Origin of the sequence: Fastidiosipila sp. (assembly GCA_012511175.1) — a bacterium.
Classification (GTDB): Bacteria; Bacillota; Clostridia; order Saccharofermentanales; family DTU023; genus UBA4923.
In genome coordinates, this window is the sequence record JAAZGO010000027.1 from 1 (window position 1) to 57,671 (window position 57,671).

At 55.6% G+C, this 57,671-nt stretch carries 49 protein-coding genes and 4 tRNA genes (1 of these 53 running past the window's edge); 41 read left to right on the forward strand and 12 right to left on the reverse strand.

Features of this window, described 5'->3' with window-relative positions:
- On the reverse strand, positions 1-647 hold a 647-nt coding region (locus GX839_05735), incomplete at its 3' end, for a helix-turn-helix domain-containing protein (GenBank protein NLB04963.1).
- A gap of 247 nt (positions 648-894) precedes the next feature.
- Here GX839_05735 and GX839_05740 point away from each other — a divergent pair.
- The 5 genes from GX839_05740 (at position 895) to GX839_05760 (ending at position 7,301) form a co-directional block, all read left to right on the forward strand.
- Positions 895-968 (forward strand) — tRNA-Gly (locus GX839_05740).
- Between the two features lie 19 nt (positions 969-987).
- Positions 988-1,064 (forward strand) — tRNA-Arg (locus tag GX839_05745).
- Between the two features lie 114 nt (positions 1,065-1,178).
- The gene (locus GX839_05750; protein ID NLB04964.1) at positions 1,179-3,155 is read left to right on the forward strand and encodes a DNA topoisomerase; all 1,977 of its coding nucleotides are present in this window, start codon (positions 1,179-1,181) and stop codon (positions 3,153-3,155) included.
- A 52-nt stretch (positions 3,156-3,207) separates the two neighbouring features.
- Positions 3,208-5,400, forward strand: a complete 2,193-nt coding sequence (locus GX839_05755; GenBank protein ID NLB04965.1) for a topoisomerase IV — start codon at positions 3,208-3,210, stop codon at positions 5,398-5,400.
- A gap of 5 nt (positions 5,401-5,405) precedes the next feature.
- Positions 5,406-7,301: a hypothetical protein gene (locus GX839_05760; protein ID NLB04966.1), complete on the forward strand. Its 1,896-nt coding sequence runs from the start codon at positions 5,406-5,408 to the stop codon at positions 7,299-7,301.
- Between the two features lie 2 nt (positions 7,302-7,303).
- Here GX839_05760 and GX839_05765 read toward each other — a convergent pair whose 3' ends face one another.
- On the reverse strand, positions 7,304-7,918 hold the full coding sequence (locus GX839_05765; GenBank protein NLB04967.1) for an HAD hydrolase-like protein: 615 nt from the start codon (positions 7,916-7,918) through the stop codon (positions 7,304-7,306).
- Positions 7,919-8,089: 171 nt separating this feature from the next.
- On the opposite strand from GX839_05765, the gene efp reads away from it, so the two are divergent.
- The 28 genes from efp to sdaAA all read left to right on the forward strand — a co-directional run bounded on the left by efp (position 8,090) and on the right by sdaAA (position 34,470).
- On the forward strand, positions 8,090-8,647 hold the full coding sequence (gene efp / locus GX839_05770) for an elongation factor P (protein ID NLB04968.1): 558 nt from the start codon (positions 8,090-8,092) through the stop codon (positions 8,645-8,647).
- A gap of 2 nt (positions 8,648-8,649) precedes the next feature.
- Positions 8,650-9,069, forward strand: a complete 420-nt coding sequence (locus tag GX839_05775; protein ID NLB04969.1) for an Asp23/Gls24 family envelope stress response protein — start codon at positions 8,650-8,652, stop codon at positions 9,067-9,069.
- Positions 9,066-9,617 carry an alkaline shock response membrane anchor protein AmaP gene (gene amaP / locus GX839_05780; GenBank protein ID NLB04970.1) on the forward strand — a complete coding sequence of 184 codons (552 nt, stop codon included), beginning with the start codon at positions 9,066-9,068 and terminating at the stop codon, positions 9,615-9,617. Before GX839_05775 ends, amaP begins: the two co-directional genes overlap by 4 nt.
- Before the next feature lie 3 nt (positions 9,618-9,620).
- Positions 9,621-9,866, forward strand: a complete 246-nt coding sequence (locus GX839_05785) for a DUF2273 domain-containing protein (GenBank protein ID NLB04971.1) — start codon at positions 9,621-9,623, stop codon at positions 9,864-9,866.
- A 14-nt stretch (positions 9,867-9,880) separates the two neighbouring features.
- Complete coding sequence (gene nusB / locus GX839_05790) at positions 9,881-10,324, forward strand: transcription antitermination factor NusB (GenBank protein NLB04972.1); 444 nt, start codon at positions 9,881-9,883, stop codon at positions 10,322-10,324.
- Entirely contained in the window at positions 10,324-11,589 is a 1,266-nt protein-coding gene (gene xseA / locus GX839_05795; protein NLB04973.1) for an exodeoxyribonuclease VII large subunit, read from the forward strand. Before nusB ends, xseA begins: the two co-directional genes overlap by 1 nt.
- Before the next feature lie 64 nt (positions 11,590-11,653).
- A complete protein-coding gene (xseB, locus tag GX839_05800) occupies positions 11,654-11,863 on the forward strand; it encodes an exodeoxyribonuclease VII small subunit (protein ID NLB04974.1) in 210 nt (69 codons plus the stop codon).
- Positions 11,864-11,874: 11 nt separating this feature from the next.
- Positions 11,875-12,777 carry a polyprenyl synthetase family protein gene (locus GX839_05805; GenBank protein NLB04975.1) on the forward strand — a complete coding sequence of 301 codons (903 nt, stop codon included), beginning with the start codon at positions 11,875-11,877 and terminating at the stop codon, positions 12,775-12,777.
- 4 nt (positions 12,778-12,781) lie between these two features.
- Positions 12,782-14,689, forward strand: a complete 1,908-nt coding sequence (locus GX839_05810; GenBank protein NLB04976.1) for a 1-deoxy-D-xylulose-5-phosphate synthase — start codon at positions 12,782-12,784, stop codon at positions 14,687-14,689.
- Positions 14,686-15,549 (forward strand): NAD(+)/NADH kinase, encoded by an 864-nt coding sequence (locus GX839_05815; GenBank protein NLB04977.1) that lies wholly within the window; start codon positions 14,686-14,688, stop codon positions 15,547-15,549. The genes GX839_05810 and GX839_05815 overlap by 4 nt, the downstream gene beginning before the upstream one ends.
- The gene (argR, locus tag GX839_05820) at positions 15,546-16,034 is read left to right on the forward strand and encodes an arginine repressor (GenBank protein NLB04978.1); all 489 of its coding nucleotides are present in this window, start codon (positions 15,546-15,548) and stop codon (positions 16,032-16,034) included. Before GX839_05815 ends, argR begins: the two co-directional genes overlap by 4 nt.
- Before the next feature lie 10 nt (positions 16,035-16,044).
- Positions 16,045-17,697: a DNA repair protein RecN gene (recN, locus tag GX839_05825; GenBank protein NLB04979.1), complete on the forward strand. Its 1,653-nt coding sequence runs from the start codon at positions 16,045-16,047 to the stop codon at positions 17,695-17,697.
- Between the two features lie 23 nt (positions 17,698-17,720).
- Positions 17,721-19,235, forward strand: coding sequence for a histidine ammonia-lyase (gene hutH / locus GX839_05830; GenBank protein NLB04980.1), 1,515 nt, complete (start codon positions 17,721-17,723; stop codon positions 19,233-19,235).
- A 62-nt stretch (positions 19,236-19,297) separates the two neighbouring features.
- The gene (locus GX839_05835; protein ID NLB04981.1) at positions 19,298-19,936 is read left to right on the forward strand and encodes a cyclodeaminase/cyclohydrolase family protein; all 639 of its coding nucleotides are present in this window, start codon (positions 19,298-19,300) and stop codon (positions 19,934-19,936) included.
- 201 nt (positions 19,937-20,137) lie between these two features.
- Complete coding sequence (locus GX839_05840) at positions 20,138-20,500, forward strand: hypothetical protein (protein ID NLB04982.1); 363 nt, start codon at positions 20,138-20,140, stop codon at positions 20,498-20,500.
- Between the two features lie 33 nt (positions 20,501-20,533).
- Entirely contained in the window at positions 20,534-20,947 is a 414-nt protein-coding gene (locus GX839_05845) for a hypothetical protein (GenBank protein NLB04983.1), read from the forward strand.
- A 261-nt stretch (positions 20,948-21,208) separates the two neighbouring features.
- Positions 21,209-22,714 carry a ribonuclease Y gene (gene rny, locus GX839_05850; GenBank protein ID NLB04984.1) on the forward strand — a complete coding sequence of 502 codons (1,506 nt, stop codon included), beginning with the start codon at positions 21,209-21,211 and terminating at the stop codon, positions 22,712-22,714.
- Between the two features lie 159 nt (positions 22,715-22,873).
- Complete coding sequence (locus tag GX839_05855) at positions 22,874-24,535, forward strand: hypothetical protein (protein ID NLB04985.1); 1,662 nt, start codon at positions 22,874-22,876, stop codon at positions 24,533-24,535.
- Positions 24,526-25,038: a signal peptidase II gene (gene lspA / locus GX839_05860; GenBank protein ID NLB04986.1), complete on the forward strand. Its 513-nt coding sequence runs from the start codon at positions 24,526-24,528 to the stop codon at positions 25,036-25,038. Before GX839_05855 ends, lspA begins: the two co-directional genes overlap by 10 nt.
- A complete protein-coding gene (locus GX839_05865) occupies positions 25,031-25,954 on the forward strand; it encodes an RluA family pseudouridine synthase (GenBank protein NLB04987.1) in 924 nt (307 codons plus the stop codon). The genes lspA and GX839_05865 overlap by 8 nt, the downstream gene beginning before the upstream one ends.
- Positions 25,951-26,673 (forward strand): DUF881 domain-containing protein, encoded by a 723-nt coding sequence (locus GX839_05870; GenBank protein ID NLB04988.1) that lies wholly within the window; start codon positions 25,951-25,953, stop codon positions 26,671-26,673. The genes GX839_05865 and GX839_05870 overlap by 4 nt, the downstream gene beginning before the upstream one ends.
- A 22-nt stretch (positions 26,674-26,695) precedes the next feature.
- Entirely contained in the window at positions 26,696-27,409 is a 714-nt protein-coding gene (locus tag GX839_05875; protein NLB04989.1) for a DUF881 domain-containing protein, read from the forward strand.
- A gap of 48 nt (positions 27,410-27,457) precedes the next feature.
- Positions 27,458-28,462, forward strand: coding sequence for a PhoH family protein (locus GX839_05880; protein NLB04990.1), 1,005 nt, complete (start codon positions 27,458-27,460; stop codon positions 28,460-28,462).
- 6 nt (positions 28,463-28,468) lie between these two features.
- Entirely contained in the window at positions 28,469-30,661 is a 2,193-nt protein-coding gene (locus GX839_05885) for an HDIG domain-containing protein (protein NLB04991.1), read from the forward strand.
- A gap of 9 nt (positions 30,662-30,670) precedes the next feature.
- Entirely contained in the window at positions 30,671-32,083 is a 1,413-nt protein-coding gene (locus GX839_05890) for a GTPase Era (GenBank protein ID NLB04992.1), read from the forward strand.
- A gap of 3 nt (positions 32,084-32,086) precedes the next feature.
- Complete coding sequence (recO, locus tag GX839_05895) at positions 32,087-32,902, forward strand: DNA repair protein RecO (protein ID NLB04993.1); 816 nt, start codon at positions 32,087-32,089, stop codon at positions 32,900-32,902.
- A complete protein-coding gene (gene sdaAB, locus GX839_05900) occupies positions 32,877-33,557 on the forward strand; it encodes an L-serine ammonia-lyase, iron-sulfur-dependent, subunit beta (GenBank protein NLB04994.1) in 681 nt (226 codons plus the stop codon). The genes recO and sdaAB overlap by 26 nt, the downstream gene beginning before the upstream one ends.
- A 19-nt stretch (positions 33,558-33,576) precedes the next feature.
- A complete protein-coding gene (gene sdaAA, locus GX839_05905; protein ID NLB04995.1) occupies positions 33,577-34,470 on the forward strand; it encodes an L-serine ammonia-lyase, iron-sulfur-dependent, subunit alpha in 894 nt (297 codons plus the stop codon).
- On the opposite strand, the gene GX839_05910 is transcribed toward sdaAA, so the two are convergent.
- From GX839_05910 to GX839_05955, 10 genes are all read right to left on the reverse strand, one after another.
- Positions 34,467-36,983 carry an ATP-dependent DNA helicase gene (locus GX839_05910; protein ID NLB04996.1) on the reverse strand — a complete coding sequence of 839 codons (2,517 nt, stop codon included), beginning with the start codon at positions 36,981-36,983 and terminating at the stop codon, positions 34,467-34,469. The genes sdaAA and GX839_05910 overlap by 4 nt on opposite strands.
- A 90-nt stretch (positions 36,984-37,073) precedes the next feature.
- Positions 37,074-37,919 carry a hypothetical protein gene (locus tag GX839_05915; GenBank protein ID NLB04997.1) on the reverse strand — a complete coding sequence of 282 codons (846 nt, stop codon included), beginning with the start codon at positions 37,917-37,919 and terminating at the stop codon, positions 37,074-37,076.
- A complete protein-coding gene (locus tag GX839_05920) occupies positions 37,916-38,800 on the reverse strand; it encodes an energy-coupling factor transporter transmembrane protein EcfT (protein NLB04998.1) in 885 nt (294 codons plus the stop codon). Before GX839_05920 ends, GX839_05915 begins: the two co-directional genes overlap by 4 nt.
- Complete coding sequence (locus GX839_05925; GenBank protein ID NLB04999.1) at positions 38,790-40,517, reverse strand: ABC transporter ATP-binding protein; 1,728 nt, start codon at positions 40,515-40,517, stop codon at positions 38,790-38,792. The genes GX839_05920 and GX839_05925 overlap by 11 nt, the downstream gene beginning before the upstream one ends.
- Before the next feature lie 52 nt (positions 40,518-40,569).
- Entirely contained in the window at positions 40,570-41,166 is a 597-nt protein-coding gene (locus GX839_05930; protein NLB05000.1) for an ECF-type riboflavin transporter substrate-binding protein, read from the reverse strand.
- A gap of 147 nt (positions 41,167-41,313) precedes the next feature.
- A tRNA-Leu gene (locus GX839_05935) sits at positions 41,314-41,401 on the reverse strand.
- 4 nt (positions 41,402-41,405) lie between these two features.
- Positions 41,406-41,480 (reverse strand) — tRNA-Glu (locus GX839_05940).
- Between the two features lie 50 nt (positions 41,481-41,530).
- Positions 41,531-42,967: a UDP-N-acetylmuramoyl-L-alanine--D-glutamate ligase gene (locus GX839_05945; protein NLB05001.1), complete on the reverse strand. Its 1,437-nt coding sequence runs from the start codon at positions 42,965-42,967 to the stop codon at positions 41,531-41,533.
- Positions 42,968-42,989: 22 nt separating this feature from the next.
- Positions 42,990-45,002, reverse strand: a complete 2,013-nt coding sequence (feoB, locus tag GX839_05950; GenBank protein ID NLB05002.1) for a ferrous iron transport protein B — start codon at positions 45,000-45,002, stop codon at positions 42,990-42,992.
- Complete coding sequence (locus tag GX839_05955; protein ID NLB05003.1) at positions 44,999-45,352, reverse strand: ferrous iron transport protein A; 354 nt, start codon at positions 45,350-45,352, stop codon at positions 44,999-45,001. Before GX839_05955 ends, feoB begins: the two co-directional genes overlap by 4 nt.
- Before the next feature lie 159 nt (positions 45,353-45,511).
- On the opposite strand from GX839_05955, the gene uvrA reads away from it, so the two are divergent.
- The 8 genes in view from uvrA to GX839_05995 are tightly spaced (at most 46 nt apart) and all read left to right on the forward strand, a layout consistent with a single transcriptional unit that may run on beyond the window.
- A complete protein-coding gene (gene uvrA, locus GX839_05960; protein NLB05004.1) occupies positions 45,512-48,424 on the forward strand; it encodes an excinuclease ABC subunit UvrA in 2,913 nt (970 codons plus the stop codon).
- A gap of 46 nt (positions 48,425-48,470) precedes the next feature.
- Positions 48,471-51,044: an ATP-dependent Clp protease ATP-binding subunit gene (locus GX839_05965; GenBank protein ID NLB05005.1), complete on the forward strand. Its 2,574-nt coding sequence runs from the start codon at positions 48,471-48,473 to the stop codon at positions 51,042-51,044.
- Complete coding sequence (locus GX839_05970) at positions 51,019-52,014, forward strand: DUF975 family protein (protein NLB05006.1); 996 nt, start codon at positions 51,019-51,021, stop codon at positions 52,012-52,014. The genes GX839_05965 and GX839_05970 overlap by 26 nt, the downstream gene beginning before the upstream one ends.
- Positions 52,015-52,025: 11 nt before the next feature.
- Complete coding sequence (locus GX839_05975; GenBank protein NLB05007.1) at positions 52,026-52,409, forward strand: hypothetical protein; 384 nt, start codon at positions 52,026-52,028, stop codon at positions 52,407-52,409.
- Between the two features lie 3 nt (positions 52,410-52,412).
- Complete coding sequence (locus GX839_05980) at positions 52,413-53,747, forward strand: glucose-6-phosphate isomerase (GenBank protein ID NLB05008.1); 1,335 nt, start codon at positions 52,413-52,415, stop codon at positions 53,745-53,747.
- Positions 53,748-53,779: 32 nt separating this feature from the next.
- On the forward strand, positions 53,780-55,621 hold the full coding sequence (locus GX839_05985) for a TIGR03960 family B12-binding radical SAM protein (protein NLB05009.1): 1,842 nt from the start codon (positions 53,780-53,782) through the stop codon (positions 55,619-55,621).
- A complete protein-coding gene (locus tag GX839_05990) occupies positions 55,618-56,298 on the forward strand; it encodes a DUF2344 domain-containing protein (protein NLB05010.1) in 681 nt (226 codons plus the stop codon). Before GX839_05985 ends, GX839_05990 begins: the two co-directional genes overlap by 4 nt.
- A 34-nt stretch (positions 56,299-56,332) precedes the next feature.
- On the forward strand, positions 56,333-57,671 hold the 5' portion of the coding sequence (locus GX839_05995) for a hypothetical protein (protein NLB05011.1). The gene runs 914 nt beyond the window's last position; only the first 1,339 of its 2,253 coding nucleotides appear in the window; it begins with the start codon at positions 56,333-56,335; its stop codon lies off the right edge, out of view.

The window sequence follows — 57,671 nt, forward strand, 5'->3', positions numbered from 1 at the left end:
GGCCGGTAACGGATCTTGTAGGGTAGGTCAAAAGCTGAAACATCTCCCAAAGCCCGATCCTGAATGAGCCGATAGATGGTCCGGTGCGAACAGGGGAGTTCGTTTTGGTGGTTGGCCCAGATGGCGTAAGGCGATAAGCCCCGTTTGAGATCGGCCTTGACGGTTTCATTGATGAAAGTGATCTCTTCGGGCAAGTAGGATCGGCCAAGCCGGGCATCCGACAGGAGCTCGAGGTACTCTTGCTGAGCGACACTGGGCATGTACTCGTAGCGGGTCAGCCCGCAGCGGTTCTTTTGTTTGCAGCCATTGCAGACAAAGGGTGCCTTTTGCAGGAGAGGGCAATGCTCCTCCTCAAAGTGAGGACAAAGACTGGAGCAGCCTTCCTTGCAGGATGCACAGGTTTTCTTCTCGCAGTAGAGCCTGCCGCACAGGAGTTTGGCGGAGCAATGGTGGCGATGCTTGCAGGGATTGTAAAGGGTGTTGAAGGCATTCTTCTCAATCCGCCTCCGATGCTTTCTTATCTCTTGGGAGATGGTGGTCGGTGACTTGCCCAGATCTTTGGCGATCTTTCGAAAAGAACAGGCAGCGTCCAGTTTCACTTTGATTTGGACCCTCTCTTCCAGGGTCAGGTGTTGGTGTTTGCTCATGGGAAGCCTCCTTAGGGGAGGCCCGCCTGAGCATGGTTCTTCTCTTGCGACAGTATAAGGTTTTAGGGGAGGAAGATGGCAACTATTGCCAGATTAAACGAGACAGTCGCTTTGCCAGAGTAAGCTGGACGTTTTTTTTGTCTCACTGTCCAGCTTACATTGTCATTTATCTTTCACCCGGCGAAGGTGATTAAGTATTTTACAAAAAGGCGGGCCTGATGTATCATATTTTCGGTTTCCGGAGCATGCGGGTGTAGTTTAGTGGTAGAACATCAGCCTTCCAAGCTGATCGTGAGAGTTCGATTCTCTTCACCCGCTCCACAAATCCGGGAACCGATACGGGCATATAGCTCAGCTGGATAGAGCAACAGCCTTCTAAGCTGTGGGTCGCAGGTTCGAGTCCTGCTATGCTCGCCAGATTACGACCATCTGATGGGTTTTGGCCAAGCCCTCAGATGGTTTTTCCTTGAGGGGCACGCGCTTGACGCCTATTTCAATCCGTGTGAGAATCGACCATAGAAGGGAGCCGACATGAGCCAGGCCTACGATAATACAAGTATCTCACAGTTGAAAGGGCCTGATCGGGTCAGGTTGCGCCCCGGGGTCATCTTCGGATCGGACGACCTGAGGGGGTGCCAGCAGTCCTTTTTTGAAATTCTCTCCAATTCCATCGACGAGGCGCGCGAGGGACATGGACGGGTTATTACGGTCAAACGTTTCCCGGATCACTCCATCGAGGTGACTGACCGCGGACGGGGAATACCGCTCGATTTCAACCCGGTCGAAAACCGTTTCAACTGGGAGCTGGTCTATTGCGAACTTTATGCTGGCGGGAAATACAAGACCAATCTGGGTGAAAATTACGAATACAGCCTGGGTTTGAATGGACTGGGAGCTTGCGCCACCCAGTACGCATCCAGATGGTTTGACGTCGCAGTGACCCGTGACGGCTTTCTTTATGAGCTGCATTTTGAAAAGGGCCATAACATCGGCGGGCTTAAAAAAACGCCTGTCAAAACCGGTGTGACCGGCACCATCCAGCGCTGGATGCCCGACGACGACATCTTCACGGAGATTGCCATTCCCTCGGACTACTTTCACTCCACACTCAAACAGCAGGCCGTGATCAACAAAGGGGTCACCTTTGAGTTCATCGACGAACTTGAGAATACCAAAACCCTTTACGAGTATCCAGATGGAATCCTGGGCCTGGTCAGAGAGATGAACGTCGACGGCATCACGGAGCCGGCCTTCTTTTCAGGTGAAGGCAGCGGCCGGGATCGGGAGGACAGGCAGGACTATACCGTTAAATGCGACGTGGCCTTCGCCTTCAACAACCATACCCGCGAGGGCCGTTACTACCACAACTCCTCCTGGCTCGAATACGGCGGATCGCCTGACAGGGCTGTGCGGTCAGCCTTTGTCTCCGCCTTTGACAATTTTCTGAAAAACGAGGGCAAATACAGAGCCAATGAATCAAAGATTAACTTCGGGGATATCGAAGAAAGTCTCATCCTGCTAACCAGCTCCTTTTCCACGGTAACCAGCTATGAAAACCAGACCAAGCGGTCGATCAATAACCGCTTTATCCAGCGTTTCATGACCGACCTGATCCGCTCAAGACTGGATATCTGGTTCATCGAACATCGTGAAGAGGGCTTGAGAGCAGCCGATCAGGTTCTTTTAAACCGCAGGAGCCGTGAAAGAGCGGAGAAAACGAGACTGGCCGTCAAGCGCGACCTCATGCAGCAGATCGACCTGTCCAACCGGGTCAAGATGTTTGTCGATTGCCGGACTCAGGATACCAGCCGCCGGGAACTCTATATCGTGGAGGGCAATTCAGCTCTGGGTTCCGTCAAGATGGCCAGGGACGCGGAGTTTCAGGCCGTCATTCCCGTCAGGGGCAAGATCCTCAACTGCCTCAAGGCCGATTACAATGCCATCTTTAAGAATGACATCATCATGGATCTGATCAAGATTCTGGGATGCGGTGTTGATATTCCCCGGAAATACAGCAAGGATATACCGCCCTTTGACATGGACCGGCTGCGCTGGAGCAAGGTGATTATCTGCACTGACGCCGATGTGGATGGCTTTCAGATCCGGACCTTGATCATGGCCATGTTCTACCGGCTGACGCCTGAATTAATCAGGCAGAAGAGAATTTTCATCGCCGAGTCGCCCCTCTACGAGATCAGCCACCGGACCAGGCGCTTGGAAAGCACCTATTTTGCCTACTCCGATCAGGAAAAGAATGAAATCCTGGCAAAGCTGGGCGACGGGAGTGTCCATATCCAGCGCTCGAAAGGTTTGGGTGAAAATGAACCGGGCATGATGTGGAATACCACCATGAACCCGGATACCCGCAGGCTGATTGCCGTCCTGCCTGAAGACGAGGAGATCATGCGTGACAGCTTTGATCTTCTGCTGGGAGACGACATACCGGGCCGGCGCCAGCATATTGAAGCGAACGGCCATCTTTACATGGAGATGCTGGATGTCGGCTGAAGATCAGGCAGCTCATCAATCAGATAAGCGGGAAGAGAGAAGAAAAGACCCCATGGCTAAGGCAATCGAAAAGAAAATATCCGACACCCTGTTTGAAAATTACATGCCTTATGCCATGAGTGTCATCGTGTCGCGGGCGATCCCCGAGATTGACGGGTTCAAGCCCGCCCACCGCAAACTGCTTTACACCATGCACCAGATGAAGCTGCTCGGTGGGGCCAGGGCCAAGTCCGCCGACGTAGTAGGTCAGACCATGAAACTGAATCCGCACGGTGACCAGGCCATCTATGAGACCCTGGTGCGCCTGACCCGCGGCAATGGATCCCTGCTCCATCCCTGGATTGACTCCAAGGGCAATTTCGGTAGTGTATCATCGCGCGATATGCAATACGCCGCCGCCCGCTACACAGAGGTCAGACTTGATCCCCTTTGCGAGACCATTCTCTCCGGCCTGGACAAGGACGCAGTCGATTTTACCGACAATTATTCCGGGACCATGAAGGAACCGGTCCTCCTGCCGGCTGTCTTCCCGGCCATCCTGGTCAACAACAACCAGGGAATCGCGGTTGGCATGGCCAGCAATATTTGCTCCTTCAATCTGAAAGAAGTCTGCGAAACGACCATTGCTTTCATCCGCGACCCGGAAGCCGATCTGATGGACACCCTGCCCGCGCCGGACTTTTCAACCGGTGCCTACCTGATTTATGACCGTGAAGAAATGAGCGAGATTTACAGGACGGGGCGGGGATCTTTCCAGCTTAGGGCCACAGCCGATGTGAACCGCAAACAGAACCGGATTGAATTCCGTGAGATCCCCTATACGACTACCATCGAGACCATCATCGACGACATTGCGGACGGGATCAAAAAGGGCAAGCTTCGGGACATTGTTTCTGTCCGTGATGAGACGGACTTGAATGGTCTTTGCATCGCTGTTGATTACAAGCCGTCAGCCGATCCCGATCTTGTCGTCCACCAGCTCTTCGCGGCCACTTCCCTGCAAAATCCCTTCTCCTGCAATTTCAACGTCCTGATCGGCAACAGGCCGCGCTTGCTGGGTGTGCGGGAACTCCTACTGGAGTGGGTGGAATGGCGGAGCGGCTGCATCCGCCGCGAAACCGCTTTTGAAGCCGCCAAAAAGCGGCAAGTGCTCCACCTTCTTCGGGGTTTGGAAAAGATCCTTCTTGATATCGACAAGGCCATCGCGGTGATCAGGCTGACGGAAACGGAACAAGAGGTGGTTCCCCGCCTGATGACGGCCTTCGATATTGATGAAGTACAGGCGGAGCACGTGGCGGAGATCAGGCTGCGTCACCTCAACCGTGAGTACATTATGAAGCGTATCAAGGACATCGAAGCGCTGGAAAACGAGATTGGCGAACTGGACAGGCTGGCAAAAAGCCGGGCCAGGATCCGGGATAAAATTATCCGGCAGCTGAAGGATGTGGCCAAACGTTATGGCCAGGAGAGGAAAACGCGTTTGATCGCGCCTGAGGAAATTGAGGTTCCGGAAGAAGAGGAGCTGATTCCATCCTATAACACACGTCTTTTCCTGACGGAGGAGGGTTATTTCAAAAAATTGCCCGCAACGTCGCTGCGCGGCAATTTCGAGATAAGGGTCAAAGAGGGGGATCGGCTGATCCAGCAGCTGGATTCCAGCAACCATGCGGAACTCTTGTTTTTTACCGACAAGGCCCAGGTCTACAAGATGCTGGCCTGGGAAATTGAGGATCACCGCCCGTCACTTCTGGGAGAATACACGCCTAACTTGCTTGAGCTTGACGAGGGAGAGCGCGTTATCTTCATCCATTCGTCAACTGAACCATTCACCGGCGAGTTTTTGATGTTTTTCAAAAACGGCAAAGGGGTGAGGATCGACGCCTCCCATTACGAGACCAAGCAAAGACGGAAAAAACTGATCAATGCCTACGACGATTCGTCACCTCTGATCGGCATGGCCTATCTGCCGGAAGGCAGTGACCGATTTTTTGCCATTCGCTCGAAAAAGAATAAACTGCTCTACTTCAAGGCCTCCCAGGTCGTGAAAAAGGCCACGCGAACTGCGCAGGGTGCCATGGTTCTCCGCTCGAAAAATGACTGGTTGACGGCCCTTTATGAGGAGGACGAATTGACCTTCATCCGTGATCTTGATTATTACCGCATCCAGAAGATTCCGACAGCAGGGCGGTACATAAGGGAAGAAACCCTCGACGACAGACAGCTTGTCCTCGATCCGGCAGAATAAAGAAAATGAATACGCCGCTTCTGGAAAGAACCGGAAAACGCCGCATACCGCGTAAATATCTGATCGGGATCGCCACGGCTCTTGTTCTGGCCCTGGCCGCCGGGCTGGCGCTTCCGGTCTTTATTAGAGCGCGGCTGCCCTACGACGCAAAAGATTACGAGCGGGCCCGGGAAGCAGGAGATGATGACAGGATCCTGGAGATTTATCACGCCCTGCGCCAAGCGCGATCTGCGTTTCCCGACAAAAAACAAAGCGACCGCATCAAGGCGCTGGATCTGGAGGCAGCCGCTGTCATTAAAAAAATCGAGCAGGATGCGGGCCAAAAAAGCCGCCTCCTTATTTCCTCTGCCAAAACCGGCGGACGGCTGAGCGATGATGACATCAATTGGATGGAGCTTTTCGCGCCGGTTGCAGGCCGGGAAATGACCGGAGCGTCGGAAGAAACAATTGAACAGTACCTGAGCGGCAAAATGGCGGAAGAGGATTTTAGGCGTTTTATAGGGGAGATGATCCGGATTCCCCTTCTGTCGCGTGAATTCCAAGCCATCGAGAAGGGCATTGAGACAGTTAACCTGATTAAGGAATTACTGGGCAAGGCAGAAACGGCCCGGGTGTCGGAGGACTACAACGAAGAAATCAAGATCATTCAGAAAATTTTGTCGGATGCTGATCTGTCAGGTCTTGAGTCTGTATCCGCTTATCTTTCGCACCGTCATGATCGCGCCTGGCAGGATTTTTACAGGGAGCAGATTGTACTGATCCGCCAGGAAATGGCGCACCGGAAAACCTATGACGCCTCCATCCGTATCAATCGCCTGCTGAATCGATTTTCCGAGGATCCGGAACTCCTGTCTTTCAAAAGAGATTGTGATGAATGTAACCCGGAATCCGTCGTGACCTGGTGGGATCCGGTGGAGCACCTTGCGGTCAAGCCTCTGATTGCCGATCCCGGCCGGGCTTTTGACGGTGACCGCTACCAGGCGGCGGCGGATCAGAATCTGCTTTTGGGGGTGGAATTTGAAAGGACCCTGGAGCAGCTCTATGAAAGAAATTACGTTCTTGTCGATAGCCGATCCTTTGCTACCAGGGAGGGAACCTTGCGCAGTATGCCCTGTCCCGCGGGAAAGAAACCGATCGTCCTCGTTCTGGAAGACTTCTATTCTTCTTTTCCGCGCGCGGAAAGCGGCGTGGCCTGGCGGCTGGATCTGAACAGCCGGGGACAGGTGGAAGGAGTTCTTCTCGATCGCGACGGGAGCGAAAAATTCGACCGGTCCTTCACGGCCATCGGCATCTTGGAAGCATTTATTGAGAGGCATCCGGACTTTTCATTTAACGGCGCTACAGGCGTTATCGCCCTGGTTGGGCAAAACGGAATTTTCGGCTATCCGGTGGCAGACGTCCAGGACCTGGCCCGGCAAAGGGGAGGGGCCGACATGGGAGTTGATCTTCCCCCCTTGCCGCGAACTGACTTTTCCGCCAACAGGGAGAAGGTCAGGGCCATTGTATCCGCGCTGGAATCTCGTAACTGGAAAATCGCAAGCGGCACCTACAATCGTCTGTCTCTTCCATTTGTTACCGTGGAGGAAATCAGACAGGATATCACCATGACTGAAATGTGGGTGGAACCCTACACGGGAAAACTGTCCGCTCTTTACTGCCCCTTCGGCGACCACATTGAGGCTGATCCGGATAAAACAAAAATCTACACGGAATCCGGCTACATGCTCCAGAGCGGCTACGGAGCCTGGCCCTATTGGCATGGCGGCGACGGCTACGTTTACGTGTCCAGAACCTTCCTTTCAGGTGCAGGCCTGCGGCAACCCCGAACGGTAAATCTGGAACGCTTTTTGGATGCCGGTCAGGTCATGGACCGGGAGTCCAGACCTTTGGGGAACAGGTGATTTCAGCTCTCTTCCGGGGCCAGCCCGGTGTAGTTTTCCCGCAGAGCGTGCCAGCGCGTCTTGCCGCCCAGGCGGATAAGGAGCCATTCAAGCGGACGTTTCAGGCGGACTGTGATGATTTCCTGCCGGGATCGCCTGTCAGTCAGGATGACCGGGATACCGGCCTTTCTGGCTGACCAGACGTCAGTCAGGAGCTGGTCGCCAATCATGATGGTGTGTTGAGGCAGGCAGGCGCGTTCTTCAAGTGCCAGGCAGATGGCTTCAATCTGCGGTTTTTTGGCCTTGGCGATAAACTCGATCCCCAGCGAATCGGCGAAGGCCCGGGCACGTTTCCTGGGTGCATTGGAGGCAACGACCGGGGTCAGACCGGCATCCTGCATTCTCCTGATGACCCGGACCGCGTGATCATCGCCTGCCTGGCTGCCGTGGCGGACAAGCGTATTGTCGATGTCAACCAGGGCGAGGCGGAAACCCCATGAAACAAGTCTGGCGAAATCGATGGCAAGCGGAGAGCCCACAATCAGATCAGGGAAAAACAGTGACCGGATCCGGCATGACAGGGTGAGGCCACGCTCCGGGCTCTGTTCTTTTTCTTTGCTCTTGTTATCAACCAACATAAGTACTCCGGCAGAAAAATCCGGCCCGGCATGACCGCATGCTGACATTTACGATACTCCAAGATGGCCCTTGCCTCAACCGTCCGTGCGCAGAAGATTCGGTTGCGGCTGTTCCTTGTTTCCCGTAAAATGACTTCATGACATGCATAAGACAGGTCGCTGGAGGTTAAGATGATCAGTGCAGGGGATTTTCGCAATGGAACGGGATTTGTCCTGGACGGCCAGCCGTGCCAGGTCATCGAGTTTCAGCATGTCAAGCCTGGAAAGGGTTCAGCCTTTGTCCGCGTCAAGTTTAAAAATCTGCAGACCGGCAGTGTGGTGCAAAAGAGCTTCAACCCCTCGGATAAGTATGAGCCGGTTCATCTGGAAAACAGGGACATGGCCTATATCTATCAGGACGGCGACCTCTTCTATTTCATGGATCAGTCGACCTATGACCAGATACCGATTGGGCGCGACAAGCTGGAACATGCCCTGCCTTATCTCAAGGAGGGGATGATCGTCCGCATCGTTTCATGGGACGGCCAAATCCTTGAAGTGGAAATGCCCAATACCGTCGAGCTGGAGATCGTTGAATGTGAACCGGCTGTCCGTGGCGATACAGCGCAAAGCGCGACCAAGAATGCGATTCTGGAAACAGGTGCAGTTATTCGTGTCCCGCTCTTTGTCAACCAGAACGAAATCGTTCGCATCGATACGCGGACGGGAGAATATCTGGAGCGGGCCTGATCATGGAAAGCGACGGCCGGCAGTTCTCAATCAAGGGTGAGCGAACCATGTCACAAGGGTTCATCGCCCAATACGCCGCAGAAGCGGCGCTCCATACGGCCGGCGTCAGCGGCTTGAATACGGGAATCGCTTCAGGCTTGAAGGAGGCCATTGGGCTGGTGCCCGAAGGCCGCGGAGTTCGCGTTTCCTTCCGGGGCGAGGAATCGGACGACGTTGTCATTACGGTCTACCTGGATGTCCTTTACGGCTATGTCATGCCTGAAGTGGCCTGGTCGGTTCAGGAAGGTGTCAAGCGGGACGTTGAACGGTTCACGGGTCTGAATGTCGATGCGGTCCATGTCCACGTTGTCCGGGTCACGGAGGACGCGACGGCGCCGCGGGAGGATGTTCCCGCTGAAGAAAAGCAGGAGGACTACCTATGAGCCCTTGGGCCAGGATTATTTTAATTGTATTCTCTTTTCTCTTGTCGGTCTTTTTCCTGATCAGTCTTTTGATGATTATCAGCACCGATATCCTGACCGGAATGATCACCCTCATACTCGATGTGGCACAAAAGCAGCCGGCCAGAACCATCGCGGCCGTGGCCGGCCTGGTCGGTTTTCTGGTCTCTGTCATCGCGCTGATCGTTTCCATCATGGCGGGGCGTCTTCGTAAAACCAGAATCCGGACCAATGAGATCGGGCACATTGAAATTGGTGTTGAAGCCATCGAAAACATCGCCCTCAACGCTGCCAAAATTTCCCAGTCGGGTGTCAAGACCGCCAAGGCGCGCGTATCACCGGCCAAGGGAGGCAGACTGTCGGTCCGGATGATCATCCAGGCCTTCTCGGATGTCGAGATCCCCATGATGATGGCGCGGGTCCAGGAACGCGTCAAGAAGGATATCGAAAAATATACGGGCGTTGAAGTCGACAGTGTTGAAGTCCGTGTCAGCCGGGTGGAAACGGTTGCCCCGAGGGTGGAGCGGTAACTTATGCATACAAATGACCCATCCGGCAAACCCGACAGGGGTGGACGCCCCCCCTTGTCTTCCGGCATCATCGGTGCCCTGATTATGTTCGCAGTTGCCCTTCTGTGGATTCTGTTTGGTTTCTGGAGGCTCTTGTTCATTTTCCTGCTTACGCTCGCAGGTTATTATGTCGGATTCCGCTATTTTCGCGATCGGGATGCCATCCGGAAACTGATTGACCGGATTCTTCCGCCCGGCATGTTCCGCTAGGAAAGGATCACTGTATGAGCCGGCACACGGCGCGGGAGAAAGCCTTGAAGTTTCTCTACCAGCTTGAGGTCAGGCCTGGAGGCCGGGAAGATCAGCTGGAAGGTTTTCTCCGTATCGAACCCATTAATGACAGAACGGACCGCGCCTATTTTGACCGCCTGATCCAGGGGGTGGAAAATTGCCGGGATGCCATTGATTCCATTATCGCGGCCTATTTGCGAGGCTGGACCATGGACCGGCAGCTGCTGATTGATCTTTCCATCTTGAGAATTGCGGTCTTCGAGCTCCTGTTCGACACAGAAATTCCTGCCGAAATCGCCATTTCGGAAGCCGTCATCTTTGCCAACGAATACGGGACCGATCAATCACGGTCTTTCATCAATGCGGTGCTGGGAAGCATTGAAAAAAAAGAAAAGAGACCTGGTCAAACGAGTGAGATCACGGAGGACTGCCCCTGATGGACCAGGTCTTCACCGTAACCGGACTCAACCGCGCAGTCAACGACCGGCTGTCCAAGGATCCTGAACTCGGCAAGGTCAGGGTGCGGGGAGAGATATCGGGCCTGAAAAAGTACCCTTCAGGCCATATCTATTTCACCCTGAAGGACGAATATGCCTCCGTGTCCTGTGTCCTCTTCAGGCAATCGGTTGGGAATGCCCCCGCGGGGATGGGGGACGGCATGCAGGTTCTCCTGCTCGCCCGAACCAACCTTTACGACAAGAGCGGCAGGTTTCAATTGATTGTCGACAGTGCCCAGGAGGAAGGCGTCGGTGACCTTTACCGCCGCTTTCTTGAATTGAAAGACAGCCTGGCCCGCCAGGGCCTCTTTGATGAGAAGAATAAAAAACCCATCCCTTTCATTCCCCGCCGTGTCGTGGCCATTACCTCGGAAGCGGGCGCTGTGATCCGCGATATCATTCATGTCCTGCGCAGACGCTTTCCAGGAATCGGCCTGATTCTAATTCCGGTTCCGGTCCAGGGGGCTGGGGCCGAACGGGAGATCGCCGCGGCCATCGAGATTGCCAATCGTCTCTCCCTGGGCGATGTCATCATCGTCGGGCGTGGCGGCGGTTCCCAGGAGGACCTGCAGCCTTTCAACGAGGAAGTGACGGCCCGGGCAATCGCGGCGTCTTCCATTCCTGTCATTTCGGCCGTCGGCCACGAAACCGACTATACCATCGCCGATTTTGCTTCTGACCTTCGGGCTCCGACGCCTTCAGCGGCAGCCGAGCTGGCTGTTCCGGTCAAGGGAGATGTCCTGCTGAAATTGGATCAGTTGGCGGGTACCATGGAACAGGCCCTGGCAGCAAGGATTGAATCGCATCTCAGGCGGGTCGATGAACTGTCAAGACGACCCGTTCTTGTTCATCCCGCAGCCATTATCGATCGCCACCAGGCCAGGGTAGAACTGCTTGGCCACCGCTTGTTTTTTAACTGGGGCAGGTTGGAAGATGCGGAGAGAGCCGGGGTCAGGAACCTTTCAGACAGGCTGAAAATCGCGGCGGAAAAAAAGATTGACCAGGCAAGCCATCGCTTTGAAAAGTCGGCCAGGGCGCTTCAGGCTCTTTCACCGCTGGAAGTTCTGTCACGCGGCTATGCGCTGGTGACGGATGATCAGGGGCGCACCGTGACGACAGCATCACAGCTCGGCAAAGGCGATGCATTGGATCTGATCTTCAAGGATGGACAGGTGGGCTGTGAGGTCACAGAACCTCTAAACTGAGCCTGGAAAAAACGATCGAGGAGCATGATCAATGGATAAAGAAAATCTGATAACGGACCCAACCATGACCTATGAGAGGGCGATACACCGCCTGGAGGAAATTGTTACCCTGCTGGAGCGGGGGGAATCCTCCCTGGACGATGCCATGGCGCTTTTTCGTGAGGGTATCGCTTTATCATCCTTTTGCACCGGCAAACTGCGTGACATGAAAGAGGAAATGGTCAAACTTGTCGATGCGGAAGGCGGGATTGCCCCTATCAGTGAACTTGAATGAGGGGCGGTGCCGTGAAAGACCTTGAAGGAGAGGCTGGATGGCTGATCCGGCTGGAAAGACTCCTCGAAAAAGAATTGACCCCCAGGGCAACCGGTTCCGGTCCTGTATGGGAAGCTGCCCGCTACAGTCTGCTTGGCGGGGGAAAACGGATCAGGCCCCGCTTGCTCCTGGCTGCGGCCAGCCTCCCGGGATCACTTCCGCCGCAGGTCCTGCCCTTTGCGGGAGCCCTCGAGATGGTCCATACTTACTCACTTATCCACGACGATCTTCCTTCCATGGATAATGACGATTACCGGAGAGGGCGCCCCGCCTGCCACAAGGTCTACGGGGAGGCGAGGGCCATTCTGGCGGGTGACCTGCTTCTTAACAGAGCTTTTGAACTGATGATACGGGTATGCCGGGAAAAACCGGATGCCGGTGCTCTCCGGGCCATGGAGATCCTGGGCCGGGCAGCAGGAGGGGAGGGGATGATCCTGGGCCAGGACCTGGACCTGGCCCTGGAAAATAAGCCGGCCGACAGCATCGATATCTCCGAAGTGCTCCAGGTGTCAGAGCTGAAAACCTCCCGCTTGATCCGTGCAGCACTGCTGATGGGCGGCGCGCTTGCCGGCGTGGCCGACAGTGTGATGGAAGAGCTTGCCATTGCGGGTACAGCAGGAGGGATTGCCTTCCAGATCAAGGACGATATTCTTGATTCCGTCTCAAACCGTGATACACTGGGCAAGACGCCCGGAAAGGACCAGCTGGCCGGCAAAAAAACCTGGGTTACCATGGCCGGCCTGGAAGGCGCGTATTTGCTTCTCGGCCAAAGGGCAGGAGAAGTCGCCGGGGCCCTGGACCGGCTCCGGGCTATGGGGTTTGAAATCGCTCCCCTTGAAAATCTGATGCGAAGTTTGATTGAAAGGAAGCAATAATTGGATGGACTATCCGGTTCTGGAGTCTCTTCAGGGTACCGCTGATTTACAGGCACTGACCGCCGAGCAGAAAGCCAGGCTGGCGGAAGAACTTCGCTCGCTCATCATTGAAACTGTATCCAAAAACGGAGGCCATCTGGCGGCCAACCTGGGAGTCATCGAATTGACCATTGCCCTCCTGGCAGCCGGACATTACCCCCAGGATTCGATTATCTTCGATGTTGGACACCAAAGCTACGCCTGGAAAATTCTGACAGACCGGCGCGATACCTTTTCCACCATTCGCCTCAAGGGCGGCCTGTCAGGATTTCCCAAAAGACAGGAAAGTGTCTATGATTCCTTCAATACGGGTCACAGCAGCACCTCGATATCCGCTGCCCTGGGCATTGCGCGTGCCAAACGGGCCAAAGGAAATCTGAGCAAGACCATTGCCTTGATCGGCGACGGCTCGCTTGGCGGCGGCATGGCGCTCGAAGCAATGTCGGACGCGGGACAAAGCGGTGAAAATCTGCTTGTCGTGCTCAATGACAACACCATGTGCATTGACCGGGCAGTCGGCGGCATCGCACGTCATCTGGAATCCCTGCGCATCAGTCAGCGTTATATCAGGCTTAAAACCGCCTGGGAAGCGCGTCTGTTGAAAATTCCGCTTATGGGCCTGATCCTGGTCCAGATGATTGCGAGAAGCAAGCGCCGCTGGCGTTCCTGGGGGAGAGAATCCGGTGCCATCTTTGAACAACTTGGCTTCCGCTATTACGGCCCGGTCGACGGCCACAACGTGGCTGATCTGGAGCGTCATCTTCGCGCCCTCCGCCTGGTCCGCGGCCCCGTACTCCTCCATGTGGTGACGGTCAAGGGCAAGGGGTACTGCTATGCCGAGAATGAACCGGAAGTTTTTCACGGCGTGCCATCTTTTGATCTTGACAATGGCCATATACCGGAAAATGGAGAACAGGACAAAACTTTTTCGGAACTCTTCGGGGAAATCCTTGTCGAGCTGGCCCGCCACGATAAGGAAATCGTTGCGGTGACCGCAGCCATGGCACAAGGAACCGGCCTGGTCCCCTTCAGTCATTCCTTTCCTGAAAGGTTTTTTGATGTGGGCATCGCCGAACAGCACGCACTGACCATGGCCGCGGGCATGGCCGCAGGAGGGCTGCGCCCTTACGTGGCCCTTTACAGCACCTTCCTGCAACGAGCTGTGGATCAGCTCATCCACGATGTCTGCCTGCAAAATCTTCCGCTTGTGCTGGTGGTCGACCGGGCGGGTCTTGTCGGGGGAGACGGGGAGACACATCAAGGACTCTATGACCTGGCCATCGCCCTGCCCCTGCCGAATCTGACGGTGCTGGCTCCCGCTTCAGCCGCTGATCTCCGGGCCTCGCTCATCGGTGCGCGCCACCACGATGGCCCTGTCCTGATCCGCTATCCGCACGACCTCGCAGGCAAGCGGGACTACGGCTGCTATCCCAGCGATCCGGATCAGATTGAGCTTTCTCATTTACAGACGCTGCGGCAGGTTGCGGCAGGAAGCGACCTGACCGTTGTTGCGCTTGGTACAAGCATCCGGGAGGCGGAGCGGGCGGTTGAGGATTTGAAGGCCAGTGATCCTGGATTTTCCGTCGACCTCTTTTCTTGCATTTGCGCGTCTCCGTTTGATTATGAAAGTATGCTAAAATCTATACATAAAACAGGCAGATTGCTCTTGATCGAAGAAGGCATTGAAAATGGCGGCTTTGGTTCCTGTATTTCGGCCAAGGCAGTTACTCAAGTGCCTGGCCTGTTGGTAAATTATGCAGGGGTCAGCACCCCGACTGCCCTTCAGGCGACGCGTCAGGAACTCATGGTTCAAGTCTCGCTCGACGCGGAAAGCCTTGAAGAGAGGATGCGCAAAATGCTTCAGGAAAGGTGAGAAAGGTGCGGATCGCGCTTTATCCCAATTCAGACAGGGACCCGGGTTTCGGAGTGACACGCCGGCTCATTGCCACCATCAAGGGACTGGGCTCGACGGCTGTTATTGAACCGGCCATGGTTCCTGATCTTGAAGGAGAGGACTTGGTCCGCGATTCCTATACAAGCTGTGACCTGATGATTTGTCTGGGCGGGGACGGCACTTTCCTATCTGCCGCCCACCATGAAAGCTCGAGGGATCTGGCGAAAACCGGGGTTAATCTGGGAAGCGTCGGTTTTTTGCAGGAAATCGATCCGGACCGCATGGAAGAAGCCCTTGCACGTCTTGTTGAAGGCGATTATGAAATTGAATACCGTTCCCTGCTTGAGGCGACCTGCTTTGATACAGGCGGGCATAAGGTCTTGATTGACGAGGCGCTCAACGACGTTGTAATTGCCCGCGGCAGCCGTGCAAAGTCAATCATTGCTGCACTGGAAGTCGATGGGGTTCGCGTCCAGGATATCCCGGGCGATGGCGTGATCGTGTCAACACCGACCGGTTCAACGGCCTATTCCCTGTCGGCGGGGGGGCCGATTGTCCACCCGACAGCTGAGGTCATATTGGTTACGCCGATCTGCCCTCACACCATGCAGAATCGTTCTTATGTGATTGATGCCGGCGCTGGAATTGTCCTTCGCCTCATGTCAAACCAGGAGGGAGCTTTCCTGTCGGTTGACGGCCGCGGGGGTTATGAGCTGTCGACAGGCTCGCGTGTCAGGATAAAGACGTCAGAAAGAAAGGTGAAATACATCAGACTTTGGGGAGATTCTTTCTTTAAAACCCTCCCCGCCAAAATTCAGCAAAGGGGTCTAAGCCGATGAAAAAAGCGTCAAAAAAACAGCGTCAATCGCGGATTCTGCAAATTGTAGGCGAGCGTAACATCGAGACTCAGTCCGACCTTGTCGATGCCTTGCAGGCCATCGGGATGGATGTCACGCAGGCGACCATTTCACGGGATATCAAGGAGCTCGGGATCGTCAAAGTCATGACGGGAGAAGGGTCACAAAAGTATGTCGCTTTAACTCACAGCGGTGAAGCCGCCTCAGGCCGCATGAAACGGGTATTCTCCGATGCGGTCGTCTCGATCGACAAGGCGGGCTCGCTGGTGGTCATCAAGACTCTTCCCGGCATGGCGCAGGGGGCGGCCTCCGCCATGGATTCCATGTACCTTGATGAGGTGGTCGGAACCCTGGCCGGTGACGACACGGTCTTCATCGCGGCCTACGGGGAGGAATCTGCCGTCAATTTGCAAAGGAAGCTGAAGGAGCTGGCCCGGATCAGCTTTCAGGAAGATGAAGAAAGATAAACCCTGAGACATGATTCATCGCGTAGAGATTGAAAATTTCGCGCTGGTGGAGCATGCGGAGGTTGACCTCGGCCCGGGCCTGACAGTCCTGTCGGGCGAAACGGGCGCTGGTAAATCGATCGTCATCGATGCCCTCGATTTTGCGTCGGGGGGGCGGGGAGACCGCGCCATGCTGCGGTCCGGGGCTGAAGAGGCCTCGGTCAGCATCCTCCTTGACGGATTGAACCAGGGCCAGCCGGACAATGAATTTGTTGCCGGCAGGACACTGCGCGATGGCGGCCGGACCTATGCCAAAATCAACGGTCAGCTGGTGACAGCCGGTGAGCTGCGGGAACGCATGGAACCGCTCCTGGCCATTCACAGTCAAAACGACCAGCAGACCATCTTCCGCGAATCGGTTCACAAGATCCTGCTGGACGCCTACGCCGGCGAACCGGTCTGCCAGGCGCTCGAGGCTTGGTCGTCCATGCGGCAGGAGATGATGTCCCTCGAGGAGCGGCTGGGTGAATTATTTCTCGACCCTGAAACCCGGGCCAGGCGACGTGACATCCTCTCTTTTCAAACGGAGGAAATTCGCAGAGCCGGCCCTGCTGCGGGAGAAGAAGAAGAGCTCCTTAAAAAGATAAAAACCCTGTCAACGATCCGGGAGATCGCAACCCTCCTGGGCCGGGCCCTTACAGAACTTGCGGGAACGGAGGGGGAATCAGCAGTTGACCGGCTGGGCAGAGCCGTCATCGATTTGAGCGCTGCAAGCCGGTACAGTGCGCGTGTGCAGGAATTGCGTGACCGTGCCGGGGAAATCAAGACCGGACTGGCCGACCTTTGTTATGACCTGGACCGCACCCTGGAGAGGCTGGAAGACAACCCGGGGGCGCTGGAAGAGGCCAACAGCCGTCTGCAGCTGCTCCGCCGCCTCCAGGAAAAGTACGGGCCGTCTTTGGAGGAGGTAATTGCCTACGGCGAAAAGGCTGGGATCGAGCTGGAGCGGCTTGATGCGACCGAGGAAGAACTGGCCCGCCTTTCGGCGGACAAGGAGGCGCTTCTTGAAAAAATGAGATCGCAATCGTCAGCACTCTACGAACTGCGGCGGAAGGCTGGCGATCATCTTGAAAAAGCGATTAACCGCGAACTGGCCGATCTGGACATGAAAAATGCACAATTTGCGGTTGAGATTGAGGCGAAAGCTGTCGAATCCGGGAGCCTTGCCGCTGATCCGCACCAGATTCGTTTCACCATCGCGCCCAACCCGGGTGAGCCGTCCATGCCACTTGTTTCCATTGTTTCCGGGGGTGAAGCCTCCCGCGTGCTGCTGGCGGTCAAGACGGTTCTTGCTGGGCTTGACGACATTTCAACCATCATATTTGATGAAATTGATACGGGCATCAGCGGACAAACCACAAGCCGCATTGCCCAAAAGCTGAAAGCAATTTCCGGGACCGCCCAGGTAATCTGCGTCACCCACAGCGCACAGATTGCCGCCAGCGCGGACTGCCAGCTGCTGATCGGGAAAAAAGTTGAAGGGGGCAGAACCCGGACCACGGTTAAGCGCATCGAGGGTCAGGAGCGGGTATCCGAAATTGCCCGCCTTCTTTCCGGCCGGCCGGATGATCAAAAATCGCGGCTGCTGGCCCAGGATTTGCTGGACCGGGGAAGCAGAATATAGGGGGGCCGTCAGGCTGGGAGTTAATGGAAGAGTCAAAACCGGTTCATCTTCTGGAGATCAGGGGCCAGGATCTTGTTCCCGAGAAAGTCGCCGAAGTGGCTTATGGCCGCTCGGGCGTCTTCATTGCGGATGCTGCACGCCAGAGAATGGAAGCATCTTTTTCGCTGGTCAAGTCCATTCTGGCTTCGGGCAAGCCAACCTATGGGATATCCACCGGCTTCGGTGACCTGAGCCGGGTGACCATCTCGGAAAGCCAGAACTATGAGTTGCAGCGCAATCTGATTCGGAGCCATGCTTCGGGCGTTGGCCGGCCTTTCCCAAAGGAGGTCGTCCGTGCCATGATGGTGCTGCGGCTCAATGCCCTTTGTGTCGGTTATTCGGGCATTAACCCGCAGCTTGCCGACCTGCTTGCATCCCTGATCAATGAGGACATAATTCCCGTGATCCCGCAACAGGGTTCCCTGGGGGCATCAGGCGACCTGGCCTACCTGGCCCATATGTCACTTGTCTTGATGGGCGAGGGACAAGCAGAGCTTGACGGGAGAAAGATGGGCGGCAAAGAGGCTCTGGCCAGCCGGGGGCTCAAACCGCTCCAGCTTTATGGCAAAGACGGGCTGGCCCTGATTAATGGGACGGCGGGGATGCTGGCACTTGGTGTTCTCGCGCTGCTCGAGGCGGAAAACTGCCTGAATGCAGCCAATGCGGCCGCAGCGCTGACCTTTGAAGCGCTCCGGGGCTTTCGCGACGCCTACGATCCGGGAATCCACACGCTTCGCCACCAGCCAGGCCAGATGACCGTCGCATCGGCGCTTTTATCCATGCTTGAAGGATCCCTCCTGGCCGATTCCCGGACTGAGGATGTTCAGGATGCCTATACCTTGCGCTGTGTCCCCCAGGTACATGGAGCTTCACTTGACGCAATTGGCTACGTGCGTGGAGTACTCAGCCGGGAGATCAATGCCGTGACGGATAATCCCATCGTCTTCTCTGAGACGGGCCGTGTCCTTTCCGGAGGAAACTTCCATGGCCAACCCCTGGCGCTGGCACTCGATTTCCTGGCCATTGCCGTCTCGGAACTGGCCAATATCAGTGAAAGACGGACGGAGCGGATGGTGAATCCACAGCTGTCGAACGGTCTTCCTGCCTTTCTGTGTTGTCAGGGCGGTGTCCAGTCGGGTTTCATGATTCCACAGTATGTCGCAGCGTCGCTGGTTTCTGAAAATAAGATTCTGGCACATCCCGCCAGCGTCGATTCCATTCCCTCCTCAGCCAACAAGGAAGATCATGTCAGTATGGGCGCGGCTGCGGGCAGGAAGGCAGCCCGGGTGGTTGAGAATACAAGCCGGGTCATCGCCATTGAATTGATTTGCGCTGCCCAGGCAGTGGACCTGCTCGAACCTGGAAAGCTGGGGCAAGGCACCGGCAAACTCTACCGTCAGATCAGGCGGCATGTGGCCGGGCTTACAGAAGACAGACCCTTGTCGGAAGATATCGAGACCATGGCAGAGCTTGTCCGTTCCGGCGGCCTGCTGGTATAAGACCATCTGTTCCTTCATGTTATAGTGGGGCAGGAAAGAACACAGTTAGGGAGGATAAAAAATTGGAATTTAAGCATTTGAAGATTACTGAATACCTTGAACGTGCTGCTTCATCGAGCGCGACGCCGGGAGGAGGCAGTGTGTCAGCCCTGATCGCAGCCCTCGGATCGGCACTTGGCCAGATGGTCTACAATCTGACTGTCACCAAGAAATCCTACCAGGCCAATGATGAAACGACCAAGGCTGCCGTCCAGTCTGACTGGCGGGCCATCGAAAGCCTTCAGCGCGATTTTACCGATCTGATCGATCGCGACATTGAAGCATTCAATGTATTTATGGATGCACTTGCTCTCCCAAAGGAAACGGACCAGGACAAAGCGAAGCGGAAACAGGCGCTTGCCGACGCTTCCATCACCGCCATGGAAGTTCCTCTCACGACTGCCGGCAAATCGCTGGAGTTGCTGAAACACCTCGGTTCCATTGCCCGTTACGGCCATAAGACCTGCATCTCTGACGCGGGCGTCGCCGCCCTTTGCGCCCATGCAGCCTTACAGGCCTCGGTTATGAATGTGCGCATCAACCTGGCCGGGATAGATGATCCGGAAATTCGCCAGGGAGCTGAAAAGAGCAGTGCTGCCTACCTGGAAGAGTCGGCTCTGCTTACCAAGGAGATAATCGACATCGTTTACGCGCAAATCTGAGGACAGTTTACCCCTATACTTTGCCAAGGGCCGGTATGATGATGACAGCCGGCCCTATTCAATCCGGGAACAGGCCGTTCTGTTTCACCGGTATCAGCCGGCAGGTTCATTTGACAGCAGAGGGCTGCGTAACTAATATCAAGATGGTCCTTGACCAAACAGGAGGCGGTATGAACCCCACACCTGAAAGGGGGACCCGCAATGAGAAGTTTGAAACGGCGGGCAGGCCGCCGTCTGATTTTCACCTTTGCTCTCCTGATTGTTTTCTTTCTTGTCAGTGCTTGTGCCGGCACAAGGGGCAGCCGGGATGCGGCCGAAAGTGATGGATTGATCCTGACGGTTGACGAGCTGGCCCGCTATGACGGCCTGGAAGGCCGAAAGGCCTATATTGCCGTCGATGGAATTGTTTACGATGTGACCGATATCCGTCAATGGGAAGGCGGGCTCCACCAGGGCCGCTTCCAGGCCGGAAAAGATTACAGCGAGGAAATCCGGACTGAGTCGCCCCATGGAACCGGTATGCTGGCCCGGGCGGTCAAGGTCGGCATTCTGCTTGACGAGTGAATCGGTAAAAGGCCATTGGCCGGGAGGCAGGTAATGAGTAACAGCGGGAGTCTGTTTGGCTGGCTGGTGACAGCGGGGCTGGTGTTGACGGTTCTGAATTATCCGGTCAAGCTTCTTTACCGCAAGGCTGTGGCAGGCTTGCCCCGCGAATCGAAACTGAGGCAGGCCTATATCCGTGTCCAGAGATTTGTGGTGGGCAACCACCGCTTTTTTGCCCTTTTCACTGCCCTGGTCCTATTGGCTCATGTGATTGTCCAGCTGCTCTACCGCTGGCTTTCATGGACCGGCCTGGCGGCAGCTGCCCTGATGGTGGCCAATCTGCTTGTCGGGGCTTACGGCTATTACATAAAAAAGAGGAAAAAGTCAGCCTGGCTGGTCATCCATGTAACGGTTGCCCTGCTCTTGATCGCAGCAATCCTGGGGCACCTCGCGACGGGGGGCCGTTGAAGAAGATCCACCTCAGATCAGCTCAGTCAGCTAAAACAGGATGTTGTCAAACATCCTGTTTTTTCATTGACATTCAGCCCGGCGGCACATAAACTGTTGAATAGAACAAACGACCGGGACCGGCGGGAGCCGGTAACGCTCCTGGACTAATAATCAGAATAATTGTTTCGAAACTTGATAATTGAATAGTTGGAGGTGATTACCATCGAATGGTTTTATGTGATTGCCGGTTTACTTGCGGGCGCCTTAGCCACCTGGGCCATGACGGCGCTCTTCTATCATAAAGGGTATAGCAAGAAGAGCCGTGAACTGCTTGAAAAAAAGCAGAAGACAGAAGAAGAGGCACGGACCCTTGTTGGTCAAGCAATTAAGGACGGGGAGGATAGGAAACGGGAGATCCTCCTGTCTGTCAAAGAAGAAGTGCATAAGGCAAAGATAGAACTTGAACGCGATGTGCGGGAGCGCCGTCACGAACTGACGCGGGAACGCCAGCGGATCGACCAAAAGGAAACAATTCTTGACCGGCGGGCCCAAAGCCTTGAGGACAGGGAGCAGCATTACAAGGATAAAGAAGCCGAACTTCAGACAAAAGAATATAAGTTAGCAGAGATCGACGCGCAAAAGCGCGCTGAACTTGAGCGGGTTGCGGGATTGACGGTACAGGACGCCAGGGACATTGTACTCGAGGCGGCGGAAACGGAGTACCGTTACGATTTGTCTTTGCTCTACAAGCGACTGGAAGATGAAACCCGGTCGACAGCTGCTGCCAAGGCGCAGGAAATTGTCGTCAGTACCATTCAGCGCTATGCCAGTGATTATGTTTCCGAAGCAACAGTATCTGTCGTTTCGCTTCCCAACGAAGAGATGAAGGGCAGGATTATAGGCCGTGAAGGCCGGAACATCCGGACCATCGAGCAGCTGACGGGCGTCGACCTCATTATCGACGACACCCCTGAAGCCGTAATTTTGTCCAGTTTCAATCCCGTCCGGCGAGAAATCGCACGGATCAGCATTGAAAAGTTGGTGCAGGACGGCCGCATCCACCCGACACGTATTGAGGAGATGGTGCGGAAGGCGACCAAGGAAGTGGAAAATTCGATCCGTGAAGCGGGCGAACAGGTTGTCTTTGACACCAATGTCACAGGCATTCCAGCAGAAATTGTCCACATGCTGGGTCGTTTGAAATATCGGACCAGCTATGGCCAAAATGTCTTACAGCACGCAGTCGAGGTCAGCCGTATTGCCGGCATGCTGGCGGCAGAACTCGATCTGGATGTCAATGCGGCGAAAAAGGCCGGATTATTGCATGACCTGGGAAAGGCCGTGGATTTTGAGATGGACGGCTCGCATGTGCAGCTGGGCGGTGAAATCGCACGGCGTTACAAGCTCGACCCCATTACCATTAACAGCATCGAATCACACCATGGGGATGTTGAACCTGAAACACCCATCGCCAGCCTGGTCGCAGCTGCCGATGCCATTTCAGCTGCACGGCCCGGGGCCAGACGGGAGAACATTGAGACCTATATCAAACGGATTGAAAAACTCGAAGAGATTGCCCAGTCTATTCCCGGCGTGGAGAAAACCTATGCGGTCCAGGCAGGCAGGGAGATCCGGGTCATCGTTGAGCCCGACTCAGTGACTGATGAGGAGATGCCGCTTCTTGTTCATGAAATCTGCAAAAAAATCGAAAAGGAATTGAACTTTCCCGGTCAGATCAAGGTCAATATGATCCGTGAGAGCCGTTACAGTGACTTTGCCAAATAAAGGGCAAAGACAGACAACAAAACAGAAAATTGGGGAGCCGCACAGACGTCCGAAAATGTCTGCGCGGTTCCTTTCCCCGCTATTCTGGCGTGCACCCAAAGGCTTTGTGGTAATCTGAATGAGATCTTTTCGACGAAAGGTAAGGGGACTTACGGTTGGATGAAAAAGTTTGCCGCAGTCCTTCTGGGCATAATTGTTTTTGCAGTTGCGTCCGGCTGTCGGGCGGGCGGGCAGGACATCCTGCCTGAAGGCGGCCCGGAGGAAAGTTTAATCCCGGCAACGCTGCCCCCTCCATCAGCGGCAGCGCCGGATGATCGGATCCGTGTTGCCATGCGGCCCGAAGTCAACCTTAACCCCATCTTCCCCAAGCATTACGCGACTTCCTCACTCCTGGAGCTGATCTATCAGCCTCTGTTTGATGTGACGTCTGACGGAAGAATCCAGCCTGTTTTGGCCAGGTCATGGCGCTGGTCCGCGGATGGCCTTGAGTGCTCGATAAGGCTCGAGGAGAATCGCCATTTCCACAACGGCCAGGCCGTAACGGCTCAGGATGCGCGTGCATCCATGGAACAGTTTTTGAAACTCATGAACGGCCGAAGCGTGGTGGATGATCCGGTGGAATCCCTGGATCCCTTCCCAATGCCGGATTTGTTTTCGGGCATTGAGAAATGGCGGTATCAGAGTTATCAAAATATCATCTCTGTGGCTGTCAATGAAGCGGGGGAACTGGTGATCGGATTGAGAGAACCCGATCCCTTGCTCCCGCGCCTGCTCTTGTTTCCCATCGTGCCCGAAAGCCAGGCTCAGTCGCAGTCCATGACCCCTCCCGCGGGCACCGGGGATTGGCAAGTGGAGTCGCATTCCGCCTCCCATCTGGTTCTTACAGGCGGCAGCGGCCGGATTCGCCGTATTGAGGCGAGCGTGTACCCGACCGCCGTTGAGGCAGCTTATGCCTTCGAACTTGGAGAAATTGACCTCCTGTTAATGGACTCAGCAGAGACGGCGCTTTTTGCCGACCGTTCACGCATCCGGAAACAACTTTTCGACGACGCCGGTTATCTCTCGCTCTTCTTCAGCGGATCGAAGGGTAATAGCCGCGACAATCGCGATGCACTGCTTTATGTATTCGGATCGGATCCTGAGCTGTCAACCCTCTCCGTGCCTTTTCCCTACGCCGGCTACCCCGTTTCAAGGGGAGATTTCCGCCTTCGGGGCGCGGCTGTCCCGCCCCTGGAAGTACCGAAAATTCCGGAAAATTTTGGCCTGCCCGAAGGTGCAGTTGAATTTGACGAAAAGGGAGAGCCCGTCAGTCCGGACCTGCCGCCTTTCAAGCTGCTTGTGCCTGTGCGGACAATTCAGGCTGGCCTGATCCGCCGTCTCTCAATCGCATTTCTTCGTATCAACAGAAAACTGATTGTGGAAGAGGTCCATGCGGAGGACTGGCCAGCCACCCTGTCGCAAAGAAAATTTGATGCGGTGATGCTGGCCGATACGGTTCCCTTCTTTCCTGACCCCGCAGATTATCTTGACGGGCTGCGGGCCCTCGGACTTCTCGACGGGATGGAAGCGATGGAGAGTGGATCAGAGGAACTTCTGCGGCAGGCGCGCCTGGCAAGTCTTGACCTTTCAGGTGAAGAGGGAAACAGCCTGTCTCCCGATTCTTATGCAGAAGCCGTCAATCGGGTTTTTAAGGCACTGCCCGTTACCGGCCTGGCCGCAACAGCTACCATGGTCTGGTACAGTAGGAATATCGAAGGAAGTTTACCAGGAACCAGTCGTGCGCCCTATCTGGGTGTGGAGGATTTATTTGTATGGAGATGATGATCATTATGATCCTGATCCTGATTGACCAGTGGACCAAGGGCCTGGCTGAACGGCTGATAGGTGGAGGCAAAGCCGCCACAGTCATTCCGGGTTTCTTTGAGTTGAGATACTTGGCCAACAAGGGCGCTGCCTGGAGCATCTTTTCCAGCCAGAACTGGGGTCTGGCTTTTCTGGTCATCCTTTCCTCCATTGTGCTCTTCGCCCTGCTGTGGTTTTTGCGCAAGGCAGGTGGCATGCGGGCCAAGATGGTCCTGATCCTGCTGATTTCAGGCAGCGCGGGCAATTTGATTGACCGGCTGAGGCTGGGTGCCGTGACCGATTTTCTTTCCTTTACTTTCGGCTCCTACGCCTTTCCCACCTTCAACCTGGCCGACGCCATGATTACAATCGGAACGGGACTTCTGATTATCTTTGTCTTATTGGATCGCCATTTTCTTTCCATTCAGTTTGGAACCGGACGGGCAGCTCACCCGGGGGAGAAGCGGGAAAAGAGTGAATAAGGCGAGGCAGATTGTTGGACTGGACGAGGGGGGCATGCGGCTGGATAAATGGCTGGCTCTGAAATTCCCCCGCTTGTCACGGGAATCATGGAAGCGCAGGATTGCCGGCAAGCAGGTAACCGTGAATGGAAACGAAACGGTGCCGTCAAGAATTCTTGCGGCCGGAGAGCTGGTTGAGCTGATTCTGCCCGGTGAAAAAAAAGAAGCAGCCCCCCAGGCCGAAGCCATTCCGATTTCGATCCTTTATGAGGATGACTGGTTTGCCGTCATCGACAAGCCGGCAGGGCGGGTGGTGCATCCAGCCTTCGGGCATGAGGACGGAACACTTGTCAATGCCCTGCTGGGACGGTTTCCCGGTGGGCTGTCAGACCTTGCGGGCTCCGGCCGGCCCGGTATCGTTCACCGGCTTGACAAGGATACATCAGGGATCTTGCTGGTAGCACGTGACAACCGCACCCACCGCCTGCTTGCAGATCTTTTCCGAACCGGGGCAATCGGCAGGTATTATGATGCGATCGTCCGGGGATGCCCTGAGGTTGCCAGAGGACTTATCGATGCCCCCATCGCCAGAGGGGATGTCAACCGGAAAAGAATGGAAATCCGGGAGTCCGGCAGGAGGGCCCGTACTGAATTTAAAGTTTTGTCCAGCCGCAGGGAGTATTCCCATCTTCGCTGCCGGCTGCTGACGGGACGGACCCACCAGATCCGGGTGCACCTGGCCTACATCGGTCACCCGGTTATCGGCGACACCCTTTACGGCGGCAGAAAACGGCCGGGAGACCCAATCCACCAACTGCTGCATGCCTCGGAAGTATCCTTCATCCACCCAGTGACTCAAGAGCCTTTCATTTGCAAAAGTCCGCTGCCTGAGCGATTTTCCAGCTATCTGAACGAAGAGGAGTCATTCAGGATATGAGTCGATGGATAAGAACAGTCGCGTTATTGATGGCCCTTTTTGCAGGCCTTTCTTCCGGTTTTCTTGTGAGGCAGCTTGCGGAAACGGGAAAAGGTGAAAACAAGGAGGCGGCCGCGATCCGCCGTGCCAGAGCGGTTCTGGAGCAGGAAGAGGAGCAGTATGCAGTCCTGCAGTCTCAAAACGGCCAGCTGGAAGACCGCAAGAAGGCATTATTGCGCCGGCTGGAAGAATACCAGGATGTCAGCGGCATCCTGGCCGAAATGAGAGAATATGCCTTTCTGTCCGGGATGACAGATGTTCGTGGCAGCGGTATCACCTTGACGCTCAATGACAAGCTGGATTATGACCCCCTGACGGATCCGATTGAAGCGGTCATCCATGACAGCACCATCAACTATATACTCAATCTTCTGTGGGCTTCAGGCGCACGTGCCATCTCCTTCAACGGCACTCGCCTGACGGCCGTTTCGGAGGTCAGCTGCGTCGGCCCGACCATTCTCTGCTACGGAATCAGGCAGATGCCCCCTTACGTCATCGAGGCGGCCGGACCGGCAGCCTCCATGGCCGGCGCCCTTGAAACGGATTCCTATCTGGCTCATCTGACCCAGAGCAAGATAGGAATCAGGCTCACGGTCACGCCCGAAGAAGAGCTGATTCTTCCTTCTTTTTCCAGGACCCATGATTTCCTTCCCTACATCGATTTGCTGCGAACGCCTTGAAGCATTAACAAGAGGTGCCGGTATGAAAAACAAATGGTTTCAATACATCTCAATCCTGACCGTCTGCATGCTGGTCGGTATGGTTATTGCCCTTCTGATGAAAAACCTCAACATCACCAACCTGGGGGGGCAAAGCCTGCAGGAGCTGCAAAACGCCATTATCGACTACCAGAAGAAAAATGAGGACCTGAATAACCGCAATGCACGCCTTTATGAGTATTTGCGCGAGCTTGAGGCGGAGCTTGCGGGAGGAAGCGGGGAGAGTTACCTTCACATTGTGGACGAGAAAGAACAATACGCCGCCTTTGCAGGCCTCAGAGCGGCCAAAAACGCCGGCGTGGTCATTACGCTCACCCCCGCGGAAGGCTACCGCATGCAGGATGCTGTCATCCGGCAACTGGTCAATGAATTGTCTGCGCTCGGGGCCCAGGCCATCTCAATCAATGAGGAAAGAAAAGTGGCGACAACCGAAGTCCGCACCAGCCAGGACCTTATCCTGATCAACGGCGTCGGTTTTTCACGCAATTCCCCTTTCGAAATAAAGGCCATTGTCGAACCGACAAAAATTGACACTTATGTTGTGCCTTACCTGCTCTCCGTCGGGGACAGCATTAAGAAGCAGGTTGGCGATCAGTCGGTTGCCATCACGGTCAAAAAAGACGAAAACGTCCTGATCCCCGCGCTTCGCGAAGACAGAATCGCTTACCAGATGGAACTTTTAATACCGGCGGAATAGCGCCTTATGATTTGTTGGAGGCTTCGGGGGCACGTTATAATGAATGACATGACCAAGAGCGAACCTATTTTTGAAAAACGAATTGAATTGGAAAGCCCGGAGGAAGGTTTCGCGCTGCTGGGTTCCTGCAACGGGAACGCATCGCTTTTCGGGGAGGCCTTCAACGTTGTCTGCGATTCAACAGCTGACGGGCTTGTCATCCGGGGGGCCGAAAAATCAAAGGTTGAAACGGCCGGCCGCATCATGACCCGCCTTTATGAGCTTTACAAGTCCGGAGCGACCCCGGTCACGGAGCAATTGATACGCTACCTGATCGATGCTTCAGTCCGGGGAACCTGGGGGGAGGCAGCGGAATTTTCTCCCGACCTGATCTGTGTCAATGCCAAGGGGCGGCCCATCTTGTCCAAGACCAAGGGCCAGCAGCTCTACGTTGATGCCATCCGGAAACATGAACTGACTTTCGCCATCGGCCCGGCGGGAACCGGGAAGACCTATCTGGCCGTGGCCATGGCGGTCAAGGCCTTCCGTGCCCATGAAGTCTCAAGAATAATCCTGACCCGTCCGGCTATTGAAGCCGGGGAGAACCTGGGTTTTCTGCCCGGGGATCTCCAAAGCAAGGTCGACCCCTACATGCGGCCACTTTACGATTCCTTGAATGACTTAATGGGCTATGACACTTACCAGCGTCACCTGGAGAGAGGTGAGATCGAAATATCGCCACTTGCCTACATGAGGGGGCGCACCCTGGATGACGCCTTCATCATTCTCGACGAGGCACAAAATACTACCCGTGAACAAATGAAAATGTTTTTGACCCGCATCGGATACAATGCCAGAGCTGTCGTTACAGGGGATATCACACAGATTGACCTGCCGGTAAGGCGAAAAAGCGGGCTGGCGGAAGCAGCGGCCCTGCTGGGTCAGCTTGAGGGCATCAGAAGCGTCCGCCTGACAGAGCGGGATGTCGTCCGCAATCCCCTGGTTCAGCGTATTATCCGGGCCTATGAGAAGGATTCGGAGGGACAGCATAAGGGCCGGCCTGACAGGAGATAGAGATCCATGAAAAAAGAAAAGCACAGCCTGCGTGTTGCGATTAATCTCCTCTTCGTTTTTGCTGCCGTCGCCATCATCATCGGAACGGTCTATTATGGTTCAACTCCCAGGCAGTATGACCTCCAGGTCGGGGATATCAGTCCCTATGATATTTCAGCCCCCCGGGATATCGCGGATGAGGCGGAAACGGTCAGACGCGCTTTGGCTGAAATGTCACAGGTGCCCAACATCATGCTCCGCTCGGAGTCGCGCAGCGAGGAATCGCGTGAACGTGTCCGCAGCCTGATTGCACTGGTCCAGGAAAAAAGGGAAGCCCTTTACCGGGAACCGGTCGTCGAAATCTACCCGCCGCAGGACGAAGAAGATCTGCCCGCGGAAACTGCGCCGGAGACGGAAGAGCCGAGAAGAAGGCGTCCTGACAGCCATGAGATCGAGCTGGCTGTGTCCTCCCTTATCTCTGCTTCCGATCAATCAATCGGCATCGTGATTCTTCCAGGTGATGCGGATCAGTTAATCCGGATGGATGAGGACAGGTTCCAGCATTTCTCCGCCATTCTATTTGCTGAGTCGAGCGCAGTCATCGCGGGAACTCTTGATTTGGAAGGCCTTCAGTCTGCCATCGGCGAGAGTGTGGAAAGACTGGGCCGGACCATGGAATTCTATGAAGATGATGCTGCCCTGGTTGGAAGAATGATGACCCTGCTGCTCCAGCCCAACGTTGAATTCAATCAGGAGGCGACTGATAAGGCCAAAAATGCTGCCTACGAACGGGTGATAAACAATCCGGTCATGATCAACCGCGGGGTTAGGATCATCAGCCAGGGTGATGTGATCACACCTGAACTGAAGGCCATGCTGGACCAACTTAATCTGACTGTCAGTTCGCGGATCGATTGGATCCGCCTCGGTTCCATCCTGGCGCTTGTCTTCCTGGTCGGCGTCATATCAGTTATCTTTTTTGCCCGCTACTCCAGGGATCTGGTCATTTCAACACCGCGAAACATGCTGGCCCTGGTGCTTGCGCTCCTGATTCCGCTTGCCATGTCTGCCTATCTGGCGCGCGACTATCCGCTGGCGCCTCCCGTTTATTTCGCTGCCGTCGTGGTGACGGCCTATTTCGGTTTGAGAACCTCCATATTCCTGAGTGCCATGCTGACCATTATCGCCATGCCCATGACGGCTTTCAATCCCTCTTTCCCCATCGTTGCCCTGCTGGGAAGCACGGTGGCTGCCCTGTTGACCAAGGGAACGGGAAGGCACGATAATTATGCCCGGATTATTCTGGCCACATCTTTCGTTAATGCTGGAGCCGCGCTGACGCTTGGCTTGCTCCAGAAGGACTCTTGGAGCGTGATCAGCTCATTTTCATTGCAGGCGACCGTTTCCGGAGCCCTGTCGGTCATTATTGGAATCGGCATCATGCCTCTTTTCGAATTGATTTTCAACACAGTCTCACCTTTGAGATTGATTGAATTGTCCCAGCCCGGTCACCCCCTGATGAAACGGCTTTTCGTTGAAGCCCCCGGAACCTCACAGCACAGCATGATGGTGGCCAACCTGGCCGATAAGGCAGCGGAGGCGATTGGAGCCAACGCCATGATCGCCCGGGTCGGCGCCTATTTTCACGATGTGGGCAAACTGGAAGCCCCGCTCATGTTTACTGAAAATCAAACGGGCGACAACCCCCACGACCGCCTGACGCCCTTGGAAAGCGCACGCATCATCACCCGGCACCCTGAGGACAGCTTGATACTGGGGCGCAAATACCGGCTGCCCCAACCGCTCCTCCGCATCGCCAATGAACACCATGGGACAACCCTGCTTCAGTTTTTCTGGAACAAGGCCCTGGCGGAAGCCGAGGCAAGAGGGGAGGAACCGCCTTCCATGGATGCTTTCCGCTACCGGACGCCCCTTCCGGGAACGCGTGAATCAGCCATCGTCATGCTGGCGGATTCCGTTGAGGCAGCCATGCGGTCAGAAAACATCCACGGCCTCGAAGAGGCCGAGATCTTGATCAATCAGGTGGTCAGGGACAAAATTGATCAGGATCAGCTGAAACATTCGGGTCTCTCTTTCGCGGATGTTGAAACCATCAGCCAGTCATTTCTTCAGATTTATGCGGGGCATTTCCATGAACGCGTTCCCTACCGGCGGCCGGCTGCCCGGCTTGCCGCGCCGGCTGAGTTCCAGCGGAGGTGAGGAAAACCGGTGATTGACCTGAATCACAGCAACCGTCAGCGCCTGTTTAAGCTCAGCCAGACATCACCCCTGGTCAGGGAAGCGGCCAGTCGGGTGCTTTATGACTCTCCTTTCGTCAGGGAATTGATGGCGGAGGGGGTCGGAGTTACCGTTGACTGGACCCTGGTTGGTCCTCGCTCCATGAGGAAGATCAACCGCCAACAGCGGGGAATCGACAGTGAAACCGACATTCTTTCCTTCCCGGCGCGCCAGATGATCAGAGGGCAGCCGGCTGCTCCGATCGAGAACTGGGAATACCTGGAAACGGGCGGGGGGCGGCGGACCATCCTGCTGGGAGATCTTGTCATTTCCCCCTCCAGGGTGGCGGACCAGGCAGAAGAATTGGGACATGGTTTCGAGCGGGAATTCACCTTTCTGGTCATCCACGGCCTGCTCCATCTGCTGGGTTATCGCCATGACACCGAAGAGGAAGAAAAGGAAATGAATGCCCTGCAGGACCGCTTCATGCAGAGCCTGATTGAAATCCCCTGCGGTTTTGTTGCCATTACCGGAAGGCCCAACGTCGGCAAATCGACGCTTCTGAATCAACTGTCAAACCGGACCCTGGCCATTACAACAGACAAGCCACAGACAACGCGCCAGGCTGTCCGAAGTGTGCTGACAAGCGCCGACTACCAAGTTGCCCTCCTGGACACGCCCGGGTTGCACCAACCAAAAAACGCGCTTGGGAAAGCCATGATGAAGGCAACATCGTCAGCGGTCGCTCAGGCCGATGTTCTGGCAGTCATGATCGACGCTTCCTGGAGTCCCTTTGCCGGCAGCCTTGAACGGCGTGTCATTGAGCAGGCGCAAGCCGCGGGGAAGGCGGTTGTGCTTGTGATCAACAAAGTGGACCGGGCGCCCAAAGAAAATATTTTGCCGCTCATTAAGGTTTACGATGATCTCTACAAGTTGGATGCCTACGTGCCGGTGTCTGCCCTCGGGAATGACGGCATTGAACGCCTGCTCCATGAACTGGTCAGGCTCTTGCCTGTGCGGCGCAGGCTATTTGATCCGGAGGATGAGACCAATCAGACAGAAAAGATGTTGGCGGCCGAATTGATCCGCCGCGAAATTCTTCTGCAGACAAAAGAGGAGGTTCCCTACGGCACCACGGTCCTGATTGATCGCTTTGAGGAAGAAGGGGAAGGCGAACGTGAGGTCTTTATCGATGCCTTGATTTACTGCGCCAAAAAGACTCATAAACAAATTATCGTCGGCAAAGGCGGCGAAAGAATCAAGGCAATCGGACTTGCCTCCCGCCGGGCCATCGAAACCATGCTGGATGCCCGTGTTCACTTGTCTTTATTTGTCAAGGTCAAGCTGGGATGGCAGGATCGGCCGTCCGACCTGATGGACGCCGGATTGATGGAAAGGGAATAGGCGATGAGCCAGGTGGTGACCAAAGCCTTTGTCATGAATTCCTTTCCCTGGAAAGACCGCCACCGGCTGCTTCACCTTCTGACTCCCGATCTCGGCCTCATTACTGCCATGGCACCGGCAAGTGAACGCCTGAAAAGCAGGCTGCGCCCGGTGACCCAGCTCTTTTCCTATTCGGAGTTTACGCTGACTTGCCAGCAGTCGCGCTTTTCTGTCAAAGACGGTTCATTGATCGAATCCTTCATCTCGATCTCACGGGATTTGGATCGGCTGGCTGCTGCCTCCCATGCGGCGGAAGTCTTCTCAGATGCCGCGCGAAATGATCAACCGCAAAGGAACCTGTTTGAGCTGTGGGGTTACACACTCTATGAGATCGCCGTGGCGGAGGATCCTGTTTTCATCGCCCGCATGGGTACTTTCCGCCTGATGAAGGTTATGGGCCTTTTACCCTGTCTTGACAGCTGCCTGATCTGCCGGGAGGCCATTGACGGCCCCCTGCTTTTCAGCTTCAGGGAGGGGGGCCTGCTATGCGGCAGAGACCTGGATGCTGCGGCCGGTGAAAGGCTGACCTCCTTGTCGCCTGGCTGCGGGGCTCTCCTGCGCCACATCGCGAACGCACCCCTGACGCGCCTGTACCGCTTCCAAGCCTCGGAGGCGGTCCGCCATGAGGCCTCTTGCTTTGCCGAAAGATGGCTTGAGGAAAAGATGGAAAAGCGTTATAAACGGTTGGCCATGCTGGATCAATGCCCGGATTTTATTTTGCCGGAACAGCGCCTGCCACATGAGGAGAAAGACCATGACTCTCTTTCGCAGCCTCTTTGATGTGATTGGGCCCATCATGATCGGGCCGTCCAGCTCCCACACGGCCGGAGCAGTCCGCATCGGACTGGCGGCCCGCTCTCTCTTCGGGGAATTGCCAGATTCGGTCGATATTACGCTCTATGGTTCTTTCGCCCACACTTATAAGGGCCACGGCACCGACCTGGCGCTGGTCGCGGGCCTGATGGGCTACTCACTGGGGAGCGCGGAAATCAAGCATGCCCGCCGCCTGGCAGATGAGGCCGGGCTGGTGGTTTCCATGACCCCTTCGGAGGAGCTGACCGAGCACCCGAATACAGCGAAGATCGTGATGAAAAAGGGAAGCCGGTCCATGAGCGTGACCGGTATTTCAACCGGTGGCGGCTTGATAGATTTGATTGAAATAGATGGTTTCAATGTCCACGTTTCGGGCGAGGAGCCGGTGATTCTTGTTTTTCATCGCGACCGCCCCGGCCTGATCGCCCAGGTGACCCGTATCCTGGCTGCTGAGGAGGTCAATGTGAGTCAGATGGAGGTTTCCCGCAAAGCGCGCGGCGAAACAGCCCTGATGCTGATTGCCACGGACGGGGAGATCCCCCGGCGGGCTTTGCAGGAGATTGAAAAGATCGGGGACGTCAAGTCAATCATTTTTTTGAGCGCACTGACGCGCCAGGCTTGAGGCGGGGAGCAGACTCATGATCAAGGAAAATTTCGCTGAAATCATCGCAAAATGCCAGGCTGAAAATCAAAGGCTGGCTTCCTTCTTCCTGGAACGGGAACTTGGGCTGGGGGATCTGGACGAAGCCGGCATTCTGGAGCGGATGGAGGCCAATCTGCAGGTGATGGAACAGGGCGTCCGGGAAGGCCTGAAAGGGGTCAAGTCTCACTCAGGTCTCTCTGGAGGAGATGCCAGGCGCCTGCACGATTACCTGGCCGGCGGGCCCGCCCTGGGCGGCAGCGTCTATCTTGAAGCGGCCATGAATGCAGTCGCTGTCAATGAGGTGAATGCCTCCATGGGAATCATTTGTGCCACACCTACGGCCGGGTCTTCCGGCATTGTCCCCGGCGTGCTGCTGGCTTGCCGGGGCAGACTGAATCTGAGCCGTCGCGCCCAGCTCGATTTCCTTATCACTTGTGGCGGCTGTGGTCTCCTGATCGGCAATCAGGCTTCTCTTTCCGGGGCGGCAGGCGGCTGCCAGGCTGAAGTTGGATCCGCGTCCGCCATGGCGGCGGCGGCTCTGGTCGAGGCGGCGGGCGGCGGGCCCGCCCAGTCAGGTCACGCGCTGGCAATTGCCTTGAAGAGTATGCTCGGCCTCACCTGCGACCCCGTTGCCAGTCTGGTCGAAGTGCCCTGCATCAAGCGCAATGCGGCAGGTGCGGTCAACGCGCTTGTGGCGGCAGAGATGGCGCTGGCAGGTGTGGAGAGCCGGATTCCCGTCGACCAGGTAATTGAAGCCATGGGCTCGATTGGCCGCATGATGCCGGTGGCCCTGCGTGAAACAGCTCTGGGAGGTCTGGCGCAAACCCCGGCAGCAAGGAAAATCAGCCAGCAGCTTCAGGAGCTGGGCCAGGTTGAGCTTGACCGGCTCTAATCGAAGTTCTGCCAGAAGTCACGGATCATCTCCAGGCATTGGTCCCTGTCTTCGACGTGGCGGGCATTCCAGTCGTCGGGGATTAGTTGGAGGTAATCGGGCCTGCCGTATCGGTCGTCGATCAGAAGCACAATCCCAAAATCATCTTCACTTCGGATCAAACGGCCGGCTGCCTGGGTCACACGGTTGAAGCCAGGCCACATGTAGGCGTATTCAAAACCATTGCCCGATTTTGCGTCATAGTACTGGCTGAGCAGATCGCGCTCCGGCGACAGGCCCGGGATACCGGTTCCGATCACCATAACGCCGGTCAATTCCTCCCCGACCAGATCGATCCCCTCGTTGAACAAGGACCCTAGGACCGTCAGACCCACCAGAGAATTTTCTCTTTCTTGACCCCGGAAATAGGCCAGATATTTCTCTTTTTGCCCTTCCGTCATACCGGACGGCTGGACAAGGAAATCGATGCCCTTGTTTTCAATATGGCTCAAGGCACGGACCAGCTGGCTCTGGTAGGCAAAAGAAGGGGAAAAAACCAGGTAATGGCCTTTCCGCAGAAGGGCTGCCTCACAGACAAGTTTAGCCACCTCCGGCAGGGTTCGGGCTCGATCGGTGTAGCGGATGGAATAGGCTTCAAAACAGATGGTGAGCCGCCGCTCTTTGGGGAAAGGTGATGGCAGGCGGATCACCTCCGGTTTGTCGGTGGCTGAGCGTGCGTCAAGCAGGGTCAGATAATAGGGAAGGGGGGACAAAGTGGCTGAGAAAAAGACAACAGGCGACTGGTTCCGGTATATGTCAGTCAGGTGAGAAGATGCGTCCAGGGCCAAGAGGGTGAGGTCAAGGTCTGCTTCACCCGCCGGCCGCCAGGTGGTGATGTAGCTGTCATTGTAATAGCGCTCGGCAACCCTCAAAAAAAAGATCAGGTCAAAGTAGGGAACCATCATGGATCTTCGCCCGGGGAAATCAGGGTAATCAGTCAGATAACGTGTAAGCAAAGAAGAGGCGGACGATACCTGCTCGAGCAGGCGTGGGGGAGTGACCCGGGTCGCCAGGAATTGCTGTCGGAGAACAGGCTGGTAAGTGGCGGCTTCCTGGACCAGCTCATTTTCAGGAGGCAGTTCTTTTGCCGTCAGAAGCGGCCGGAAGCGGTCCATTTGCTCAACCAGCCGGTCCAGGCTGCCGCAAACCTGGCGGTTAAGCCGGCCCTGTTCGCCGGGTTCGGTCACATGCCCGGCCATGACATTTTTTATGGCTGTGACTTGGGATCTTGATATGACAGCGGAAAACATCTCACGTGAGCGCCTGGCCAGGTTATGAGCTTCGTCGACCAGCAGGGTGTAGGCCTGGCCGGGCTCGTCCAGCCAGCCATGAAGGCGTACCCTGGGGTTGAAGAGGTAGTTGTAATCGCAGATCACGACATCAACGGTAGGCAGCAGGCTGAGCGACAGCTCGAAGGGGCATAGCGAAAATTCCCGGGCCAGGGAAAGAACATCCTCCGGAGTCAGTCGCCTGATGCCGTAGCTTTTTTTCAGGGCGTCCCGCAAATGATCATGGTAGCGAACGGCAAAAGGGCAGACTTTCATATCACAGAAATGACCGGGCGACAGGCACATCTGTTCCTTGGCGCGTACGGTAAGCGAGCGGATGTAAGATCCCGCCCTTTCCAGATCGTCCAGGCTGTCTTCGGCAACCCCCCGCTGAGAACGCGTCGGTGTCAGATAAAAAAGATAATCGGTCAGTCCGTTTGCCTGAGCCTTGATGGCAGGATACAGGGCCGCCATGGTTTTGCCGATGCCGGTCGGAGCCTGTACGAAGAGGACGGTGCGGTCGCGGACAGCGGCGATCACTTCCTGCATCATGGATCTTTGGCCCTCCCGCAATTGTCCATAGGGAAAGGAGGCCTTCCTGTTGGCCTCGTCACGCATCCGGCGGTGCAGGTAGAGGGGGCGCGCCAGTTCTGTGTAGTCGGCGCAGATGGCCAGGTATTGTTCCCCAAGTTCCTCCCGTGTCCAGGGGCGCCTGATCGTGAAGAAACTGCCGTCATCGATTGAGATGTAACGGAGCTCGACTTCGATTTCGGCCGGAGCCAACCCTTTTTCTGAGAAAAAATCACCGCTGAGAAGAAGATGGGCGTATAGGAGGGCCTGGGCAAGATGGGCGGGGTCGCCTTCCCGGGGGATTGAGGCGGCATTGCCGCGGAAGCTTTTCAGCTCAGCTAAAGTAACGCTGTCACCCGGACCCAGGGCGACCAGGTCACAGCGCCCCTGCAGTTGAAGGTCGAAAGGCAGTCCTTCTGCCCGGTAGCATCCGCTAAGGGGCAGTTCGGTGAGAATTTCCCGGCCTGGAAAGTAATGGTCTGCACGCTCGAAGAAATCCTGATGGGCGCGCGTGCCTTCAAGGCCGGTGACACCGGCGTAAAGCGGGCCGGACAGACCTCCGTACCGGCGGGCTGATTCAGCCAGGTCGCGGACGGCAACCGACAGGACGGGTTTGTTTTGCTTGTTTGGGTCCAAAGGCTTTCACCTGCTCCAGTTCAACCGTTAGCCGGCATCCAGGATTCATCATAGCAAATGAAGGAGATTGTCCCTCTTTTCCGGCGGCCATCATCGCTTCAGCGCCGCAAGTGAAATATGCCAGTCTGGTCCCGCGCCGATCTTGTGAACCCGGGTGATATTTTTTTCCCTCAAAGCGATCTGTATCGTGGCGGTCGCGCCGACAAAGAGGACCGGATCACCTCTTTTCACATAGCCGAAGGACTTTTGGAAAGGAACGGAGGCGCTGTAGACAAGATCCTGTCCATGGGAGATTTCGACCGAAAAGACGTCCCCGTAGCGAACGCCGTGATCCAGAAACATGGTGTCCGGTATATTACTGCTGACCAGACCGAAGTAAGGGCCTGAACTTTCGATAATTCCCGTGAAGATTCCCTCCCGGTAAAGCGGCGGATCAAAGGGAATGACGACGATTTCGTCCGTCGGATAGGCGGGGCCCACGCCTTCAAATCCAATGACACCCGAGGCCAGCCGGACGGCCGTGTAAGCGAAGACATCGCGGCCGTGGAAGATATGACAAGTCAGCGTGTGGGGCCAGCGGTTGACATCCATATCGATTTCCCTGACCGCCCGGATCCCGACTGATCTCAGGAGGTGGGACAGGGAACCGTTGTCGGGCGTTATCACATACTGTCCATTGGCCAGGAGGGCGACGCAGCCGCGCCGGTCGGTTCCGACGCCGGGATCGACGACGGAGACAAAGATGGTGCCTTCAGGCCAGAAGGGTACTGTATTTTTCAGCATATGGGAAGCCTCGAAGATGTCGAAGGGCGGGATGCTGTGGGTCAGGTCGAAGACTTTGACTTCCGGGTCGACTGACTGGCAGACTCCGTACATGGTCGCGACGGCACTTGAGTTGCGGGAGAAATCAGTTTGGATGACAATGGCCGGTTTCATGGCAGTATTCTCCAGTTGTAGGTCGTAAGATCGTTGTAGGGATACCACATCTCGGGATTGTGCGGGTTGAAAAGCCGCATCAGGGTGAAGTAAACCGTTGCCAGCAAAAAGAGCAGGCCAACAAATTGAACAATACGATCAGCTCTTCCAGGCGGCCGCTCGGAATACCAGCTGCGCTTTTTTAATCTTCCGAAACCACGCAAATCCATGGCATTGGCAATGTCGCCGACTTTGGAAAATGAGGTAAAAATGAGGGGAACGATAATCAGCAAAGAAGATTTAATCCGACGGAAAATGGAAGCCTTGCGCTTGTCGGTCTCGCTGCCCCTGGCCTGGGCGCTGACGGAGATGTCCTTGTAGTCACGCAAAAGGTCGGGGATGTAGCGGAAAGCCAGTTCCACAATGATGCAAAAGCGGTAGGGGAGCCGCAGGGAGCTCAGCCCCGCTGCAAATTCCGATGGAGTGATCGACAGGATAAAGGCCATGCAAAGCAGGAAGGTGGCCATCATCTTGGAGAAACGGACACCGAAATACCAGAGGGTCTCGTAGCCCAAAACGTAGCGGCCGGAGATGGAGCCAAACTGGGTGAAGGTGCCGGTCCAGATTTCGCCGATGGTGGGATTGAAAAGGAAAAACAGGACCAGATTGAAGAGGTTCATCAGGGTTACAACCGTGAAGACGAAACGGATGGGTTTCCAGTAGGGCCTGGTGGAGACGATGCCGGCCGCGAAAAGAAACAGAAGCGGCAGGATGATTCGGATGTCCCATACGGCGATGAGGAAGGCGATCAGGCAGAGGAAAAAGCGGACCTTGGTGGTCCCGGTCAGCTGGTGCAAAGGCGTGTCACCCAAGGTGAAATTGATGATGAATTTATCTTCCATTGGCCCTCACCGCCTTCTCATAGGCGACAAAATGCCGGATCACCTGGCGAGGTTCCAGGCCGATCTTGGTTGCCAGGGTATAAAGCGAGGTCTGTTTCAAGCTGGCTTTGCTGATGATCCCGTCATCGCTCAAGACCTCAAAAACGCTGCTGTCAGCAATGATTTCAGCCTTGGCGAAAACGATGGCCCGGTCGGTGAATTCAATGGCCAGATGCATGTCGTGGGTGATGAAAAGGATCGTCTTGCCGTAGTCCCGGTTCAGGGTGAGGATAAATTCCATGATGGCAGTGTAGTTGTGGTAATCCTGGCCGGCAGTCGGTTCATCGAGGATGATGGCATCGGGCTCGAGCGCCAGAATGGCTGCGATCGTGATTCGTTTCTTCTGCCCGTAGCTGACTGCGTCAACGGGCCAGTGGCGCATGGTGTAAAGCCGGCACATGCGAAGGGCCTTTTCAACACGCTTGTCGATCTCATCTTCCGACATACCGCGCAGGGTCAGGGCCAAAGCCACTTCCTCCTTGATGATGCTTTTCACGATCATCTGGTTGGGGTTTTGCATGACGTAGCCGATGCGTTCGCCAATCTCGCGGATGGACAGGGTCAGGTAGCTTTTGCCGTCAATCTCGACCGTCCCTGCCTGTGGCCGGCTGATGCCGCAGATCATGCGGGCAAAGGTTGTTTTGCCTGCTCCGTTCTCGCCGATCAGAGAAACAATTTCTCCTTTGTGGATGACGCAGTTGACCCGGTCAAGGGCATTGGGGAGTTTTGAGGAATAGGTGAAGGAGGCTTCGGTCACCCGGATCAATTCTTCTTTCCCTGCTTCAATGGATGAGGGAGCTTCTTTTTGGAAGAAATGGATCAGTTTGTCCCTGTTTCCCGGCGTAATTGTCATCCCGCTGACATGGGACAGGATATCCTCCTCGTCAAGATTGCAGCCTGCGTATTTCATGGCTGTGATGTAAAGGGGCTCGCGGATTCCATGAGCCAGCAGATCGTAGCGGCGCAGCAGGTCTTCCGGCGTCGTATCCAGGATGATTCTTCCCCCGTCGATCAGGATGATGCGATCAACCGGCCGGTAGAGGACATCTTCCAGGCGGTGTTCAATGATGAGTACGGTCTTGCGTTCGCTGCGGCAGATCCGGTCGATCAGGTCAACGGCAATCATCCCCATTTGCGGGTCCAGCGAGGCCAGGGGCTCATCGAAGAGGAGGACCCGGACATCCTCGTGCATGACCCCTGCCAGGGCAACCTTTTGTTTCTGTCCACCGGACAGTTTGTAGGGGAGATGGTTCAAGAAGGATTCCATACCCACGATGGAGGCGCTTTTCTCGACCAGAGGGATCATCCGGTCCCGCGGCATATTCATGTTTTCCAGGGCAAAGGCGATATCTTCACCAACACTGAGCCCCACAAACTGTGCGTCCGAGTCCTGGAGAACCGTCCCGACAAGGGCGGAAAGCTGATTGAGATCACAGTCACGCGTTTCCATGCCGGCCACTTTCAGGGAGCCTTCGATCTTCCCGGGAATTGAAACGGGTATCAGGCCGTTGATGCAGTTTGCCAGGGTTGATTTGCCACTTCCGGAAGGGCCAAGGAGCAAAATCTTCTCGCCTTCATAAATGGTCAGATTGATATCAAACAAGGTTGGCTTGCTTTGGACTTTGTATTGAAAGGAGAAATCCTTGAACTCGATGACCGGTTTTTTTCCGCCGTCCATAACAGTCATTTTAAAGCAGACTGCCCCGCTTGCAGCAGGGCAGCCTTCACGCTTACTCTTCGTCGCTTTCTGTCTCTCGCAGATTGGTGCGGGCTCCGAAGCGGTTGGCCATGAGAGCCAGGATGGGAATGCCCAGCACAATCAGGATGGCGATATTGGCAATGGACGCCACCAGACCCTGGGTGATCGATGTTTGAAGTTCCCCGGCGTACATCACCATGGTCAGTAGCGGGGTGACGGCGGCAAAGGCGACGACAACACCGACCGCAACCGTGATGGCATAGATGATGGCATGCTTGACCTTGAAGATGCCGTCCATGATGTAAGCGCCGTAAACGGGGAGCAGGCCGACGAAAAAGCCCATGACGGCATTGCCGATGGACCAGTCAAACCACAAGCCCCAGCCTCCGATCAGATCGGCGATGACATTGCCGAGGAAGAGGGCGATGGCCGTTGGAAAGGCGCCGGTCAGGGCTCCGACAAAAATGGGAACCAGAAGAGCAGTAGACAGCTGTGTGTTGGTGAAGACCGGAATCCCGCCATAGATCATCAGTACACCGTAAAGCGCTGCTCCGATCGCAACAGTGACGATGGTCCGGGTTTTTTTCCAGTCCCCGAAAATTTTCTTTGCCAGGCTTAAATCCTTCATACGAATCCTCCTTTGTCTTCGGAAACTCTTGTTTGATTATACACGATAGCGTTTGTTCACAAAAAAAGAGTGCATTGTCAAAGAAATAGGTGAAGAGATAATAAAACCGTCATCCGCAGGAGAATCCTTCGGAGGACGGTCATTAATTGGTGCGGCCAAGAGGACTTGAACCTCCACCGGGTTTACCCCGACTAGAACCTGAATCTAGCGCGTCTGCCAATTCCGCCATGGCCGCGTCCTGGTGACCCCAAGGAGAGTCGAACTCCTGATTTCGCCGTGAGAGGGCGACGTCTTGACCACTTGACCATGGGGCCGTCCGCAACGGATTGAATTATAGCATGAGAAAAATGAAGAGGCAACAAGCCTATGGCCGGGCGTGCAGTTCTTTCACCAGGTCCTTGAAACAGCGTCCCCTTTCATCGAAATTCTGAAATTGGTCGTAACTGGTTCCAGCCGGAGAGAGGAGAACAGCATCGCCCGGGCGTGCCAGTGCTTGAGCCATCCGGACTGCTTCCCGATAGCTGTCTGCATGGGAAATATGGAGGTCGCCGAAGGGAATGCCGGCAGACGCACTCTCCTCTTTGAGGGCCTGGAGAATCAGGCCGGCGTTTTGTCCGCAAAGGATGATCCGGCGGCTTGCCTCAACCATGGACCGGCCCAGTCCCTTATAGTCACAGTTCTTGTCCTGGCCGCCTGTGATCAGGATCAGCGGATCTTTCCGGTCACGGAAAGCCTCCAGTGTCTTTTTCGTCCGATCAGGAGAACTGTCAGCGGAACTGTTAAACCAGCGTACGCCGTCGAGCTCACGGATCCACTCCATCCGGTGTTCTACGCCTTTGAACGTCCGGGCGACACTCTTTACCGCCTCGGGCGGGACATCGCCGGCAGTCGCAGCCGCCGCGGCCAGGATGTTCTCGAGATTGAAAGTTCCGGGCAGGATCACTTCCTGTTCGCTGACCAGGAGATCCGGACTGCTTCCCGGTCTTTGCAGCCAGAGTCGGCCCTCTTCACGCCAGGCTGTGATAAGCTGGCCGGCCTCTTTCCGGTTGAACCACCGGAGCTCTCCCTTGGCCTCGTTCTGAAAGGATGAGGACAGAGGGTCGTGGGCGTTGAGAACTAGGATATCCAGGATTCCCTGGGCCCGGTAGATATTTTTTTTGGCCTCTACGTATTCATCAAAATCCCTGTGGAAATCGAGATGGTTGGGAACGATATGGGTAATGACCGCGCGGTGGATCAAAGGCAGCATGTCCATGAGCTGGAAGCTGGACAGCTCGAGCACCACCCGGTCTGAAGCCTTGATCTTTTCAATTTGATCCAGAAGAGGCAAGCCGATGTTCCCGCCGGTGAAGACCCGGTGGCCGCCGGCTTCCAGGATGAGGCCGATCAGGGTCGTGGTTGTCGTCTTTCCATCGCTGCCGGTGACTGCGTAAATGGGAGCCGGGCAAAGCTCGGCAAACAAGGCAATTTCAGATGTAATGACTGCTCCCTTTTGGCGCTCGCGGATTAGCTGGCTCAGGTCAGGCTTCATTTTGGGGGTGCGGAAGATCAGATCGAAGCCTGTCAGCTTGTCAAGATAGCTTTCGCCCGTGTGCCAGGTGACCTGGACACCCTGTAATGACAAGTTGTCCTGTATGGCTTTAAGCCTTGGGTCAGCGGGATCCATCCTGTCAAATACGGTGATGTCAGAGTTGAGGGGATGGAGCCATCTTATCAGGGGACGGTTGCTGATACCGGCACCGATCACAGCGACACGCTTGCCTGAAAGAAATTGCTTGAAATTGTCAAGATTTGTTTTCATGACCGATAAGCCCCAGCTTTCTTTATAGCACGAGCAGGGCCAGCCTGTAGGCAAGCCAGGCAATCACCCAGGCAAAACCTGTCTGGTAGAAAACAATCAACATGAAACCTCCGCGTTTGAGACTGAGCTCGCGGCTCATGACGGTGACAGCCGCAGCACAGGGCGTGTAAAGGAGGATGAAAACCAGGAAGGCGATGGCAGCGGGAACAGTGAAAAGCTGGGACAGGGCGATCTGGAGGGTCGGCGCTGTTGCCGCCGTCGCGACCGAAAGAGCACTGATGACCACTTCCTTGGCAGTGAAACCTGCGATCAGGGCACTGGTGACCGCCCAGCTGTTAAAACCAAGCGGGGCAAAAATGGGGCTGATCCAGCGGGCTGCTGTCGCCAGCATACTGGTCTCGGGGGAAGCCGCGGGGAAAAGGCGGAAATCAAAGCTTTGAAAGAACCAGATAATCAGGGTGACCAGCATGATAATGGTAAATGCCCGGTAGAAAAATTCCTTGGCATGGCGCCAAACCAGCTTGCCAAGCGAGATCAGGGAGGGAAAGCGGTAAAGGGGCAGCTCCAGAATAAAGGGGGAGGGTTCGCCTTTGAAGAGGGTCCGGCGGAGCGCCAGTGCGGTGACAATGGCCAACAGCATTCCCAGGACGTAGAGCCCGAGCACCACCAGGGTAACCCGGCCAGGAAATAATGTTCGGGCAATGAGTCCGTAAACGGGAACCTTGGCCGAGCAGCTCATGAAGGGGATCAGGAGGGTGGTCAGGTAGCGATCGCGCTTGGTCGGCAGGGTCCGGGTTGCCATTACCGCCGGTACTGAACAGCCAAAACCCAGTAGCATGGGAACCATGCTTGCGCCAGACAGGCCGATGTGGCGGAGAAGGCGATCCATCATGAAGGCGACGCGCGCCATGTAGCCGCTGTCTTCCAGGGTGGATAAGAGGAAGAAAAGCAGGAGGATCATGGGCAGGAATTCCACCACGCTGCCTACTCCTGAGAAAATGCCGTCAACGATGGCGGATTGTATAATGGGATTCATTCCCACAGATGCCATGGCCCGTCCAACCGCGTCACCGGCCAGGCCGATCAGTTCAGCGAATCCCTCGCTCAAAAAACTGCCCGGAGGTCCGAAAGTAATCCAGAAAACCGCTGCCATGATGGCGAAAAATATGGGGATGCCCAGGTATTTATGGACCAGGACGCGGTCAAGCGTCCGGCTGAAAGTCGGGACTTCCTCATAGCTGGGGTATTCGCAGACCAGCACCTTTTCTTCGATTCCGGAAATGAATTCATAGCGCATATCGGCTACAGCAGCCCACCGGTCAGTACCGCTTTCGCGTTCAAGCTCGATGACAATGTGCTCGATCGCGTCCAATTCATTCTGGTTCAGGCCCAGCTTGGGGATGAATAATTCATCGCTTTCCACAAGTTTGGTGGCGGCGAAACGGGGTGTAACATGAAGTTTTTCGGCGTGATCTTCAATCAGGGCGGCGATGGAGTGAATGGCGCGATGGACAGTGCCGGTGCAAAGATCGGGGTTCTTGGGCTTGACCTTGTTCTTAGCTGTTTCGACGGAGATGCGGGAGTATTCTGAAACGCCCTTGTTCTGACTGGCAGAGATAGCGACAACAGGTATTCCCAGCTCCTGCTGGAGCTGTTCCACATCGATCTGGCGTCCCAGAGCCGGCATCTCATCAATCATGTTCAGGGCTAAGGTCATGGGGATGTCCAACTCAATCAGCTGGAGGGTCAGATAGAGCCCCCGTTCCAAGCTGGTGGCGTCGACAATATTCATGATCAGGTCCGGCTTTTCCTCGATCAAAAAATCCCGGCTGATGATTTCTTCCGGAGAGTAGGGGGAGAGGGAGTAAATGCCGGGGAGATCGACAATGGTGCATTCCGGATGGTTTCGTATCCGGCCCTCCACGCGCTCAACGGTCACGCCCGGGTAGTTGGACACTTGCTGGTCACTTCCGGTCAAGCGGTTGAAAAGAGTGGTTTTTCCTGAATTTTGATTGCCCATCAGGGCAAAGATCAATTTCTCCTGCGCCATCGCCACCTTCTTTTCCTCCGTCCCCCTTCGCTGCGGATACAGGCGGGGTCTCCCGGCCAGCATCCGGGTGCTCGATAAGCGCAGGCGCGTGTACAGGTATCGGTACAAAAGGTGAGCGGTTCGATCTCGATGTCCCTGGCTGATTCCCGCCGCAGGGACAGTCTATAACCGCGCAGGCAGAGCTGCATGGGATCTCCCAGGGGAGCCATGCGGACCAACTTGACAATGGTTCCGGGCGTCAGCCCCATGTCAAGCAGCCGGCGCCTCAATTCGCCGTTTCCGTGGATGCGGACGATACGGGCACATTGATCGATGGTTAATTCGTGAAGGAACATGGAAAAACTGCTCACTCCTTAAGATTCACTCGCCTTGAAAATTATAGGACAAGGAGGAGGAACTGGCAAACACAAAGGATGCGGCCAAGGTCTGCGACAGGCCCCTATCTTTGAATTTTTGCCACATTCAGACATAAGAGCTGTGATAAAATACAATCCATGAAACCAGAAATTAGTGTCTATGGTGCACGTGAACATAACCTGAAAAATATTGATGTCCATATCCCCCGAAACAAGCTGGTGGTGCTGACCGGCATTTCCGGCTCGGGTAAGTCGTCGCTGGCATTCGATACCATTTACGCCGAAGGGCAGCGCCGCTATGTTGAGTCGCTTTCATCTTATGCCCGCCAATTTCTGGGGCAGGTGCAGAAGCCGGATGTCGATCGGATTGACGGTTTGTCGCCAGCCATTGCCATTGACCAGAAAACAACCAGCCGCAATCCGCGTTCCACCGTCGGCACGGTGACCGAAATCTACGATTACCTGCGCCTGCTCTACGCGCGCGTTGGCACACCGCATTGCCCGGTCTGCGGCAAGGAGATTGAGCGGCAGACGGTGGATCAGATCACCGATGCCATCATGTCGAGGCCTGACGGAACGCGGCTGACCCTCCTGGCACCGGTTGTGCGCGACCGCAAGGGCGAGCATGCACGTTTGCTGGAAAGGTTGCAGTCGCAGGGCTTTGTCCGGGTTCGCATCGACGGGGAAATGATGGAACTTCATTCGGATATGGAGCTCGCCTCCAACAAAAAGCATTCGATTGAAGTGGTTGTAGACCGCCTTGTCCGGAGAGAAGGGATTGAAAACAGGTTGGCGGACTCGGTCGAAACAGCACTTGAGCTGGCAGACGACCTGGTCATTGTCCGTTTTGATGAACCGGAGGAAGCAGGAGGGGCCGGAAAGGTAAGCGAACAGATATTTTCACAGAAACTGGCCTGCACCGACTGCCAGATCAGCCTGGGCGAACTCTCACCCCGCATGTTCAGCTTCAACAATCCCTACGGGGCCTGTCCTGAATGCACGGGGCTGGGTGAACGGACGCATTTTGCAGCCGAATTCGTTATCGGGGACCCCGATCTTTCTATCAAGGGCGGAGCGATAGACGTCACCGGCTTTCACTTTACGGATGAATCAAGCTGGTCCTACTGCCACGTAGAGGCACTGGCGGAAAAATACGGCTTTTCGCTTGAAACCCCCTGGAAAGATCTGTCTGCCAGAGCGCAGGACCTCATGCTCTTCGGCAACAATGGGGAAGAGATTGTCGTCGATACCAGCCGGACCCGCTACAACAAGGGCAGGCCCTACCACACAAGCTGGGAGGGCGTTATCCCCATCCTGGAACGCCGTTACAACGAAACGTCCTCGCCTGAAATGAAAGAATATTATCATCGCTACATGCGGGTGACTCCCTGCCCGGTCTGCCAGGGGGCCAGGCTCCGGCCTGAAGTGCTGGCGGTGACGGTTGGTGGTAAAAACATTCACCAGGTCACACATTTTTCGATCTCGGGCGCCCACGAGTTTTTCAGTTCGCTGGTCTTTCCCGCCGCAAAGGATCATATCGCGCGTCCCGTTATGCGTGAACTACTGGCCCGGCTGCACTTTCTTCTGGATGTGGGGCTCGACTACCTGACCCTGGCACGCTCCTCAGGAACCCTGTCAGGCGGCGAGTCTCAGCGGATCAGGCTTGCGACCCAGATCGGAGCCGGTTTGACGGGCGTTCTCTACGTGCTGGATGAGCCCAGTATCGGTCTTCATCAGCGTGACAATATCCGGCTTCTCGAAACCTTGAAAAATCTGCGCGACCTGGGTAACACTGTCCTGGTGGTCGAACACGACGAGGAGACCATCTGGGAAGCCGATCATGTGATTGACATCGGCCCGGGAGCAGGCATCCATGGGGGGCGCATCGTCGCTGAGGGGAGGCCGGATGACATCGCCCGCAATGGTGACTCCATTACGGGCCAGTATCTGTCGGGGCGGAAACGAATTCCCGTCCCGCCTGTCAGACGCCCGGCCGATCAGGGTTTTCTGACCATTCGCGGAGCCCGTGAAAACAATCTCAAAAACTTTGATCTGGATCTTCCGCTTGGTGTCATGACCTGCGTAACAGGTGTGTCAGGTTCGGGCAAAAGCTCGCTGGTCAACAATATCCTGCTAAAAAAGCTGGAAAGCGAGCTTAACAGGTCCAGGCGTGTAATCGGCCGGGTTGACTCGGTTGAGGGAATCAGCCAGCTGGATAAGGTCATCGCCATCGACCAGACACCCATCGGCCGGACGCCGCGGTCGAATCCCGCGACCTACACGTCGACCTTCGATCTGATCCGATCGCTTTTTGCTGAAACGCCGGCAGCCAAGCAGCGGGGTTACAAACCAGGCCGCTTCAGTTTCAACGTGAAGGGCGGCCGTTGCGAGGCCTGTTCGGGAAATGGGGTCAACCGGATTGAGATGCACTTTTTGCCGGATGTCTTTGTGACTTGTGACGTCTGTCACGGCAAGCGCTACAACAGGGAGACCCTTGAAGTGCTCTACAAGGGGAAAAACATCAGCGATGTTCTGGATATGACGGTCAGCGAAGCGCTTGATTTCTTCAGCAATATTCCTGCCATTACAAGAAAGCTTCAGACACTTGAGGATGTCGGGCTGGGCTACATCAAGCTGGGGCAGTCGTCGACCGAACTGTCAGGCGGCGAGGCCCAGCGGGTCAAACTGGCTTTTGAGCTTTCAAAACGGAGTACCGGCAAAACTTTGATTATCCTCGATGAACCGACAACGGGGCTTCATGCTGCCGATGTCCACCGTCTGACAGGTATTCTGCAAAGGCTGGTTTCCGCCGGTAACACAGTCATTGTCATCGAACATAATCTGGATGTCATCAAGACTGCCGATTACATTGTTGATCTGGGACCAGAAGGGGGTGACCGCGGCGGCCAGGTCATCGCGACCGGCACCCCGGAGGAAGTTGCCGCCTGTCCCGGCTCCTTCACAGGGCTCTACCTTGAATCGATTCTGAATCGGGAACTGGCTTACAGCGGCATGAAAAACAAGCCCTGTTCTTGTGAAGAGAGTGCCTGATCCCTTATGATAGACATGGGAGTATTTTAACAGGAAACAAAAATAAATGAGTAAGTGTTCAATTTGCAATAAAAATGAAGCGGCCATTTTCACGACCCGCTATGAGGACGGCCAGGCGCGCATGGATGGAATTTGCCTGAAATGCGCATTTGAGTCTGATCTTCCCGGCCTTGATCAGCTCTTTTCCCGGGCCGGCATCACCGAAGATAACATTGATGAGATCACAGCCCGGATGAACGAGGTCCTGGCCGGCATATCCGCGAAGAATCCCGAAGATTTGCTCAAGGGTTTGCTTTCAAGTGATTTCACCAATATTTCATCCCTTGCGGGACTGCCTTTCGCAGAGGGCCTGTTTGAAAAATCGGAAGCCGATGAATCCGATGAGGCTGATGAAAGTACCGACGACAAGAAAGCCCGTGAGGAGGGGCCATCTTTGCGGCCGCACGCCTCCATCGGTGAGCTGATGCCTGCCAGCATCGGCGAACCGGATGAGCTGTCAGGCTACCGGCGAATGACGCCCGGAAGAAAAAAGGCGCGCGACAAAAAAGAACGAAAGCGCAAATTCCTGGAACAGTTCGCTATCAATTTGACAGAAGAAGCTGCCGCCGGCAGGATCGACCGGATCATCGGGCGTGAAGAGGAGTTGGCGCGGACCATCCAGATCCTGAACCGGAGAACAAAAAACAATCCCGCCCTGATCGGCGAAGCCGGCGTTGGCAAGACAGCCATTGCCGAGGGGCTGGCGGTCCGGATCGCTGAAAGCAGAGTTCCCGCCAAGCTGCTCGACCAGGAACTCTTCCTCCTTGACATGACGGCCATGGTCGCAGGGACCCAGTTCCGCGGCCAGTTCGAGAGCCGGATGAAAGGGGTGGTGGACGATGCCAGACGGTCGGGAAACATCATCCTGGTTATTGATGAACTGCATAATATTATGGGTGCGGGCGATGCGGAAGGGGCCATGAATGCTGCCAATATCCTGAAACCCGCCCTGGCGCGGGGGGAGATCCGGGTCATCGGGTCAACAACTCTTGACGAGTACCGGCGCTTCATCGAAAAGGATTCCGCCCTGGAGCGCCGTTTCCAGAAGGTCATGATCGATGAGCCGTCCGAGGAACTCACCCTCCGGATCCTTCTGGGTGTCAAAGATTATTATGAAAAACACCATCACGTGATTTTCCCCCTCCCGGTGCTGGAGGCAGCCGTCAAGCTTTCAAACCGTTACATCATGGACCGTTACCAGCCTGACAAGGCCATTGACCTGATCGACGAGGCGGGGTCCAGGCAAAACCTTGATTCGGAGTGCCTGACCGTTTTGAAACATTTGAAGGACAGGTACCAGGAAGTGATCGAACTCTGCGAGGAAAAAGAAAGTGAAGTCTCTGAACAGTCCCTGTCTGACGATGCCCTGCGCCACTATGAAATCCTCCAGGATTTGCGTTCGGAACAGCTGCGCCTTGAGACAGAGATTGCGGGGGTTGAGGAGGTATGCCAGCCTGTAGAGATCACCGAACAGGATATTGCGGGCGTGGTGGAGATGTGGACGGGTATTCCGGTCCAAAAACTCACCCGATCTGAATCGGACCGGCTGCTCAATTTGGAAGAGGAGCTTCATCGCCGCGTTATTGGCCAGGATCAGGCCATCAACGCCCTGGCGCGCGCTGTCAGGCGCACACGGGCGGGTTTCGCGCCCAAACGCAAACCTGCTTCATTCTTGTTTGTCGGCCCGACAGGCGTCGGAAAGACAGAACTGGTCAAGAGCCTGGCGGAGACCCTGTTCGACACGGAGGACAGTCTTGTCAGACTCGATATGTCCGAATTCATGGAGGCACATACTGTCAGCAAACTGATCGGATCACCACCCGGTTACATTGGCTACGATGACGGCGGGCAACTGACAGAAAAGATCAGGCGTAAACCTTACAGCGTGGTACTCTTCGACGAAATTGAAAAGGCTCACGCCGATGTCTACAACATGCTGCTGCAAATCCTGGATGACGGGCGGCTGACAGACAGCCACGGCCGGGTAGTCAATTTCGAAAATACCATTATTGTCATGACTTCGAATGCAGGAACAACACTCAAATCGCACGGGATCGGATTCGGCGCCCAAGGTCACCAGGCCATGGAGGAGCGTGTTGATACTGTTCTGAAAGAGCTTTTCCGGCCCGAATTCCTCAACCGGATTGACGAAGTGATCGTCTTCCATGAACTGTCGAAAGAGGAGATCCGGGAAATTGTCGACCTGATGCTGAAAGACCCGAAAAAGTCGCTTGAACAGCGGGGCATTGAGCTGATCGTGGAGGCAGCGGCACGCGAAGCCCTGGCAGAGGAAGGTTATGATCCCAAGTTCGGTGCAAGGCCCCTGCGCAGGATGATTCAGCGCCGCATCGAAGATACATTGGCTGATCTTTGGCTGACTCATGAGATTACCTCAGCGACTCAGGTGATCGTTGATGTGGCGCCTGAGGGGAGCAAGGCCCATGAAAAGGGCAGTGGTACCGCCGTTGATGGCAGCGGATGCTACCTTTTCCGCTGGATGGGCGGTGAGCGTATCGACTGTGGGCAAAAGAGCGCAGAGGACGAATCGGACCGTGATGAGAAGAGCACAGCTGAAGTTTGATGCCCGCAGACATTTGTCAGGCAAATACGGCGACGCCCTCGGCGTCGCTGTTGTGACATCCCTGATTGCCGGCGCCCTTTCCCTGGCCCTCACTTTGGGAAACAGGTGGTTTATGCCGGATCTTAAACTGCCTTTTGTGAATGGTTTGGATGGTTTGGGCGGCAAGGGGCCGGCTCTCGGGGACTTATTTCAATGGATGGACGACTACCTGGCCCGTATCCGCCAAGCCTGGCCCCTGATCGCCCTGGGTATCCTGATCACCCTGTCAGCCACAGCGCTCTATCGGATTTTTGTGGGCAATGTGATTTCAGTCGGGCGCGAGCGCTGGTATTTGCGGGCGGCCCATAACGATGTGGCACCGCCTTTTTCCATCATGTTCACCCTTTTCCGCCGGGGCCAGTATGGTAAAACAGTGGGGGGAATGTTCTGGGTCTCGGTATGGCTTTTTATTTGGTCGTCCATCCCGGCTGCGATTTTTATTTTGGGGCTTCTTCCCAGTCAACTGGTTTACTTACATGCTTTTCTGAACCGGACGACGCCGACTCAAGGCTTGGTTCTTCGCCTGGCAAAGCAGTACGGCCTGCCCCTCTTTTTTTTCAGCCTTCCCATGATTGCCGTCTCGCTGCTGCTTGCCATGGTCATGACAGTGGTCCTGATCAGGAAACGATACAGCTACCGGCTGGTTCCTTATCTACTGGCAGATAATCCCTCTTTGGGAGGAAGGCGCGCACTTTCACTTTCCAAGGCCATGACCCGGGGCAGCCTCTGGAGACTTTTCTTGCTTGACCTGTCTTTCATGGGATGGATCCTGCTTTGCCTGATGTGCATCTGTTTTCCCTGGGTCACCCTTCATCTTTTTGCGCCCTATTATTTCATGACCTGGGCAGAGGCCTACAAAATGCTGCGTGACCAGGCTTCCATGCGGGGCCTGGTTCGAATGGAAGAGTTGGGGTATGTGCGGGTGTCTTGAGGAGGTGGGCGGTGTCTGCGGCTGAGTCGGGGAGAACGCTGATCTTTTTGTTGCAAACCCTGGCGCTGCTGGCTGTTCTTACGGCGGCTGTGGCCCTGGCGCGCTACTGCATTGAAAAACGGGTCAGGGCTTCCATGTTACGGCATGCCGGCAGCCTGGTTGGCAAGCGGGCCCTGGTCGTTTCAGACCTTCGCGCCGGCATCGCCGGCCTGATCCGGCCGCTGGGACCTGAATTTGACGAAAAAGGAGCGGGCCCCGCAAGAACCGGGAATATGCCAGCGCGGGGTGCTTACCCCGCGATTTCCAACCAGTTGATTTCGCGCGGACGTGTCGTGCGGGTGACAGGGGGTGATGAAGACGGCTATCTCGTGCAGCCGCTTGAAAAGGAAAGATGAGTGATGTTGAATTTCAATGACAATCTGACCCAAACCTTTATCGGAGCTCACGAATACGGGCAGATGCGGGAGCAGCTTCAGGCCGCCCGCAATCTGCTTGACGGCCGCAAGGGCCCGGGCTCTGAATCTACTGGATGGCTCGACCTGCCCCTTCTGATGAAGGGGGAGAGCTTGGAGTCAATCCGGCATGCGGCATCACGCATCCGGGATCAGTTTGAGGTCCTGGTCGTCGTCGGTATCGGGGGTTCCTATCTGGGGGCCCGTGCCCTGATTGAAGCCCTCTCCCATCATTTTTCTCCTTTCCTTTCACAGGAGGCGGGGTCGTCACCCCGGATTTTCTTTGCCGGCCAGCAGATGAGCGCCGACTACATGAATGATCTGCTTGAAGTCATCAGAGGGAAACGGGTTGCCCTGAACGTTATTTCAAAGTCTGGCAGAACCACAGAGCCGGCCGTTGCTTTCCGGGTCTTACGGGATGAGCTCTTCGGGCGTTTTAGCAAGGACCAGCTGGCAAAGAGCCTTTTTATCACGACTGACGGTGAGAAGGGCGCCCTGCGTCAATACGCCAGAGAGTACGGCCTGACGGCTTTTGACATCCCGGAAGATGTTGGCGGCCGTTATTCCGTCCTGACCCCGGCGGGGCTGCTGCCTGCAGCGGTGGCGGGAATCGATATCGGAGCCCTGCTTGAAGGCGCCGGGGAAGAGCGCGCCCGAAGCCTTGCGCCGCTTGCGGAAGACCTGGTTCCAGCTGACCGTTATGCGCTTGATCGCATCCTGCTCCACCGGAAAGGTTATCTGGCAGAAATACTTGCAGCCTACGAACCCTCCATGCACTCCCTGATTGAATGGTGGAAGCAGCTTTTCGGAGAAAGTGAAGGAAAAGACCGGCGCGGCATCCTTCCCCTGGGGGCTGGTTTCACGACTGATCTCCACTCGCTGGGCCAGCTGATCCAGGAGGGTCCCCGCATCCTCTTTGAAACAGTGATCCGTTTTGAGAAGCCGGTGAAAGACGTGGTCATCCCATCTGACCCGCTTGATTTGGATGAGCTTGAATACCTGGCAGGCAAGACCATGTCATTGGTAAACCGGCGCGCTTTTGAGGGAACTGCTCTTGCTCACACGGAGGGCGGCGTACCCAACATGGAAATCGTTTTGACGGAGAAAACCCCCTTCTGCCTGGGTCGCCTGATCTATTTCTTTGAGCGCGCCTGTGCTCTTTCCGCACTGATGAGTGGCGTCAATCCATTTGATCAGCCGGGGGTTGAAACCTATAAGCGAAATATGTTCTCTTTGCTGGGCAAACCCGGCTACGGTCCCGCGCCATCCGATTCCCTGTAATGAATCGTTTTGACCAGCCTTCCTATCGCGCCATGCTGCGGTCGGTCAGGAAACCGGCCCGCTACACGGGCGGTGAACTCCATGCGGTTGATAAAAACAGGTTTTTCTTCAAAAAGGATCAAGATCTCCGGGTCCATTTTGCCCTGTGCTTCCCTGATCTCTACGAAATCGGCATGTCCAACCTGGCCATCCAAATTCTTTATGCCATCCTCAACCGCGACGATGATACCTACTGTGAGCGCTGCTTTGCCCCTGATTTTGACATGCGCGGCTACCTTCGGGAGCGGGGCTTGCCTCTGACTTCCCTTGAATCAGGAACACCTTTGTCTGATTTTGATATGGTTGGGATGTCGCTTCAGTATGAACTTTCCTATACGGCTGTTTTGGAGATGCTGGATCTGGGAGGAATCCCGCTTCTGGCTGCGAAACGGGACGAAGCGGATCCAATTGTCATCGCCGGCGGTCCAATCACCTGTAACCCCGAACCCATGGCTCCTTTCTTTGATGCGATTCTGCTGGGTGATGGAGAGGAAGCTTTGCCGGAAATCATTGAAGCCCTGAAAAGCAAAAAGCGAAATGCCCTGACACGGCGCGAATTCCTGACATCGATCGCGGGCATTGAAGGCCTTTACATCCCCTCCCTTTACGACGTGGCCTATCTGGAAGACGGCAGGGTGAAAGGCATCCATCCCATTGATCCCGCAGCACCCCCAAGGGTCAAAAAGCGCCTGGTAAGGGATCTGGACCGGGCTTCCATGCCGCTTGAGCCTGTCGTCCCGAATATGGAGGTGATCCACGATCGCATGGTCATGGAAGTTCTGAGGGGATGCGCCCGCGGCTGTCGGTTCTGTCAAGCCGGCTTCACTTACCGGCCTCTTCGGGAACGGAGCCAGGAGACCCTGGTCAGGACAGCCGGCCGGCTGATCGAAAATACCGGCTATGAGGAAATGGGGCTGCTTTCCTTGTCAACCACCGATTATTCACAGCTTGAGGATCTGGTCCTGGCGCTCCTTCCCATGACTGAACCGCGTCACATCAACCTGTCACTTCCCTCCTTGAGGCTGGATGCCTTTGATTTTAACCTTGCCAAAGAGATCGCAAAAACCCGGCGGGCAGGACTGACATTTGCGCCTGAAGCGGGAACCCAGCGCCTGCGCGATGTGATCAACAAAAATATCTCGGAGGAGGAAATGCTTGACGCGGCAGAGACGGCTTTCCTGAATGGCTGGGACCGCTTGAAACTCTATTTTATGCTGGGTCTGCCAACGGAAACCGACCAGGATGTCAATGGCATCGTGACCCTGGTTCGGAAACTGATCGCCGTATGGGACCATCTGCCCAGGGAAAGCCGGTCGAAACGGCTCAAGGTCACAGTCAGCACTTCCTTTTTCATTCCAAAGCCCTTTACGCCCTTCCAATGGGCACAGCAGATCACTCCCGACGAGATGGCTGCCAAGCAGGAACAGCTGGCTGCGGGCCTCAGGGATCGCAGAGTTTCCTTCACCTGGAATACTTTCGAAAGTGCCCGGCTGGAGGGAGTACTCTCCCGGGGTGACCGCAGGCTGGCGGCAGTCATCCGCCGCGCTTGGGAAACAGGAGCCTATCTGGACGCCTGGCACGAGCATTTTCAGGCAGATCTCTGGCAGGATGCACTGGAACTGATCCCTGGCGGGGCAGACTTTTATACCCGCGGCCGCCAGCCGCAGGAAGTCTTTCCCTGGGAACATCTGGATGTTGGTGTAAGCAGAGACTATTTACAAAGTGAGTGGAACAAGTCAAAGAAGGGAGAGGTCACGCCCTCCTGTTATGACCGCTGTTCCGCCTGTGGCTGTCAGGACTTCAAAGCAGGGCTTTGCCCGGGAGTTCTCCCATGATGAAGCGGCGGATCCTGCTTTTTTATGAACGGAGGGATGCGGCGGCCTGGCTGGCCCACCTGGACATGATGCGATTGTTCGAACGGTCATTGAGCCGGGCGGACTGGCCGCTGTCCTGGACTGTGGATGCTTTCAACCCGCGCCCCGAAATTGTTTTTGGTCTTCCTGCCGGTGTCGGGATTGAAACGCGGAAGGATCCCCTTGAGGTCAGGCTTGCCCCGGAGGGGCAGCTCTTTGAACCTGACGCGGCGCTCCTTCGCCTTAACCTGTCCTTTCCGGCCGGTGTGCGGGTGACGGGCTGGCAGGAGACTGATTCAGGAAGCCCGAGCCTCATGGCACGGGTGAGAGCCGCCCAATACAGGCTGGAGGCTGAAGGTATCGGCAGCGCCTTCAGCCGGACCTTTGCCGGAGGACCGGTTGAGGTGGTCCAAGAACGGAAAAAACGCCGGATCCCGGTCGATCTGGCAACCAGGGTTTTCTCATCCCAAGTCTTGGGAGAGAATTGTCTGTCTTTAATGGGAGGGGCGGGAAGCACAGGACACCTTCGTATCGATTTGCTGCTGGAAGCTCTGGTTCTTTACGGCGGATTGAGACGGGAAGCGGCTCAGGGGGCAAGCGTTGTCCGGCTCGCTGTTTTCCTTGACGGCCATGGAGCCGGACAGGGTATAATTACCTGAAAGGCTTTCAGCTGGTTTTGATTGGAGTTTGAGTATGCCCGCCCTGCGCCTGGCAACTGTATTTGGAACCGGAATGGTTCTTCAGCAGAAGACGGCGGCAAGACTTTTTGGTTTTGCTAAAAGTGATATGCAAGTCACTGTCGAGCTGGAGCGGTTTCCAGCTGAAAACCGGCAGGCATCCGAGAGTCAAACACAATACGGCATCATCTTTTTCGAGGAGGAAAGGGCAGACCGGGATGGTTACTTCGAATTTCGCCTGCCGCCTCTGAAAGCCTCATATGATTCCTACCGCCTGACGGTGAGATCCGGTGTGGACGCCGTGATCGTAGACGACATTCTTGCCGGCGAAGTCTGGTATGCGGCAGGTCAGGACAACATGTCACAGACTGTGCGCATGTCGGACGCAGAAGAACTGCTGCCCGATTGTGTCAATTTAGGATCCATCCGCTTTTTCCAGATGAACCTGGATGGGCTCTCGGATAAAGTTCCCGAATACAGTTACATGCCGCTTGGCGAAGCGCAGGGAGGAGAGTGGCAACGCGGCGATCAAAGCTATCTCATGGAGGAGATCTCAGCCATTGCTTTTTCATTTGCGCGGGAACTCCACTATGAATTGGACATTCCCGTCGGGGTAATCAATGCTGCCTGTCCCGGCACATATATCCATGCCTGGTTGCCGCGGGAAATCATTGAAACCGATCCCATCATCAAGAACCATGTCAGGGAAGTCCGGCTTTACCGCGACAGGGAAGGATGGAACAACGCCGAAATCGAAAGCCCCCGTGTAGAAAAAGAAAAGGCGCCCCGGCCCCTGTCTCCTTTTCCCAGGCCGCAGATTGTCGCTATCATGGATGGCAGGCGCCCTGACCTCCCCGCGACAGTCCCTGTTGTTATTCCGCGGGCGAGCATCCGTAAGTCCAGCGTTGCTCAAGACATCGTACCACTGGAACGCGTTTTTCTGCCGCGTAATCAGCCAGCTGCCATCTTCAATCACAAAGTGGCGCCTTTTGTCGGCTTGTCCATCCGGGGCATTCTTTGGATGCAGGGAGAAAACGATGTCGACAGCCCGGAGTATTACCTGCGTGCTTTTGGCCACCTCATCGATATGTTCAATGAAATGTTCGAATCGGCCGATGGGGAGCTGGATCTGATTGTCTCCCAGCTGCCTCCCTATCTCTACAGGGGGCTCAATGCATTCGGACTTGCTGTTTTTAATGAGATGCTTGCCCGCGCCTGCCGCCGGGTGCCTGCCAGGGCAGGCCTGATCACCGTTTATGATCTTTCACCGGCCTACCTGGATCAGGACTACTACTGTGCTGCCCTGACGCCTTACGCGAAACTGGAAATTGGCCGGAGGATGTCGGTTGTCGCGC

Excerpts from the sequence above, each read along its gene's own strand:
- GX839_05750 (NLB04964.1), top strand. The coding sequence starts at position 1,179 with ATGAGCCAGGCCTACGATAATACAAGTATCTCACAGTTGAAAGGGCCT.
- GX839_05755 (NLB04965.1), top strand. The coding sequence starts at position 3,208 with ATGGCTAAGGCAATCGAAAAGAAAATATCCGACACCCTGTTTGAAAAT.
- GX839_05760 (NLB04966.1), top strand. The coding sequence starts at position 5,406 with ATGAATACGCCGCTTCTGGAAAGAACCGGAAAACGCCGCATACCGCGT.
- GX839_05765 (NLB04967.1), bottom strand. The coding sequence starts at position 7,918 with ATGTTGGTTGATAACAAGAGCAAAGAAAAAGAACAGAGCCCGGAGCGT.
- efp (NLB04968.1), top strand. The coding sequence starts at position 8,090 with ATGATCAGTGCAGGGGATTTTCGCAATGGAACGGGATTTGTCCTGGAC.
- GX839_05775 (NLB04969.1), top strand. The coding sequence starts at position 8,650 with ATGGAAAGCGACGGCCGGCAGTTCTCAATCAAGGGTGAGCGAACCATG.
- amaP (NLB04970.1), top strand. The coding sequence starts at position 9,066 with ATGAGCCCTTGGGCCAGGATTATTTTAATTGTATTCTCTTTTCTCTTG.
- GX839_05785 (NLB04971.1), top strand. The coding sequence starts at position 9,621 with ATGCATACAAATGACCCATCCGGCAAACCCGACAGGGGTGGACGCCCC.
- nusB (NLB04972.1), top strand. The coding sequence starts at position 9,881 with ATGAGCCGGCACACGGCGCGGGAGAAAGCCTTGAAGTTTCTCTACCAG.
- xseA (NLB04973.1), top strand. The coding sequence starts at position 10,324 with ATGGACCAGGTCTTCACCGTAACCGGACTCAACCGCGCAGTCAACGAC.
- xseB (NLB04974.1), top strand. The coding sequence starts at position 11,654 with ATGACCTATGAGAGGGCGATACACCGCCTGGAGGAAATTGTTACCCTG.
- GX839_05810 (NLB04976.1), top strand. The coding sequence starts at position 12,782 with ATGGACTATCCGGTTCTGGAGTCTCTTCAGGGTACCGCTGATTTACAG.
- argR (NLB04978.1), top strand. The coding sequence starts at position 15,546 with ATGAAAAAAGCGTCAAAAAAACAGCGTCAATCGCGGATTCTGCAAATT.
- recN (NLB04979.1), top strand. The coding sequence starts at position 16,045 with ATGATTCATCGCGTAGAGATTGAAAATTTCGCGCTGGTGGAGCATGCG.
- hutH (NLB04980.1), top strand. The coding sequence starts at position 17,721 with ATGGAAGAGTCAAAACCGGTTCATCTTCTGGAGATCAGGGGCCAGGAT.
- GX839_05840 (NLB04982.1), top strand. The coding sequence starts at position 20,138 with ATGAGAAGTTTGAAACGGCGGGCAGGCCGCCGTCTGATTTTCACCTTT.
- GX839_05845 (NLB04983.1), top strand. The coding sequence starts at position 20,534 with ATGAGTAACAGCGGGAGTCTGTTTGGCTGGCTGGTGACAGCGGGGCTG.
- rny (NLB04984.1), top strand. The coding sequence starts at position 21,209 with ATGACGGCGCTCTTCTATCATAAAGGGTATAGCAAGAAGAGCCGTGAA.
- GX839_05855 (NLB04985.1), top strand. The coding sequence starts at position 22,874 with ATGAAAAAGTTTGCCGCAGTCCTTCTGGGCATAATTGTTTTTGCAGTT.
- lspA (NLB04986.1), top strand. The coding sequence starts at position 24,526 with ATGGAGATGATGATCATTATGATCCTGATCCTGATTGACCAGTGGACC.
- GX839_05870 (NLB04988.1), top strand. The coding sequence starts at position 25,951 with ATGAGTCGATGGATAAGAACAGTCGCGTTATTGATGGCCCTTTTTGCA.
- GX839_05875 (NLB04989.1), top strand. The coding sequence starts at position 26,696 with ATGAAAAACAAATGGTTTCAATACATCTCAATCCTGACCGTCTGCATG.
- GX839_05880 (NLB04990.1), top strand. The coding sequence starts at position 27,458 with ATGACCAAGAGCGAACCTATTTTTGAAAAACGAATTGAATTGGAAAGC.
- GX839_05885 (NLB04991.1), top strand. The coding sequence starts at position 28,469 with ATGAAAAAAGAAAAGCACAGCCTGCGTGTTGCGATTAATCTCCTCTTC.
- recO (NLB04993.1), top strand. The coding sequence starts at position 32,087 with ATGAGCCAGGTGGTGACCAAAGCCTTTGTCATGAATTCCTTTCCCTGG.
- sdaAB (NLB04994.1), top strand. The coding sequence starts at position 32,877 with ATGACTCTCTTTCGCAGCCTCTTTGATGTGATTGGGCCCATCATGATC.
- GX839_05915 (NLB04997.1), bottom strand. The coding sequence starts at position 37,919 with ATGAAACCGGCCATTGTCATCCAAACTGATTTCTCCCGCAACTCAAGT.
- GX839_05920 (NLB04998.1), bottom strand. The coding sequence starts at position 38,800 with ATGGAAGATAAATTCATCATCAATTTCACCTTGGGTGACACGCCTTTG.
- GX839_05925 (NLB04999.1), bottom strand. The coding sequence starts at position 40,517 with ATGGACGGCGGAAAAAAACCGGTCATCGAGTTCAAGGATTTCTCCTTT.
- GX839_05930 (NLB05000.1), bottom strand. The coding sequence starts at position 41,166 with ATGAAGGATTTAAGCCTGGCAAAGAAAATTTTCGGGGACTGGAAAAAA.
- GX839_05945 (NLB05001.1), bottom strand. The coding sequence starts at position 42,967 with ATGAAAACAAATCTTGACAATTTCAAGCAATTTCTTTCAGGCAAGCGT.
- GX839_05955 (NLB05003.1), bottom strand. The coding sequence starts at position 45,352 with ATGTTCCTTCACGAATTAACCATCGATCAATGTGCCCGTATCGTCCGC.
- uvrA (NLB05004.1), top strand. The coding sequence starts at position 45,512 with ATGAAACCAGAAATTAGTGTCTATGGTGCACGTGAACATAACCTGAAA.
- GX839_05965 (NLB05005.1), top strand. The coding sequence starts at position 48,471 with ATGAGTAAGTGTTCAATTTGCAATAAAAATGAAGCGGCCATTTTCACG.
- GX839_05970 (NLB05006.1), top strand. The coding sequence starts at position 51,019 with ATGAGAAGAGCACAGCTGAAGTTTGATGCCCGCAGACATTTGTCAGGC.
- GX839_05980 (NLB05008.1), top strand. The coding sequence starts at position 52,413 with ATGTTGAATTTCAATGACAATCTGACCCAAACCTTTATCGGAGCTCAC.
- GX839_05985 (NLB05009.1), top strand. The coding sequence starts at position 53,780 with ATGCTGCGGTCGGTCAGGAAACCGGCCCGCTACACGGGCGGTGAACTC.
- GX839_05990 (NLB05010.1), top strand. The coding sequence starts at position 55,618 with ATGATGAAGCGGCGGATCCTGCTTTTTTATGAACGGAGGGATGCGGCG.